General features: G+C 36.5%; 53 protein-coding genes. 27 read left to right on the top strand and 26 right to left on the bottom strand.

The features are described from left to right. Position 1 precedes the first annotated feature (1 nt). The gene (gad, locus tag CWS31_RS00260; protein WP_101343162.1) at positions 2-1,399 is read left to right on the top strand and encodes a glutamate decarboxylase; all 1,398 of its coding nucleotides are present in this window, start codon (positions 2-4) and stop codon (positions 1,397-1,399) included. Positions 1,400-1,407: 8 nt separating this feature from the next. After that, on the top strand, positions 1,408-2,253 hold the full coding sequence (locus CWS31_RS00255) for a hypothetical protein (RefSeq protein ID WP_211355770.1): 846 nt from the start codon (positions 1,408-1,410) through the stop codon (positions 2,251-2,253). A 67-nt stretch (positions 2,254-2,320) separates the two neighbouring features. Here CWS31_RS00255 and CWS31_RS00250 read toward each other — a convergent pair whose 3' ends face one another. After that, positions 2,321-4,678, bottom strand: a complete 2,358-nt coding sequence (locus tag CWS31_RS00250) for a PAS domain-containing hybrid sensor histidine kinase/response regulator (RefSeq protein ID WP_101343161.1) — start codon at positions 4,676-4,678, stop codon at positions 2,321-2,323. Between the two features lie 177 nt (positions 4,679-4,855). Then, entirely contained in the window at positions 4,856-6,424 is a 1,569-nt protein-coding gene (locus tag CWS31_RS00245; protein ID WP_101343160.1) for a bacteriohemerythrin, read from the bottom strand. A 404-nt stretch (positions 6,425-6,828) separates the two neighbouring features. On the opposite strand from CWS31_RS00245, the gene CWS31_RS00240 reads away from it, so the two are divergent. After that, positions 6,829-7,338, top strand: a complete 510-nt coding sequence (locus tag CWS31_RS00240) for a hypothetical protein (RefSeq protein ID WP_101343159.1) — start codon at positions 6,829-6,831, stop codon at positions 7,336-7,338. 123 nt (positions 7,339-7,461) lie between these two features. On the opposite strand, the gene CWS31_RS17890 is transcribed toward CWS31_RS00240, so the two are convergent. The 4 genes from CWS31_RS17890 to CWS31_RS00225 form a co-directional block, all read right to left on the bottom strand. Continuing rightward, complete coding sequence (locus tag CWS31_RS17890; protein ID WP_281286814.1) at positions 7,462-7,587, bottom strand: hypothetical protein; 126 nt, start codon at positions 7,585-7,587, stop codon at positions 7,462-7,464. A gap of 237 nt (positions 7,588-7,824) precedes the next feature. Then, positions 7,825-8,016, bottom strand: a complete 192-nt coding sequence (locus CWS31_RS00235; RefSeq protein WP_101343158.1) for a hypothetical protein — start codon at positions 8,014-8,016, stop codon at positions 7,825-7,827. A 467-nt stretch (positions 8,017-8,483) separates the two neighbouring features. Continuing rightward, the gene (locus tag CWS31_RS00230) at positions 8,484-9,695 is read right to left on the bottom strand and encodes an anhydro-N-acetylmuramic acid kinase (protein WP_101343157.1); all 1,212 of its coding nucleotides are present in this window, start codon (positions 9,693-9,695) and stop codon (positions 8,484-8,486) included. 6 nt (positions 9,696-9,701) lie between these two features. Next, positions 9,702-11,270 (bottom strand): peptidoglycan DD-metalloendopeptidase family protein, encoded by a 1,569-nt coding sequence (locus CWS31_RS00225; protein WP_101343156.1) that lies wholly within the window; start codon positions 11,268-11,270, stop codon positions 9,702-9,704. Positions 11,271-11,529: 259 nt separating this feature from the next. Between CWS31_RS00225 and CWS31_RS00220 the strand changes: the two genes are divergently transcribed. The 8 genes from CWS31_RS00220 (at position 11,530) to CWS31_RS00185 (ending at position 20,623) form a co-directional block, all read left to right on the top strand. Beyond that, positions 11,530-12,114 carry a hypothetical protein gene (locus CWS31_RS00220; RefSeq protein WP_101343155.1) on the top strand — a complete coding sequence of 195 codons (585 nt, stop codon included), beginning with the start codon at positions 11,530-11,532 and terminating at the stop codon, positions 12,112-12,114. 350 nt (positions 12,115-12,464) lie between these two features. After that, entirely contained in the window at positions 12,465-13,664 is a 1,200-nt protein-coding gene (tyrS, locus tag CWS31_RS00215; protein WP_101343154.1) for a tyrosine--tRNA ligase, read from the top strand. Between the two features lie 492 nt (positions 13,665-14,156). Continuing rightward, positions 14,157-15,572: a DcaP family trimeric outer membrane transporter gene (locus CWS31_RS00210; protein WP_101343153.1), complete on the top strand. Its 1,416-nt coding sequence runs from the start codon at positions 14,157-14,159 to the stop codon at positions 15,570-15,572. A gap of 15 nt (positions 15,573-15,587) precedes the next feature. Then, on the top strand, positions 15,588-16,589 hold the full coding sequence (gene glsA / locus CWS31_RS00205) for a glutaminase A (RefSeq protein WP_101343152.1): 1,002 nt from the start codon (positions 15,588-15,590) through the stop codon (positions 16,587-16,589). A gap of 368 nt (positions 16,590-16,957) precedes the next feature. Then, complete coding sequence (gene nosD / locus CWS31_RS00200; RefSeq protein ID WP_246143284.1) at positions 16,958-18,325, top strand: nitrous oxide reductase family maturation protein NosD; 1,368 nt, start codon at positions 16,958-16,960, stop codon at positions 18,323-18,325. Beyond that, the gene (locus CWS31_RS00195) at positions 18,322-19,281 is read left to right on the top strand and encodes an ABC transporter ATP-binding protein (protein WP_101343151.1); all 960 of its coding nucleotides are present in this window, start codon (positions 18,322-18,324) and stop codon (positions 19,279-19,281) included. The genes nosD and CWS31_RS00195 overlap by 4 nt, the downstream gene beginning before the upstream one ends. Continuing rightward, positions 19,281-20,099 carry an ABC transporter permease gene (locus CWS31_RS00190; protein ID WP_101343150.1) on the top strand — a complete coding sequence of 273 codons (819 nt, stop codon included), beginning with the start codon at positions 19,281-19,283 and terminating at the stop codon, positions 20,097-20,099. Before CWS31_RS00195 ends, CWS31_RS00190 begins: the two co-directional genes overlap by 1 nt. Continuing rightward, the gene (locus tag CWS31_RS00185; RefSeq protein ID WP_101343149.1) at positions 20,099-20,623 is read left to right on the top strand and encodes a nitrous oxide reductase accessory protein NosL; all 525 of its coding nucleotides are present in this window, start codon (positions 20,099-20,101) and stop codon (positions 20,621-20,623) included. Before CWS31_RS00190 ends, CWS31_RS00185 begins: the two co-directional genes overlap by 1 nt. Before the next feature lie 127 nt (positions 20,624-20,750). On the opposite strand, the gene CWS31_RS00180 is transcribed toward CWS31_RS00185, so the two are convergent. Further along, complete coding sequence (locus CWS31_RS00180; RefSeq protein WP_101343148.1) at positions 20,751-21,629, bottom strand: TraB/GumN family protein; 879 nt, start codon at positions 21,627-21,629, stop codon at positions 20,751-20,753. Between the two features lie 326 nt (positions 21,630-21,955). On the opposite strand from CWS31_RS00180, the gene CWS31_RS00175 reads away from it, so the two are divergent. The 3 genes from CWS31_RS00175 to CWS31_RS00165 all read left to right on the top strand — a co-directional run bounded on the left by CWS31_RS00175 (position 21,956) and on the right by CWS31_RS00165 (position 23,612). Beyond that, positions 21,956-22,468, top strand: coding sequence for a DUF4136 domain-containing protein (locus tag CWS31_RS00175; protein ID WP_246143235.1), 513 nt, complete (start codon positions 21,956-21,958; stop codon positions 22,466-22,468). A gap of 138 nt (positions 22,469-22,606) precedes the next feature. Further along, positions 22,607-22,930 (top strand): ribonuclease E inhibitor RraB, encoded by a 324-nt coding sequence (locus CWS31_RS00170; protein ID WP_101343147.1) that lies wholly within the window; start codon positions 22,607-22,609, stop codon positions 22,928-22,930. 22 nt (positions 22,931-22,952) lie between these two features. Continuing rightward, entirely contained in the window at positions 22,953-23,612 is a 660-nt protein-coding gene (locus CWS31_RS00165) for a lysophospholipid acyltransferase family protein (RefSeq protein WP_101343710.1), read from the top strand. A gap of 121 nt (positions 23,613-23,733) precedes the next feature. Here the strand turns inward: CWS31_RS00165 and CWS31_RS00160 are convergent, their stop codons facing one another. The 7 genes from CWS31_RS00160 to murB form a co-directional block, all read right to left on the bottom strand. After that, positions 23,734-24,417: a DUF5610 domain-containing protein gene (locus tag CWS31_RS00160; RefSeq protein WP_101343146.1), complete on the bottom strand. Its 684-nt coding sequence runs from the start codon at positions 24,415-24,417 to the stop codon at positions 23,734-23,736. 361 nt (positions 24,418-24,778) lie between these two features. Then, positions 24,779-25,459, bottom strand: coding sequence for a trimeric intracellular cation channel family protein (locus CWS31_RS00155; protein WP_101343145.1), 681 nt, complete (start codon positions 25,457-25,459; stop codon positions 24,779-24,781). 169 nt (positions 25,460-25,628) lie between these two features. Then, positions 25,629-26,684, bottom strand: coding sequence for a cobalamin biosynthesis protein CobD/CbiB (locus CWS31_RS00150; RefSeq protein WP_101343144.1), 1,056 nt, complete (start codon positions 26,682-26,684; stop codon positions 25,629-25,631). A 62-nt stretch (positions 26,685-26,746) separates the two neighbouring features. Continuing rightward, a complete protein-coding gene (mtnN, locus tag CWS31_RS00145) occupies positions 26,747-27,472 on the bottom strand; it encodes a 5'-methylthioadenosine/S-adenosylhomocysteine nucleosidase (RefSeq protein WP_101343143.1) in 726 nt (241 codons plus the stop codon). Positions 27,473-27,544: 72 nt separating this feature from the next. Then, positions 27,545-28,345, bottom strand: a complete 801-nt coding sequence (locus CWS31_RS00140) for a type III pantothenate kinase (RefSeq protein WP_101343142.1) — start codon at positions 28,343-28,345, stop codon at positions 27,545-27,547. Beyond that, positions 28,342-29,331, bottom strand: a complete 990-nt coding sequence (gene birA / locus CWS31_RS00135) for a bifunctional biotin--[acetyl-CoA-carboxylase] ligase/biotin operon repressor BirA (protein WP_101343141.1) — start codon at positions 29,329-29,331, stop codon at positions 28,342-28,344. Before birA ends, CWS31_RS00140 begins: the two co-directional genes overlap by 4 nt. Then, positions 29,324-30,424 carry a UDP-N-acetylmuramate dehydrogenase gene (gene murB, locus CWS31_RS00130; protein WP_246143233.1) on the bottom strand — a complete coding sequence of 367 codons (1,101 nt, stop codon included), beginning with the start codon at positions 30,422-30,424 and terminating at the stop codon, positions 29,324-29,326. The genes birA and murB overlap by 8 nt, the downstream gene beginning before the upstream one ends. A 260-nt stretch (positions 30,425-30,684) precedes the next feature. Between murB and CWS31_RS00125 the strand changes: the two genes are divergently transcribed. Then, positions 30,685-31,221 carry a hypothetical protein gene (locus CWS31_RS00125; RefSeq protein WP_101343140.1) on the top strand — a complete coding sequence of 179 codons (537 nt, stop codon included), beginning with the start codon at positions 30,685-30,687 and terminating at the stop codon, positions 31,219-31,221. Positions 31,222-31,313: 92 nt separating this feature from the next. Here CWS31_RS00125 and CWS31_RS00120 read toward each other — a convergent pair whose 3' ends face one another. The 3 genes from CWS31_RS00120 to acuR all read right to left on the bottom strand — a co-directional run bounded on the left by CWS31_RS00120 (position 31,314) and on the right by acuR (position 33,787). Then, on the bottom strand, positions 31,314-31,970 hold the full coding sequence (locus tag CWS31_RS00120) for a nitroreductase family protein (protein ID WP_101343139.1): 657 nt from the start codon (positions 31,968-31,970) through the stop codon (positions 31,314-31,316). Between the two features lie 92 nt (positions 31,971-32,062). Then, positions 32,063-33,049, bottom strand: coding sequence for an acrylyl-CoA reductase (NADPH) (gene acuI / locus CWS31_RS00115; RefSeq protein WP_101343138.1), 987 nt, complete (start codon positions 33,047-33,049; stop codon positions 32,063-32,065). Positions 33,050-33,133: 84 nt separating this feature from the next. Further along, on the bottom strand, positions 33,134-33,787 hold the full coding sequence (gene acuR / locus CWS31_RS00110; protein WP_101343137.1) for an acrylate utilization transcriptional regulator AcuR: 654 nt from the start codon (positions 33,785-33,787) through the stop codon (positions 33,134-33,136). Between the two features lie 344 nt (positions 33,788-34,131). Here acuR and pspA point away from each other — a divergent pair, with 344 nt between their 5' ends. The 3 genes from pspA (at position 34,132) to CWS31_RS00095 (ending at position 35,494) form a co-directional block, all read left to right on the top strand. Further along, complete coding sequence (gene pspA / locus CWS31_RS00105; protein ID WP_101343136.1) at positions 34,132-34,797, top strand: phage shock protein PspA; 666 nt, start codon at positions 34,132-34,134, stop codon at positions 34,795-34,797. A 36-nt stretch (positions 34,798-34,833) separates the two neighbouring features. Continuing rightward, positions 34,834-35,061 (top strand): PspC domain-containing protein, encoded by a 228-nt coding sequence (locus CWS31_RS00100; RefSeq protein WP_101343135.1) that lies wholly within the window; start codon positions 34,834-34,836, stop codon positions 35,059-35,061. A gap of 67 nt (positions 35,062-35,128) precedes the next feature. Then, the gene (locus tag CWS31_RS00095) at positions 35,129-35,494 is read left to right on the top strand and encodes a hypothetical protein (RefSeq protein WP_101343134.1); all 366 of its coding nucleotides are present in this window, start codon (positions 35,129-35,131) and stop codon (positions 35,492-35,494) included. 95 nt (positions 35,495-35,589) lie between these two features. Here the strand turns inward: CWS31_RS00095 and CWS31_RS00090 are convergent, their stop codons facing one another. After that, a complete protein-coding gene (locus CWS31_RS00090) occupies positions 35,590-36,327 on the bottom strand; it encodes an enoyl-CoA hydratase-related protein (protein WP_101343133.1) in 738 nt (245 codons plus the stop codon). 106 nt (positions 36,328-36,433) lie between these two features. On the opposite strand from CWS31_RS00090, the gene CWS31_RS00085 reads away from it, so the two are divergent. Genes CWS31_RS00085 through CWS31_RS00075 form a run of 3 tightly spaced genes read left to right on the top strand, consistent with a single transcriptional unit; the run spans position 36,434 to position 38,679 of the window. Further along, complete coding sequence (locus CWS31_RS00085) at positions 36,434-36,877, top strand: copper chaperone PCu(A)C (protein ID WP_101343132.1); 444 nt, start codon at positions 36,434-36,436, stop codon at positions 36,875-36,877. 40 nt (positions 36,878-36,917) lie between these two features. Then, positions 36,918-37,919 carry a DUF2333 family protein gene (locus CWS31_RS00080; RefSeq protein WP_101343131.1) on the top strand — a complete coding sequence of 334 codons (1,002 nt, stop codon included), beginning with the start codon at positions 36,918-36,920 and terminating at the stop codon, positions 37,917-37,919. Positions 37,920-37,923: 4 nt separating this feature from the next. Beyond that, the gene (locus CWS31_RS00075; protein ID WP_101343130.1) at positions 37,924-38,679 is read left to right on the top strand and encodes a TIGR04219 family outer membrane beta-barrel protein; all 756 of its coding nucleotides are present in this window, start codon (positions 37,924-37,926) and stop codon (positions 38,677-38,679) included. A 130-nt stretch (positions 38,680-38,809) separates the two neighbouring features. Here CWS31_RS00075 and CWS31_RS00070 read toward each other — a convergent pair whose 3' ends face one another. Next, a complete protein-coding gene (locus CWS31_RS00070) occupies positions 38,810-39,496 on the bottom strand; it encodes a lytic transglycosylase domain-containing protein (RefSeq protein ID WP_246143231.1) in 687 nt (228 codons plus the stop codon). A 163-nt stretch (positions 39,497-39,659) separates the two neighbouring features. On the opposite strand from CWS31_RS00070, the gene CWS31_RS00065 reads away from it, so the two are divergent. Genes CWS31_RS00065 through CWS31_RS00055 form a run of 3 tightly spaced genes read left to right on the top strand, consistent with a single transcriptional unit; the run spans position 39,660 to position 44,030 of the window. Then, positions 39,660-41,510, top strand: coding sequence for an assimilatory sulfite reductase (NADPH) flavoprotein subunit (locus tag CWS31_RS00065; protein ID WP_101343129.1), 1,851 nt, complete (start codon positions 39,660-39,662; stop codon positions 41,508-41,510). Then, on the top strand, positions 41,510-43,264 hold the full coding sequence (gene cysI / locus CWS31_RS00060) for an assimilatory sulfite reductase (NADPH) hemoprotein subunit (RefSeq protein WP_101343128.1): 1,755 nt from the start codon (positions 41,510-41,512) through the stop codon (positions 43,262-43,264). Before CWS31_RS00065 ends, cysI begins: the two co-directional genes overlap by 1 nt. Next, a complete protein-coding gene (locus tag CWS31_RS00055) occupies positions 43,257-44,030 on the top strand; it encodes a phosphoadenylyl-sulfate reductase (RefSeq protein WP_211355769.1) in 774 nt (257 codons plus the stop codon). The genes cysI and CWS31_RS00055 overlap by 8 nt, the downstream gene beginning before the upstream one ends. A 153-nt stretch (positions 44,031-44,183) precedes the next feature. On the opposite strand, the gene CWS31_RS00050 is transcribed toward CWS31_RS00055, so the two are convergent. Then, entirely contained in the window at positions 44,184-45,767 is a 1,584-nt protein-coding gene (locus tag CWS31_RS00050; protein WP_101343127.1) for a methyl-accepting chemotaxis protein, read from the bottom strand. Between the two features lie 452 nt (positions 45,768-46,219). Between CWS31_RS00050 and CWS31_RS00045 the strand changes: the two genes are divergently transcribed. After that, on the top strand, positions 46,220-47,293 hold the full coding sequence (locus tag CWS31_RS00045) for a YHYH protein (protein ID WP_246143230.1): 1,074 nt from the start codon (positions 46,220-46,222) through the stop codon (positions 47,291-47,293). A 91-nt stretch (positions 47,294-47,384) separates the two neighbouring features. After that, a complete protein-coding gene (locus CWS31_RS00040) occupies positions 47,385-47,870 on the top strand; it encodes a DUF6702 family protein (protein WP_101343125.1) in 486 nt (161 codons plus the stop codon). Positions 47,871-48,062: 192 nt separating this feature from the next. On the opposite strand, the gene CWS31_RS00035 is transcribed toward CWS31_RS00040, so the two are convergent. The 5 genes from CWS31_RS00035 to manD all read right to left on the bottom strand — a co-directional run bounded on the left by CWS31_RS00035 (position 48,063) and on the right by manD (position 54,655). Beyond that, positions 48,063-49,394, bottom strand: a complete 1,332-nt coding sequence (locus tag CWS31_RS00035) for an MATE family efflux transporter (RefSeq protein WP_101343124.1) — start codon at positions 49,392-49,394, stop codon at positions 48,063-48,065. A gap of 25 nt (positions 49,395-49,419) precedes the next feature. Next, positions 49,420-50,289: a hypothetical protein gene (locus CWS31_RS00030; protein WP_101343123.1), complete on the bottom strand. Its 870-nt coding sequence runs from the start codon at positions 50,287-50,289 to the stop codon at positions 49,420-49,422. A gap of 146 nt (positions 50,290-50,435) precedes the next feature. Beyond that, positions 50,436-52,190, bottom strand: coding sequence for a sodium:solute symporter family transporter (locus tag CWS31_RS00025; RefSeq protein WP_101343122.1), 1,755 nt, complete (start codon positions 52,188-52,190; stop codon positions 50,436-50,438). Positions 52,191-52,205: 15 nt separating this feature from the next. After that, positions 52,206-53,357 (bottom strand): Gfo/Idh/MocA family protein, encoded by a 1,152-nt coding sequence (locus CWS31_RS00020; protein WP_101343121.1) that lies wholly within the window; start codon positions 53,355-53,357, stop codon positions 52,206-52,208. Between the two features lie 80 nt (positions 53,358-53,437). Then, entirely contained in the window at positions 53,438-54,655 is a 1,218-nt protein-coding gene (gene manD / locus CWS31_RS00015; RefSeq protein ID WP_101343120.1) for a D-mannonate dehydratase ManD, read from the bottom strand. Positions 54,656-54,767: 112 nt separating this feature from the next. Between manD and CWS31_RS00010 the strand changes: the two genes are divergently transcribed. Then, complete coding sequence (locus CWS31_RS00010; protein ID WP_101343119.1) at positions 54,768-55,775, top strand: LacI family DNA-binding transcriptional regulator; 1,008 nt, start codon at positions 54,768-54,770, stop codon at positions 55,773-55,775. A 402-nt stretch (positions 55,776-56,177) separates the two neighbouring features. On the opposite strand, the gene epmA is transcribed toward CWS31_RS00010, so the two are convergent. Then, positions 56,178-57,155, bottom strand: coding sequence for an elongation factor P--(R)-beta-lysine ligase (gene epmA, locus CWS31_RS00005; RefSeq protein ID WP_101343118.1), 978 nt, complete (start codon positions 57,153-57,155; stop codon positions 56,178-56,180). Between the last annotated feature and the right edge of the window lie 516 nt (positions 57,156-57,671).

Here is a 57,671-nt window from a genome sequence, read left to right as displayed (position 1 = left end):
CGTGAGCACTACAAACGACAATAAAATCAAACAACTAATCGATGATGACATTTACGCTTCAGAAGATTTAGACCAAGGCTTACCTAAACAGGCATTTCCACAACACGAACAAGATCCTCGCAATGTTATTTCAGCAGTACGTGATGAGTTAATGCTTGACGGTAATTCACGTCAAAACTTAGCAACATTCTGTCAAACTTGGGCCGAACCTGAGATACATGAATTAATGGATATTTGTATCGACAAAAATATTGTTGATAAAGATGAGTATCCACAAACGGCAGAAATTGAAGCACGCTGTGTCCGTATGTTGTCTGATTTATGGAATGCGCCAGCTGGCGGTGAAGCTATCGGTACATCAACTACAGGTTCGAGTGAAGCTGCTATGCTAGGTGGTATGGCTATGAAACGTCGCTGGGAAGCTAAACGTAAAGCTGCAGGTAAATCAATTGAACGACCAAATATAATCACTGGTCCTGTACAAGTTTGTTGGCATAAATTTGCCCGCTATTGGGATATTGAACTTCGTGAAATTCCTATGGCTGATGATCGCTACATCATGAACGCAGAAGAAGTTATTAAACGCTGTGATGAAAACACTATCGGCGTGGTGACTACATTAGGCGTTACTTTTACTGGTCAATTTGAACCTGTTAAAGCCGTGTCAGATGCTTTAGATTTACATCAACAGCAAACTGGTGAAGATATTCCTCTTCATGTTGACGCTGCTAGCGGTGGGTTTCTTGCCCCATTCTGTGCACCTGAAGTCGAATGGGATTTCCGCTTACCTCGCGTAAAATCAATTAATGCCTCTGGTCATAAATTTGGACTTTCACCACTGGGTGTTGGTTGGGCTATTTGGCGCGAAGAGAAAGATCTTCCTGAAGAATTAGTTTTCCATGTTAATTACTTAGGTGGAGACATGCGTGATATCGCTTTAAACTTTTCACGCCCTGGTGGTCAAGTAGTATGTCAATATTATAACTTTATCCGTTTAGGTGCTGAAGGTTACCGAAAAGTGCATTCTGCTTGTTATAAAACAGCTCAATACCTCGCTGATGAAGTTGCTAAAATGGGACCATTTGAAATAATTTATGGTGGTGAGATAGACGCTGGTATTCCTTCGTTATGTTGGAAAATGAAACCGGGCGTAGATCCTGGCTTTAGTTTATATGACTTTGCAGATCGCTTACGTACCCGAGGCTGGCAAGTACCTGCATATAGTTTACCGTCGAACTGTGAAGATTTATCTATTCAACGTATTTTAGTACGCCATGGCGTGAGCCGTGATCTTGCTGGCTTATTGCTAGAAGATATGAAAAAAGCGCTTGAGTATTTTGAAAATCATCCAGTCTCAAGTCCATTAAAAAGTGAAGAAGCGTCAGGTTTCCATCATTAGGAGTTTCGATGTCCGATGTTTCAATCAAACCGTCTGGGCTAAAACCGCCAACACTTAAACAGTCTGAGCCTACAGTGATCGGGCCATGGCCATTTATAACAAGGCGCATAGTGCGCCTTGAAAATGGTCTTGAGCAAGTTTGGCGCTCCCGACACCATCGCAAAGGCTTATTGATAAATCCATCAAAAAGCCTTAACTGGTTATGGATGCCAAACCAATTAAATTGGTGGATAGGCGTAGTATTCGCGTTAGGCTCACTGTTATTTTTTACCGCTAGCTTATTATGGTTGGTAGCAAGCAAAAACATTAGTAGCGATATTATCAATGCAATGTTTTTTGCCGGCTCCATTCCCTTTACAACAGCGGCATATTTGCAGTTATATCAAACAGCAAATGCGATAAAAACAGATGATCACAAACCGATTTTAGTTGGCTGGCAACCTAATAATATTGGTTGGTTAAGTTGTATACTACAGTTTGCAGGTACTTTACTTTTTAACATCAATACCTTTGACGGCATGATGGCTAACTTAACTTGGTGGCAACAAGACTTTTATATTTGGATACCAAATATTTTAGGTTCTGTGTTGTTTTTACTGTCTGGTTATTTAGCTTATGCAGAAACTTGTCATAGTTATTGGGGCTGGAAACCTAAAAGTTTATCTTGGTGGATCACCCTTGTAAATTTAATGGGGTGTGTCGCTTTTTTAATTTCAGCACTGTTTGCTTTTGTACCGCAGCAGCAACCAAGCTTTAATGCCGAAGAAATTTCCGTAGTATTTACTATGCTAGGTGCTTTAGGTTTTTTTATTGGCTCGATATTAATGCTACCGGAAGGGGCTGTAGAAAGTTAAATTCAAGCCTTATTTTTTAAATATAAATTTCATTAGATTAAAGCACTATTATCCCGAACTCATCAGGTTACTTAATTATCCAGTGCTTTAATTTTTCCAATAAAAGTTCAGGATTAATAGGTTTAGTTAAATAATCACTCATTCCCGAAATTATGCATTTTTCACGATCCCCCTTCATTGCATTAGCGGTCATGGCAATGATAGGAACTGCTTTATCAAACTCATTATATTTATTTTCACGAATACGTCGGGTTGCTTCATAACCATCCATTTCAGGCATTTGGCAATCCATCAATATAGCGCTAAACGGTTGCTCACAATTTTTTAATAAAGCGAGCGCCTCTACGCCATTAACAGCAACTTCAGCAGTTAAACCAAACCGTTTTAATAAACCTTGAGCAACTAATTGATTGACTCGATTATCCTCGACTAATAATAAGCGTATATTACTAGGCCATTGCGGTATTTCCATCTCAGATGAAGCATCTTTATCGATATTATTCGATGCAATTACTAATGATTTAAAACTTTTTTCAACCTCAATGGTACAAGTAAAACAACTGCCTTTACCTTCAAAACTGCTTACACTAATATCACCATTCATTAACTTGGCAAGTTGACTAGAGATAGCTAAACCTAAGCCTGAGCCTCCATATTTTCTTGTATTAGAAATATCAACCTGACTAAATGCATCAAATAAATTAACAACTTTATCCTCAGGAATACCAATCCCCGTATCGGTAATTTCACATTGAAATTGCCATTTCTTTTTGTTTAATGATATAAGTTTACCGCATACCTTTATCCTGCCTTCATGAGTAAATTTTATGGCGTTTCCGATAATATTAGTTAAAATTTGTCGTATTCTACTTGGGTCGCCCACCACCATAGATTCGGGCATGTCACTACAATCAATAAGTAATTTTATCTGTTTGTCTTTTAGTTGAAAATGCATGAACTGCACTAACTCTTCCATCATTGTTTTAAGGTCAAAATCAATTGATTCAATTTCAAGCTTACCCGCTTCAATTTTTGAAAAGTCTAGAATGTCATTAATTAAATGTAATAATGATTTTGAGCTACTCAAAGCAACATCAACACGCTGTGCTTGCTCGTGTGTTAACTTATCATCTAACATTAAACTCAACATACCAATAACTCCATTCATTGGCGTGCGAATTTCATGGCTCATCGCAGCTAAAAATTGAGACTTTGCTAGAACAGCAGATTCTGCCACTAAATTAGCATCTACTAGCTTTTTATGTTGGTATTTCTGCATCGAGATATCGGTGCGAATAGCCATATAACCTGTTATTTTTCCTGTTACAGATTTTATTGGAATGATGGTAGTAGCTACCCAATATAGCCGACCATTTTTAGCTTTATTTAATACTTCATTTGACCAAACTTTACCTTTCGAAACACGTTGATACATGTTTTTCCAAAAAGCTTTTTTATGATGTCCAGAATTGAGCATTCGATGGTTACTACCAATTAACTCATCAAGACTATATCCACTAATCTCACAAAATTTAGCATTAGCAGAAGTGATGGTACCTTTTAAATCAGTGGTAGCAATAATGGCATGTTGATCAAAAGCGTATTTTTGCATTAATAGATCATTTTTATAAATTTCACTTTTTTCAATCGACTCTTTAAACTCTGCGACGGCTTTCCAAATATTTTGAATATAAGCGTCTTTATTTTTATAAATTTTTATATCGGTATCACCAACCGATAGTTTTGTTAATGCGTTATAGACTTGATTAAGTCGCACCGAGGTATTTTTAGCAAAGTAAAATGCTGACAGTAACATCAAGAGCAACAAGCTTATGGTAAGTTCTGTAATATAATTTTTCTTATATAGGTTATCTTCAATTACATCAGATTGCTGTGATAACTGTGTGGCGTAATATTTGGAGAGAAGTAAAAATAAATCATTAACCGTTTTTAGTTTTTCATTAGCTAATACTAATTCATTAGGGGCTTGCTTTATGTCGGCAGATGATATTTCAATAGCAGAAATAATTTGGTTACTATATGCAGTAAAAGCCACTTGGATCTGAGAAAAAATATTAACTCCATCAATAGTTAATTCATCTTTGTCGTTAATGCTTTCATTTAAACGTTCTTCAATTTGATATAAATGATTAAGTCTAATTTTTCCTTCAACGTAAATATCTTCTTCATCAGGTCTTTCTGATTCAAGCAACAAGCTGATGATTTCACTATGACTGGCGGTGATCAATAACGTTATTTCATTTATCTCACTTATTTGAACTAGGCTGGTTTCACTGATGTTCTGAAATATAACTGCATTTTCACGAATAATATTGTTACTGCTGATATACAAGAGCAAGGTCAATAACACTGCAATAACTGGAGCAATTAAAAACCGAGTTTGTATAGAAAGGGAGCTGAACATAACTATGCCTGTATGTAATTAAAGTGTCACCAATCAGTTGGTTTGACATGTCTTTATATATAATTTTTTATCTTCTGCTTTGCAGATTGCACTCACGACATATTGACCGAAAATATCAGCATCTTAGCTATACAAGGAGATAAATAACCGTCCTCCGCCTGTAAAACAATGTATTTATTAATGAAAGCTCTCTTCTTCTATCGATAACGCATAGCGTTTATATTCCATATCCGCCTTTAAAATGTGCTGTGCAAGCCAGTTATAAAGAAACATTGCCACTTTATGGTGTACATCAACATCATAATTAGCCAATTTTTCTTCGAGTAGATTAAATTTTTTTCTTAATTCGCCGTGCTTTTCTATATGATCTTGAGTATCAGGGTAGTTTATTTGCCTTAATAAATTCTCTTCTGCATCAAAGTGCATATCAATATACAAGGACAAATTTTGATACAGCGCTACCGCGCCTTTTTTATTATCTTCATGTAAAAAATCATTCACCATAGTAAAAAGTACTTTGTGCTGCTCATCGAGTTCATCATTACCTACAGAGTATTCAGGAAGCCATTGAATCTTTGTTTGATCTGCGGTTTTCTGATGAAAAATGATTCCTGACGGATCACTTATAGCTTTATTAACACTTTGTAAAATAGAACTTTTTTTAGATGGCTTTATAAGGTAATTATTTAAACCTAATGGGATCCATTGTTTAATAACCAACTTATCTCTGTCATGAACATACGCAATAATCGGAACACTATTACCCTCTGCACGAATTATTTTAGTTATTTCTACACCATTTAATGTTGGTAAATCATAAGCAAGTAGCACAGCGTCAGGTTTGAATTTATTAATTTTGTCCAGTGCCTCTTGCCCATCATTGACTAACTCATATAGAAGCGTATCCTCAAAGATTTCTTTAATTACTCGGGTAAATAAATTAGAGGGCTCCGCAATAAGTACTTTTTTCTTGAGCGTTTGTTGTTTCTGCTGATGTGCAGTTAATAAGCCCGATTTACTTTTTAATGTCTGCTGCAACCGTTCTTGCTTTATTGATTGATTGTTTAACTTTAAACGATTTAATTGATCTACTATATTTTGAATACCACTGGCGATATTTTCATTCATTTCTTCGAGCGAAATACCAATTAAACGCTGCAACACTTCCGCAGCTTCTTTATCATTAGTTAGTGCTTTATTCGTTACCGATAACAGGTCTGCTTCACACTTATTAATTTTTTTTATGAAAGATTTTTTTAATGCAACACCGTGCTCTATACATGAAGCTAACTCTTCTTCACCTTCCGCCTCAAGTTGCTCTAAGCTATTGTTGTGATGAGTCTCCATTAACTTTAACTCATGCAATAACACTAATTTTAAACGGTGAGGTTCGTTCAACGGGTTAGTGATAACATAGTTATCAAACAAACCATTTTCACAGGCTAAATATGCACGTGCCGTTTCACGATTATTAATTAATAATATTGCGCTATGCGGTGATATATTTTGCTCATAATCTTCGAGATAATCGATATAAAATTTTATTGTTTTCTTCACATTGCTTGAAGCTAACAATAAAACTTTAGGGCCCATTGCCGCTATTTGATGGATTGTTTTAGGATTATATTTATAGGCTTTAAACTTCAGCGATAATTCAATAATTTGTTGAATAGCAGACTCAACTGTTTCCTTGTCTTGATAAATCATGACAACGTCAGGGTGAGGGGAAATATTTATATTTTTCATCGCTTATTTAGCTTCTTTAATACTAGTTAAAAATACACTATTAATATTCAATAAATATCAACTTAGCTATCAACTTAGTTATCAATTTAGCATGTTGAAATTCAATGCTAAATTGCAATATGATAATTATTATTAAGACTAGTCGTATTATTTCAAAAAGCAATAATAGGTACTATTTTTACGTTAACTGTATAACAGAGTCTAATTGAACATTTAGTAAACATTTAGAGCTTAACGTAACAACATTACCACTTTGAATTTTAGTGGGAAATAAACGAAAAAACATTATTTCAAACGTAGTATTTATTGTGTCAATAAATGAGTTAATTCGTTGATCTACTTTAGGTAGCTAACGTATACTCAGCTAAATACGGACAGACGTTCAACATACCGCAGAGGCAGCTATGAAAAATATTAAAATGAAAACAATTGTATTTATGATCTCAGCTTTAACTATTGGTAATTTAAGCGCTCATGAATATATATTCCCTAAAAATGGTCAGTCTGCCGAGCAGCAGCAAAAAGACGAATATGCTTGTTATAGCTGGGCGGTAAGTCAAACTGGTTTTGATCCAACTAAAGTTCAAGCCGCAGCTCCTGTTGCTGCACCTGTTCAACAAGAGCCACAAGGACCTTCAACTGCGGGCTCAACGGTAGGTGGCGCTGCTGCTGGTGCTACCATTGCAGCTATTGGTGGTCATGATACCGGTAATGGCGCAGCTAAAGGTGCTGCAATAGGTTTTCTTGCAGGCAGAATTCGTCACCGAGAAGAAGCAGCTCATGAACAAGCTGAAGAACAGCAAGCTGAACAAAAAGCTGCACAAGCGCAAAAAGCATCAAATGCGCAAGTGACTGACTATAATAAAGCACGTAATGTATGCTTAGAAGCTAAAGGTTATACCGTTAGTAATTAAAGTATTGATTTTAAAATAAAAAAGGCAGTTAACGTAATATGCGTTAACTGCCTTTTTTGATTTTGTGATAACGTTAAATCAATTTAACATAACTTTATAACGTTAAATCAATTTAACATAACTTTAACGTAACATAGTAAACCAACCCATAAGCATAGGTAGTAAAGGCATAAAAATCAATACGGTAAGAATTGTAACTAAGTTTAGTACTGAGGTAGAATCTTTAAAATCTTCATCATGGTTTGACATGGTTTAGTTTCCTATGCAAAAGTAATCGCTTAAAAATATGGTGCACATTTTAGCCGATAACGATAGTGATAAACAGTAAAAATTGATCTAGCGCAAAAATGCAGTTTTTTAAATTTAGTTTCAAGAAACTTTGACAATAAAAAGCCTGACAACTATTCCCTATATAAGCATCCATATAAGGCTTCAATTGTCAGGCTTTAATAATAATATTTAGAAGACTATTACTTACTGCTTATGTTAATAATATTCATCTTCTTTATTGTGTGCTTGTGGGTCTTCAATAATCTCACTTATATTCACTTCAAAATTATTGTTGTTATTAGCATCAACCATATAAATAGTATGTGTTGAGCCATCAACCCAAGTAACAGTACCACTGCCTTTTTTACTGCCACACTTCATGCCGATATGAATATCCATGAATTCCATAAGCCCTCCTTAATCCTTAATTTAAAGCTGTATACCTTGTTGAGCGTTACCGTACAACATTTAATTACGTTTATTTTTTAACCACACTCTAATTAATTATAGTCTTGACTTGGACGATTACTAGTTAAATTTTTTATATTTATCGAATTTAATAAACAAGTTTAGCTAAGTAATTATTATATATAAAAAAGCTCTGTAAAATATATTTTAAGTTTTTTTGGGAGTGCTTGAATGATTAAAGTTGGCTTAGTGATAGCTCAAAACAGAGGTTATTAATATTCACCAGTAAAGGTGAACATCAAAATAACTAACCTACTCTTGGGGATAATTACATTGTAAAGTATAACGATATCAACTGTTTGCACTAACGCATCTACAATAACTTTAGTTATTGGACGTTTCCTGAACGAAGGAATACGAATAAATAAGGCTGTTGTAGCACTTTGCGTATATCGAACTCAGGTTAATTATACTAAAAACTCATTACCTAATGTACAGCTCGCACTAGCTCCAGTAACTGCAGGCATATTACTATTAAGTTTATGATCAAAGGCATAGGCAAGCCATGCGAAAGCCATAGCTTCTAATTGATCACCATCAACACCTATTGAGCTCATTAATTTGACATCAAAACCTGATACATCGTTGTTAAAATTTAAGCACAAGCTGTTAACTAAATGCGTATTATGTACTCCACCACCACATAAATAAACCTTGCCTCGATTAGCAAGATTAGTAATATCTTTATAAATACTGCTTACGGTAAAAGCTAACAAGGTTGCCTGCACATTAGCCGCATCAAGTATTGGGCCGTTGTTTTGCTCATTACTTTGAAAAGCTGTTAATTGCTGCTCTAACCAAGCAAGATGAAAATACTCTCTACCTGTACTTTTAGGCGCTACAGTTTGTATGTATTCATCTTGCATAAACTGGTTAAGCAACGCGGGAATTATAATTCCTGTTGCCGCCCAAGTACCGTTTTTATCAAATTTATCAGCACTGTTAGGATGATTTTTTATATACCAGTCGTTAAGTAAAGCATTGCCTGGTCCGGTATCAAAACCAAGTACTAATTCTTCTACGCCGGCTGATAAGCTAGGCAAAAAAGTAACATTAGCAATGCCGCCAATATTTACCACAAAAACAGGACTTGTCGCTTGCTCAAATAACTGCTGATGAAAAATAGGTACAAGCGGTGCACCTTGACCACCTAATACCATATCTTTACGACGAAACTGACCAATAACACGAATACCCGACAAGGTTGCAAGGGTTTGGCAACAACCTATTTGTAAAGTAAATGGATTAACTTTTGATATAAGGCCACCACTAGGGCGATGACGAATAGTTTGCCCGTGATTACCAATAGCAATAATGTCTGCCGGTTCAAGCTTTTCTTGGTTAAGTAACGCAGCAATAGCTTGAGAAAATAATTGTGCTAATTCGATATCTAAATGAAAAGCACGATCAATTTCATTATGACCCGGTTGATAAAGAGAAGTGACCTTAGTGGCTAACTCTTCATTATAAGGATGATAATAACTAGCAACTAAGCGTGCTTTATTATCATGGGTTGTAAAGTCAACAAGTGCTAAATCGATACCATCAGCACTAGTGCCTGACATTAAGCCAATATAATATTTTCCACAACTTTTTTGAGTGTTAGTAAGGCTCGTCATGGTTTATTAATTTACATCTTGTGTAGATGAAAGCGCACTTGTAGCACCTGATAAAACTTGTAATCGTTTAGTTGCTAATGTCTCAAATTCGGCTTTGTACTCTTTATCAATCGGTCGAGCATCGGGTAATTGAACGGTACGCGGATTACGATGAACACCATTTAATAAAAATTCATAATGTAAATGTGGTCCTGAAGCTAAACCTGTGGCTCCCACATAACCAATAGTTTGCCCTTGTTTTACACGCTGCCCTTTTTTTACTGCACGTTTGGAAAAATGTAAGTACTTAGTGACTATGCCATTACCATGCTGAATAAAGACATAATTACCATTATATTTATTATAAGTAGAGTCGGTAACTTTACCGTTACCTGCGGCAACTACTGGAGTGCCAGTTTTAGCGGCGTAATCAATACCTCGATGGGCTTTCCATTTTTTTTGCACTGGATGAAAACGTTTTGGTTTAAAGCTTGAGCTAATGTATTTAAAATTTACTGGTGCACGTAAGAAGGCTTTACGCATACTGCGACCATCAGAGCTATAATACTCCCCATCACTAAAGCGTATCGCTTGAAACACTTCACCTTGGTTAATAATTTCTGCGGCTAAAATATTACCAGGGCCAATATATTCACCGTCAATATACTTTTTTTCATAAGTCAGAGAAAAGCTATCGCCGGATCGTATATCCATACCAAAATCCATATCCCAACCAAAGATATTGGCAAAGTTAATAATTTGCGTATCGTTTAATCCTGCACTTATACCTGCATTCCAAAAACTAGAGGTAATAGTTCCGTAACTAATATCTTCACGTATCTCAACTTCTTTACTTTCACGATGTGATTGATAGCTATCGCCAACTAAATTAATAAATAATGTATCGGTTTTTGATAAGGGGTATTCAAGTGCGGTTAATTGTTTGGCTTCATTATTAGCGATACGTAATTGATCGCCCACATTTAGTCGTCGCAATAACTTACTGTCTTCACCTTGTGCAGTGCTTACCGCATAGGTTGTTTGCGCACTAAAGCCTAAGCGCTTAAGTATTAATGCTAATGAATCACCATTTTTCACGGTTATCGTTTGCCAGTTTAGGTTAGCTAGCGCCGCGACTGAATCTTGTATTTTGGTTTTTTTCTCTAAATTATCTGTGGCTATGCTGCCAACTTCTTGAGAAATAACAGGCTCTTCTAATGACGGTAATTGCCCTATAGCCTCTTTACTGTTTTTAGGTGTTTTAGCTCTAACCGGGGGTTTAGTGCTTTGTGGAAAAGCATCGTGTGTTGCCATTGCTTCTGCCGGCACAAATTCATCTGGTAATGCAACTTGAATACGTTTACCTACTTGGTTATTGCCAGCATTGTTATCTTCTGTTGACGAAGATTTGTCACTTGAAGGGATTATAAATAACAATAATAAGAAACAACTGATGCCAATAATAATGAAGCGATGTTGCTTTGGTAAGTTCTGGAAGGTTTCTAACTTCGGTAAATTTCGGAAGGTTGTTAGCTTCGGTAAACTTCGGAAGATTTCTAATAGTTTATTCAAAAAGGTAAGGCTCGAAGATTTCATAACAGGAAAGTAAATAACTACAAATTTAGATAATCTAATAACTATATCAAAACTATTTATAAACTACATGCAAACTATATAAATAATAGCGCTATAACGGGCTAATAGAGCCACCTAACCCCATAAAATTTGTAAACAAAAGTAAAACTATATGTTAAAAATTTCAAATTAGTCCCTAAGTAAAAATATTACTTCTATACTCAAACCTATTACACAACAACTCTATACACAATAATTAGTATTACGATAAAGGAACATCATGAGTACATTAGCCAGTTCTACCGCCTTACGCCCCGATTTAGATTGGAGCCAACTCAAAAAAACCATTTTAATGTTAAATCTTGCTGTTGCTCAAATTGACGAGTCGATGAACGAAGGAAATTCTTCAGTTGAAACACTTTCCCACTCGTTCACTTCATTAGCACCGAATTTAAGTGACATTCAAGCCTCTATTGTCAAAATGAAAGATTCGGATGGCGATACAACCGATAATATAGAACAACTAAAAACTGTTATTGAGTATTCAACAACTAGCGCATTAAGTAAAATTCACTCTGCGATTATTGCCTTTCAATTCTATGATAAGTTAACTCAGCGTCTTGACCATGTAAGCCAAAGTTTAAGCTCCTTAACAGCCTTAATATCAAACCCTACCGCTATTTATTCACCGGTAGAATGGCGAACATTACAAGTCTCAATTCGCAGCAAATACACTATGGAAGAAGAACGAACTATGTTTGATAACGTAATTGCGGGTGTACCAATTGATCAAGCATTATCACTTTTTCGACAAGCCATGTTAGAACGCAATAACAACGAAGAAGATGATATAGAGCTGTTTTAGCTTATTGGTTTTACATAAATAACCTGAGATCAGGTTAAATACACAAGTAAAATAACAAAGAGCTATTACCTAACCTCGTTAACTATCATTCGCTGCTATGTCCTATGAGTAGCGATTAATCATCAAGATCTCGACTTCTTTACTAAAAAAGCCATTATAAAGTTTTATCCCGCCTGCAAAGTGCAGTAGAATTCAAATATTAAATATTATTAACTTAGTCATAATAGCGATATTAATAGCCATTTTAACTGAACTCTACAATTTCAGTTGGAATGGCATACGCTACTCATTTTGTGTTTCCTTTAATTAAACACGCGTCTAAGTACAAAGCCATATCAGTGGAGTCATAAATGACCGATGTTAACCAAGCATTTGCCGAGCTTAAACGCGGCGCAGAAGAAATTTTAGTTGAAGAAGAGTTATTAACAAAACTTAAAACAGGCAAGCCGCTTAAAATTAAAGCGGGTTTTGATCCTACAGCGCCAGATTTACATTTAGGTCATACCGTTTTAATTAATAAATTACGTCAGTTTCAACAGTTAGGTCATGAAGTTATTTTCTTGATTGGTGACTTTACTGGCATGATTGGCGATCCAACAGGTAAAAACGTTACCCGTAAACCGTTAACCAAAGAAGATGTATTAGCTAACGCTGAAACTTATAAAGAGCAAGTATTTAAGATATTAGATCCTGCTAAAACTACAGTTGCCTTTAACTCTACTTGGATGGATAAAATGGGTGCGGCAGGTATGTTACAACTTGCTTCTCGCCAAACTGTTGCTCGCATGATGGAACGTGACGATTTTAAAAAGCGTTACGCTAATGGTCAAGCTATTGCTATTCATGAATTTATGTACCCGTTAGTACAAGGCTGGGATTCTGTAGCTCTTGAAGCTGATGTTGAGCTGGGTGGAACCGATCAAAAATTCAACCTACTCATGGGTCGTGAATTACAAAAATCTGAAGGTCAACGTCCGCAAACTGTTTTAATGATGCCATTACTTGAAGGCTTAGACGGCGTACAAAAAATGTCTAAATCTTTAGGTAACTACATTGGTATTACTGATAGTCCTACCGATATGTTCGGTAAAATCATGTCAATTTCTGACGTATTAATGTGGCGTTACTACGAATTACTAAGCTTTAAACCACTAGCGGTAATTGAGAGCTATAAAACGGATATTGAAAACGGTAAAAACCCACGTGATGTGAAAATTGATTTAGCAAAAGAGCTTATTGCCCGATTTCACGATGAAGCTGCTGCACAAGCGGCACATGAAGAGTTTATCAATCGTTTTCAAAAAGGTGCTATGCCCGATGAAATGCCTGAGCTAACTATAACGGCTGAAAATGGTGAAATAGCGATTGCTAACTTACTAAAAGAGGCTGGTTTAGTAGGCAGTACATCGGATGCGTTTAGAATGATCAAACAAGGTGCGGCTAAAATTGAAGGTGATAAGATTACCGACCGCAGCTTAGTTGTTAACGCAGGAACCACTGCCGTTTACCAAGTAGGTAAGCGTAAGTTTGCTCGTATTACCGTTAACTAAATAATTTAAAGGTTAGTATAGGAACGATCACCACGGTGGTCGTTTTTTTTTTGCTATAAATTAATATCAACTAGTTTGTACTCATGCATCTACAAAAGTTTTAGTTATTGCCCTTCAAGGCGAGAAAACGGATAAATAAGGCTGTTGTAGCACTTTGCTTATCCCTAACTCAGGTTAACTAATAATCATTTGTTTTATTCCATAATTAAGGTAATGTAAGGTAAAGTAATTTGCACACGGATAGCGCGACAATGATTATCTTTTCATTTTTATTACTCAATCTGAAAATCAGCTTAAAACGTCTATTCAATTTAGCTTTCATTGAGTTAACACCACTTAATAACGCCCATCTAACGACGCAAACTCAGCATAAGTTCGCTAAATATATTTTATTCAACAATAATCTATCCACTAACCGTTTAACTAATTACTACCTAGCTAATCATTACCTGAACAATAACACCCAACTAATCCAACTACATGAGGTTGTATATGCTTAATCACGCTCAAATAAAACCACATTCTAAACGCTTTAGTGCAGTAAAACCATTGTCGCTTAGCTTAGTCACTCTTAGTTTACTTTGCTCTATAAACGCTTATAGCCAACAAGCTGAACAGCAAACAGACCAAAAACGTATTCAAAGCTTAGAGCAGCGCTTACAAGAACTAGAGCAGCAAATTCAAAAACAAGGCTTAACAAATACTCAGGATACCATCGAAGAAACAAGCATAGAAAACGACATCATATTGATAAATATGCCACAAACCGATCAACGAGCGAGTCATGAATTCGCTGCCCCAGATAAAAGTATTAAGCTAAGTAATAGTGATACAACGCTACAACTTGGTGGTCAAATTTGGTTGGATGCTATGTATAACAATGGCGAAATGACCAACCGTGCCGGCTTTCAACCCTCTTCAATCGCCTATGAAGAGAATGTGGTGAAAGACGATACCTTACTCACTGTTGGTCAATCTAAATTTTCATTGAAAAGCTATACACCAAGCGTTTATGGTCCAATAACTACACTTTTTGAATTTGATTTTTTCAATCCTGATGGCGATGCAGGTTTTCATTTAACTCAGTTGTGGGCTGAAGTTGGTGACTTTGGTGCCGGCCAAACTTTCACCGGTTTTATGGACATAAAATCATTCCCCAATGTTTTAGAGTATTGGGGACCTAACTCTATGGTGTTTGTACGCCAACCCCAAGTACGTTACAACACGGCGGTAAGTAAAAACGGCCGTATTATATTTACGGTTGAAAAATCATATAGTGATTTTGCTATTCCATCCTCAGTTAATGTTGGAAACGACGCTTACAACAATGATAACACTAATGAGTTACCTGACATTACCGCGGCTTATTTACATAGTGGTAATTTTGGTTACATAAAATCAGCAATGATATTACGAAAACTCGGTTATGAAACAACAACAGCCAAAGACTCCACCATAGGCTGGGGTGTTAATGTATCAGGGCTAATTAACGTACTTGAAAAGGACTCAATTCAATATCAATTTATTTATGGTGAAGGTATTGGTCGTTATGTTAATGACACTTGTTGTAGTTATTACAATGGAGAAACTGGTGGTGTTGATGCGGGTATAGATCTCAGTGGCAATTTAGTAGCTATTCCTGTTGCAGGTGGTTTCGCATACTACAACAAACAATGGGCGCCCAAATGGAGTAGTGCGATTGGTTACAGTTATTTAAAAGTTGATAACCTTGACACACAAAAAGCCCTTTCGATTAAAGACAGTACTTACACAAGTGTAAACGTGATTTGGTCTCCAACGGTGCAAGTAAAAACAGGTGTTGAGTTTCAGTATGGTGATATACAAAGTAAATCTACTTATGAAGCAGATGATTTTAGAATTCAAGCTTCTGTCGGTTTTAAATATTAATAAGGAATTTATATAATGAAATTAAGTAACTACGCAATCATTAGTCTACAAATATTGGTCTTGGTTTTTGTAAGTCCACTACATGCAAAAGCGCCACAAACAGCACAAATTCAAACTGTTTTAGATGACGCTTACGGTAAGTTTATTCAAAAAAACCCCGGTAAAAACGCAGATTATATTCCAGCACTGGCTAAAGTAGACTCAGCTTATTTTGGTTTAGCTTTAGTAACACATGACGGTAAAGTTTATACCAAAGGTGATGTTGACCAGTCTTTCTCAATTCAATCTATTTCTAAAGTATTCACTTTAGCCTTAGCCATGGAAGAAAAAGGTTCACAAACTATTCTTGATAAGGTTGGAGTTAATGCAACAGGTTTAGCCTTTAATTCAGTTACCGCTATTGAACAAAACCCTGCGCGCAGTGTTAACCCATTAGTGAACGCTGGTGCGATGGCCACGGTAAGTTTGCTTGATGGTAATGATGACAAAACTAAATGGTCAGCACTTTCAGGTTGGTACAATACATTTGCTAACCGTAAATTAAGCGTTTTAGAAGATGTTTATAAATCAGAAACCGATACCAATAGCCATAACCGTGCAATTGCCGAATTATTAGTGTCTTACGACAGATTTTATGGTGATGTAGACTTAAATCTCGATATTTATACTCGCCAATGTTCGGTTGCGGTTACAGCTAAAGACTTAGCCGTTATGGCCTCTGTATTTGCTAATAATGGTGTTCATCCATTAACAGGAAAGCGCATAATGAGCAGCGATAATGTTGCCCGTGTATTAGCCGTAATGACTACAGCAGGTTTATATGAAGACAGTGGTCAATGGGCTTATCAAGTTGGTTTACCTGCTAAAAGTGGAGTTGGTGGTGGTATTATTGCCGTATCTCCTGGTCAGTTTGCCGTTGCCGTATTCTCACCTCGACTTGACGCTGCCGGTAACAGTATTCGTGCACAACAAGCTATAGACTATATCGCTGAAAAACTGCATGCAAATATATTCTAAGTGCTGGTTCTAGCTACTAGCTCAAATTAATAATGCCTTTTATGTACAAAAGTACAAATTTTAAAATATAGACTATAATAATTACGTAACAGTTTTCTGGTGTACCTCTCCCAAGCCAGAAAACAAAAAGCCTGTCTTTTCGATATATTGAAAGTACAGGCTTTTTTATGTTTTGAATTCAACCGTTTGTTAGATGCCTTTCATAAGACCTTGCATTGCTACTTTTATCTGAAAATTAAACTCATGCACCTCAATGCGTATTCCGAACAACAAATTTTTATTCGAGAGCGAGGCTTTCACAAAAAAATGTTATGATCCTTTTAATTACTGTTTTAGATAAATTTTAAAGAATTATTACCTTGTTTGTCGTGTCTAAAATCATTGTTCGCCCATTCACTAATTTATTAGTTGCTTTAGTGTTTTTCCTGATCCTTCACGGGCAACAATTATCTGCGCAAGAGTACCTCATATCGCCCGCTAATAACTTACAAGATGTTTTAGATAACAGCCAAGATGGTGATGTTATTACCCTAAAATCAGGAGTGTATTTTGGCAATTTCATCATTGAAAAACAAATCACCTTACGTGGCGATCCGTCAACTCCAAAAAATAATAAAGCGGTGATTATTGATGCACAGAATATTCGACATGGTTTGTGGCTCAAAAATTCTAATATTACGATAGAAAACCTCACGATTATTAATTGGGGTGATGATTTAACTGCGCAAAATTCTGGTATTTATTCGTCCCATAAAATAGACGACTCCCCTGCATTGAATATAACTATTCTTCATAATTTAATAATAGGTGATGGCTTTGGTATCTGGTTAGAACAAATAGATAACTCTACAGTTAGCTATAACCGTATCAAGGGAAATCTAGCACTATCTTCAGCTGATAGAGGTAACGGCATTCAAATTACCAAGGGTATGAACAACCATGTTTTTCATAACGAGATCAGCGAAACACGTGATGGTATTTATATTATTTCAAGCGAAAATAATATTATCGAACAAAATACAGTGCACCATTTACGTTACGGCGTACATTACATGTATTCTGAACACGACTCATTAATAAATAATATCGCTTACCAAACCGATGCAGGATATGCCTTAATGAGCTCTAATCATTTAACCGTAACGGGGAATAAAACTTTCAATAGCGAAGATTATGGTTTCTTGCTAAATTTTCTTACCGAGTCAACGTTGAACAACAACCACATTAAAAATGTTTGGCCGAATCCAGGAAAAAAAGCACAAGGTAGAGAGGGTAAGGGCTTATTTATCTACAATTCTAGTTTTAACACCCTCAAAAACAATATTATTACTAACGCAGAAATTGGTATTCACCTTACCGCCGGCTCTGAAAACAGTAAAATATTTAATAATAGTTTCATTGATAATCCTACCCCAGTTAAATATGTGTCTAATAACAAACAACATTGGAGTCATAACCACAGCGGTAATTACTGGAGTAATTATTTAGGCTGGGATATAAACAATGATGGTATCGGCGATACCGTTTTTGAACCAAACGATAATATTGACAAGCTTGCTTGGCAGTACCCTGAAATGCAGGTGATTATAGACAGTCCCGCTATTTTGATTTTACGTTGGATACAAAGACAGTTTCCAGTACTTAAACCACAGGGAATTAAAGACAGTTACCCGTTGATGAACCCTCCTGTTATCACAGTAAATCAGGATAGTACAAGCCTAAAGGATAAATTATGAGCACTCCGCTAGTATCACTTACCAATGCTGGTAAAAGTTACCAACAGCTCGATGCATTGAAGTCAGTCACTATGGATTTAAATTCAGGCGAAGTGATGGGTTTATTTGGTCATAACGGCGCAGGTAAAACCACCCTAATGAAACTCATTTTAGGAGTTATCTCGCCTAGCTTTGGCAAGGTAGAGGTAATGGGTAGGGCACCTGATTCAAACGCCGCTTGGCATAATCGAAGTAAAATAGGTTTTTTACCTGAAAATGTGAGCTTTTATGATCATTTAACTGGGTTAGAAGTATTAAGTTATTTTGCTAAGTTAAAAGGCTTTGCTAGCAGCAACGCTAAAAAACATGCCGTAAACTTACTTGAACAGGTAGGGATAACTCACGCGATGAAGCGTCCTGTTAAACACTATTCAAAAGGCATGCGTCAACGATTAGGTTTAGCGCAAGCCTTTATCGGTGAACCTAAATTATTATTACTTGATGAGCCAACTGTAGGATTAGACCCAACAGCAACCCACGAGTTTTACCGCACGGTTGATCAATTAAAGTCTAACGGCTCGAGTGTTATTTTATGCTCACATGTTTTACCCGGTGTTGAGCAACATATTGACCGAGCTATGATCTTATCTTCTGGGGAGTTGTTAGCCATAGGGGCGCTGACAGAATTACGCCAAAAAGCAGCATTACCTGTTACCATAACAACATCTGGCCTTAATAATTTTTTAGTTAATAACAAAACACTTCAATGCTTTTTAGCCGCAAACAGCACTTCAACTCTATTAGTACCTGCACAGGAAAAGTTGGCGGTATTGCAGCAATTAGTAAACCATGAAAATTTAACTGATATACAACTAGAAACAGCAAATTTAGAGCAGGTTTATCAACATTTTTTAACCGAGCATGAACTCGTAAAACAAAAAAATGAAAACAGCCTGACTGAACAAGGTAATTGCTAATGAATCAAATATTAACAGTTGCCTCTAAAGAGTTTTACGATGGTTTACGTAATCGTTGGCTTTTTTCTATCACACTTATTTTTGCCTTATGCTCCATTGGTTTAACTTATTTTGGCGCTGTGGCATCCGGTGTTGAAGGAGTAACTTCACTATCAGCAACCATTACCAGTTTAGCCAGCTTAACCGTTTTTCTCATTCCACTTATCGCCTTATTACTTAGCTACGATAGCTTTGTTGGCGAACAAGAAAGCGGTACCCTGTTATTGTTATTAACCTACCCATTAAGTAAAAACCAATTGTTACTCGGTAAATTTATCGGACAAGGGAGTATTATCGCGCTAGCAACTTTACTTGGTTTTGGCTCATCAGCGATATTATTGTATTTTCAACTAGGTGATATAATAGTAATCAAAAATTTTTCAATATTTATTGTTAGCGCTATTTTATTAGGTTTAAGCTTTATCGCTATTGCCTACTTAATAAGTTTATCGGTCAATGAAAAATCAAAAGCGGCAGGAATTGCCTTGATTACTTGGTTCTGCTTTGCACTTGTTTTTGATTTGGCCTTATTGGCACTACTTGTTGGCTATGATCAAGGCATGAGTCAAACAGCTTTAACACAATTAATGATGCTAAACCCTACTGATATTTTCCGTTTAGTGAATCTATCAGGACTGGATACTAACGAGGTTAACGGCGCACTTGCGGCGGCTCTCAATTTGGGATTGTCGCAAGGTCAGTTATTTAGCATATTACTTGCTTGGGTTGCTTTGCCTTTAGCCCTAGCTCTCTTTATTTTCGACAGGAAAAAACTCTAATGTTTATTTTATTTCAACGCGTAAGTTTTATTACTCGAACCTTATTTACTGGGCTGCTCTTACTCATTTTGTCAGCTTGTTCAGATAACCCAGCACAACAAACCTTAGTACATAAAGCCGCAGCTATTGAAAATAGCGATCAATGTCACTTATGCGGCATGTTAATTACCCGCTTTGATGGCCCTAAAGGTGAAGTGTTTCGAAAAGAGCAAGGCGATAAAGTTTATAAGTTTTGTTCTACTCGCGATATGTTTAGTTATTACTTAGACCCTGAAAATACGCGTAACGTTAGCCAAATGATGGTGCACGATATGAGTAAGATGCCTTGGGGTGCTGACAGTATTGACGATAAGTATTTTATTGACGCTAAAAGCGCTTGGTATGTAACAGGCTCTGAAAAGAGAGGGGCTATGGGTAAAACTCTGGCAAGCTTCAGCTTACAAAGTGACGCCCAAGCATTTGCCGAACAGTTTGGTGGTGATGTACTGAGTTTTGACGCGATAAACCAAGATAGTTTACGTTAACATTTCAGAACTATAGGTTTAGGTCTAGGTTTTAACTTGGGTTTAGACTTTAACTTAAAAAATATAGAATAAAATACAGGTCAAATACTCATAGCATTTGACCTGTCACTTAGCTAACGCCTATAGATTACATTTGCTCTACGCGATAGCCTTGCGCTTTCAATAATGATAAAACACTATTGTTACCCACTAAATGAGCCACTCCCACTAAAACAAATTCACGGTCTTTATCAGTAAACATTGTATTAATATCTTGCACCCAATTTTTATTACGATCGGTGAGCATTAGCTTTAAGGTTTTTGGATCGTCTTCCATAGGCTTAATAGCTAACTTATTTAATTGTTGTGCATTACCACTTCGCCATGCGGCAATAAGCCCAGTAAATAAATTTTTAAAGTCTTTCATTTGTTTCAGGTTTGATTCAATGAACTTGTTTTCATTGCCTATCCCCATATTGGCAATCATATTCATTTGAAATTCAGCGGTTTCAAAATAGGCAATGGCTTTGCCATCTTTCATTGCTTGCTTACTATAAAAATTATCAACCCCTTCACCTGCTAAACCAGCTCGCTGTACTTCTAATACAGTTAGCATAGTTACCAGAAAGCCGGGTTTAAATTGTTGAAGCATTTTTAAATCAGCACCTAAGCTAGCGACATATTGATTTAATTGCTGATAAGTATTTTTAGAAATATAATCACTAATATTCTTGCCATTGCTATAACTCATTTGCTGCATCATCTGAATTTGCGCAGCAAAATCACTTTCATCTGGTAATTTAGCTTCTAAAACTATACTGTCACTATCTTTATATGCTTGCTCAAACTCTTCCGGCAATGGAAATTCAGCAAGTGGTAAAATGTGAACTGTTCCGCCAATATAAATATAATTATTGCCCTTACTTACTTTCCATACCGATGATTTTGCCCATACGTTAGTACTGAGTAAACTAACTAATATTGTTAGTGTAATGAAAGTTATTTTATTGATGGCGTAGTTCTGCATGGATGTCCTTAATTTGTTTTTTAACTTATTTTTATAGGTGTGATAATAGATGTGATAAAAGTTATTATCGATTAATTTAACTAACTGTTCATCATATTTAAACCATAAAGGCTAGCGTAAAACAAACCTTGTTGGTAATCAGTAAAAGTTGGTCAATAAATTACGCTCTTTTAGCGAATAACTCAAAAGTAAATTAGTTTTCAGCTTTTACTATTAAACAAACAGGCTTCTTGTTAGGCTAGCTTTTTCATTTAACTTAACATCTTGTGTTTAAATTTATCTTTTCCGTCCTCATTACCATAATTAAATCTCTAGTTACCTGCGTATTGTTATTTAATATTTTTGCTTGTAGCTCGACTAGTTATGAGACCGTTTATGACGGTCGTTTTGATTTTGCACAAGTAAAAAACTATAGCTTTTATAACAACGATTCTGACTTTTTTAACAGCCAAAGTCTTGATTATGCTCAACGTAGCCGAGTTGAGCTCGCAATTGAAAGAAGTATGAATGAGCAAAGGTTTAAATACAGCAAACCTGAACAAGCCGATATTATTGTCACTTATCATTTTGTGAATAAAAAATACAAAGATTATCTAGCGTACAATAAGATAGTGCTGTTTTGTTCGCATTGTTTAAGAGCGAGTACTTGGATTAGCGAAAATCAAAACTGGACGGTATTTAGTGATGCTCTAATTATCGATCTAGTTGACCCAAAAAACCATCGCTCTATCTGGCGAAGTATTTATCCGTTAAATTACCAAGTACAAGATAACAGTCAAAAACTTAACGAAAAAATTATAAATGCAGTAGACACTATGTTGGCACAATATCCGAAATAGCCTCGATAATATCGCTATTATTAATGTTCAATTCATATCAAAAAGCGCAAAGCTAATTATTTTTCAGTAATACCTATTCAATCTGTTATTACCGTTTTATAATACTCAATTCAAATACCATAAGATAATTATTTATATATGAACTACCCCGATGACGAAACAGGCCAAGTATTAGCCGAGATGCACCAAGCAGGTATAGACTTGAGCCAATCACATGAGGTGGTATTTTTTCATCTATTTGAAAAAGAAAGCCAAGCTCAAGCAATGGTTGACTATCTACAAGCCAACCTTCCTAAGGTAAAAAGTAACTTACACCCAGATGAAACGCCTAATGTATGGGACGTGGATTGCACTGTAATAATGACGCCATCATATGCTGCCATCATTGAGCAGGAAGAGTCTTTCGAAAAAATTGTAAGTCAGTTTTCTGGTTACAGCGACGGCTGGGGGATTGAAGCTTAATTACCGCTTCAGCTTAGAATTCATGCTTCAATTTTATTTTAAAAAATACAAAATGTATGTGGCTATAGCAGCTCAGTCTGTTGCCTTATATTTATGTGAACGACACGGTGAAACATTTAATAAATATCGTCGCTTTTTCACGCAAATGATCATTAATAGCGTTGGCGCCAAGGTAAAACTTAATGGCGTTATTGACGAAGATACCGATATTTTAATTATTAATCATCAAAGTATGTTTGATATTTTCTCGCTCGAACAAGCAATAGGTAATGACATTCGCTTTATTGGTAGAACAGGAATTATGGATGTATGGCCTGTATCTCGTATTGTTGATGTAGTAGGCCACATTACCGTTGATCAAAAAGACAGTCGCGCCATTATTAAACTATTGAAAGACGTGAAAGTTTGTAAAGGAAAGAAAGTGGTTATATTTCCTGAAGGCACACGCTCACAATCAGGAAAAATCGAACCATTTGAAGCCGGTGCTAAGTTATTAGTTGAAAAACTAAAACTTAAAGCGCAACCTGTTGTTATTAAAAATATACTAGACGTGTATAACGAGTCAGCAAAAACAGCAAAATCTGGCACGATTGAAATAGAAGCCCTACCGCCTGTAGTTATTACTGACGGATGGTATGATCAAATTCAATTACAAATGAATGAAACCTTCGTTAAAAAGTAACGGTTTAAGGTAAAGTATTGTTGCTTCAACACAGCCAATATACTTTACCTGAATAGCTTATCTTAAATAACCCACTTTAAAATAAGACCCGTTAACTGATCTGTACCAAGGCTACTTAGTACTACAGTTCAGCCGTTTCTTCTGCTTTATTAAATGAGTCTATGAAAGCCTGCAGCCCAGATTGAACAAGTTCATAGGTTTTATCGATAGTAGTAGATACTTCACCCTCTAATACATTTAAACCGTCAAGTATCTCTTTGGCTTCTCCGAAGCCTTGTTCAATACCACCACGAATTATCTCAACAAAGCTATTTAAAGACTCTTCTTCGCTCATATCAGGGTTTTGTTCTCTATAAGCGCTTAAAAACTGAGTACTGAACGAGACTATACGTTCAGCGGTTGCTTCAGGGCTATAATCAACGCCTGATTCCGCAGCATCTTCAACACTAGCAAAATTATTTACTTTACTATTATTTGTATTATCTTTCGTTACATCTGCACCTTGCAGTGCTTCGTTAATACCTTGCAGTGCTTCGTTAATACCTTGCAAAGCTGTTTTTAACACCAAAGATAAAGGTTTATCGCCAACGCTATCACTAAATTTTAAACTGGACTCGATAATAGAAGCATTAAGTTGTTTTTTAACGGAAACAGAAATAGGTTCTTGTAACTCACCAATTTTTTTATCTTGCTTTGCACTTGACACTTCTTGGCCGGTAGAATTATTGTCAGATTTTTCAGGCGTTTTCGTGGCTGTTCTAACACCTTGATTAACGTTAGTATTTGCTGTAATTGAAGGGTTCATAATAATAGCTCAACTGATTAAAGTTCAAATCAAAAAGCGTTAAAGATAGCTCTTTAACGCCCTTCGATAAGAGTAACGGGTATACGTACTTTATCGGCACTAAGGCATATTACTTAAGCTTAAACCATATAATAAATGTTTGTATTTTGCACAGCTATTTAACCTGAGTTCGGGATAAGCAAAATGCTACAACAGCCTTAATTATCCGAATTACTGCGTTGCGAAAGCTCCCAATAACCCGTTATTGGCTTCGCTTTCCCGCCTTGCACTACGAATAATTAAAACTATTGTAGATACGTGAACACAAATAGTTGATATTGTTATACTTTACAATTTCATTATCCCGAACTCAGGTTATTTATTATTTTGATTCTTCATTGTTTGAGTTTTGTTTGTTGGCATCATCGGTATTCGAGTCGTGACTAGGTAAATCAATTAAGTGGAACGCAGGTAAAGAAAGGTGCCAGTAAATAGCGGCTAAACGCAAGGTTAATGCTGCCGTTACCGCAACCATCATGGCAGAAATCTCACTCCAACCAAGCCAATGTAACAATACATATAAACTACCGCCTAATATTGCCGCTAGTGCGTAAATCTCTTCACGTAAAATCATCGGAATTACATTACATAACACATCTCGAATCATACCGCCGGCAATAGAGGTGATGGTGCCTAGTACAACAGCGACAGGTATCGGCGCACCTAAATGAAGTGCTTTCTGCGTGCCGACTACGGCAAATAAAGCTAAACCAAGCGCATCGGCAATTAATAAAAAACGTTTAGGAATTCGTTTTGGCTTACTAATTATAATGATGGTAAGTAGGGCGGTAGCTAAAATAACGTAGAGATAATAAGGTTTTACTACCCAGAATACTGGCGTTTGTAAAATAACATCACGAATAGTACCGCCGCCTACTGCAGTAACTGAAGCTAATACCACAACACCAAATGGATCGAGTTGATACCGCCCTGCCATTAACGCTCCCGAAAGAGCAAAGACGATAACGCCAAAGATATCTAAATAGAATAATAATTCGTACATGGTAATAACCGCTTTACAGCAAAAGTGAAATTAAAAAGTTCTGGATTAAAACTCTGGCTTAAAATTCTGACTTAAAATTTTGATTAAAAGTATTCAGGTTTAAAGTTTTCCGGTTTAAAGGCAATTAACGCTAAAGACAAACGCTAAAGACAAACGCTAAAGACAAACGCTAAACAGCAAAAATAAATTGCCAAGCTGCCGCCAACAATAGCAATAAAAATAAGCTACCGTAAATTGAAAAATTAACCTTGCTGCTCGCTTTAATCATATCTATTGGCATAGGTTGATTACTTGTATCATTGAACGCTGTTTTACGTAGTTTTTCTGCTTCTGTAATTAGTATCAAAGAGTGATCTTTCTCAATGCCCTCTTTATGCGGGTTCGCTTTATCAGCAGCATCTGGAGTGTCAGTTTCTTGCAAATAAATAGCAACGCCACCTAACCTGACGGAAAGTGATAAAGCATGCATAGCAAGAATAAAGTTATTATTGAGTTCAAAAAAGTAATGTCGAGTTAATTTCCAAAAGCGAAAACTCCCTTGACCTAAACAACCCAATAACAACATTAACGCCATTAAACGATTAGGTAACCATTGCAATAATTGGCTAAACATTTGACTATAAAAACCAAAAAATTGATATTTTCTTAGCTTAGTATTCCAACAGTAATGCATTTCCAATATCAAGCGGTAGCTTAAAGCTGTTAATGGCCCAGCAAGAACAAACAAAAAACTTACCACATAAATTTGCTGCATACTGCGCAGTAATTGCATTTCAATCGCGGCTTTACTCAAACCAACAATTGAAAGGTTTTCTGTTTCTCTTAACACTAAAGGTTTGAGTGTTTGTTTAGCTAAATGCTTTTGTTTGCTAACTAAGGCTTGCGCTATATCTTTGTTTACTTGACCAAGGTATAAACTACCAAGCGCGCAGTACAGCAATAAACCTTGCCATAGATATTCAACTTCAACAAATTCATCAAACAACCATAAAATAATAGTGATTGGCACTAAAGTGATTAGCAGCGCTAACAAGCCGGCAATAATTTGTTGGGTACTGCTATTTTTACTATTGTTAACTTTCTTACCTAGTTGTAAGCAATAAAACTGAAAATAGCGTAATGGTTCGTGAACAATGAAATGACTAACAACAGCTTTAATGATCAGCACAGCCACAAGAATCAGCACATGATATGTGAAAGGTGTTAACTCTGATAATGCGATCATTAAATATCCTTTTTAGTTGTTAGCCTAGTAACTAATAATCTCGTGGTTACACTTTAGATGTATTAGCTTTGAGAAAGTGCTTTGCCTTTAAGCTGTGCTAACATGTTTAATACTAGTTGCGATGAATTAACCGCTGCAGTTTCTAAATATTCTTCAAACGTATGTGGCGATTCTTTACCGGCAATATCAGAAAGTGAACGGATCACAACAAACGGTGTTTTAAGTTGTAAACACGCCTGAGCAATAGCAGCACCTTCCATTTCAACTGCTGCCATAGTTGGGAAGTTATTTCGTGCTTTAGCAACATCCTCTTCCTTGGTCATAAAGGTATCACCTGTAGTAATTAACCCAACAATTGCTTTAACGTCTTTGTCAGTAGATAACTGTTCAATTCCTTGTTTAGCTGCGGCAACTAAATCAGCATGTGGCATAAATGCGGCAGGGTTTGCCGGTAACTGACCAACTTCATAGCCAAAGGCAGTTAAGTCAACATCGTGATAACGTACTTCAGAACTAACCACAATATCGCCCACTTTTAACGAGGTATCAAAACCGCCAGCAGAGCCAGTGTTAACTACATAATCTACAGCAAAACGGTCAATTAATATCGCCGTTGCCAATGCTGCGGCAACTTTACCGATACCTGATTGTACAATAACGACTTCAGTGCCATCTAACTCACCCTGATGAAAGGTATAACCCGCATGTTCAATACTTGTAGCATCACTTAACTTGGCTTTTAAAATGGCTACTTCTGGCTCCATCGCGCCAATAATTCCTGCTTTCATACTCTAAAACTCCTGAATGTATAATTCTTTTTAAGGTAAATAACTTATTTTTGGATAAATTTATAACTTACTTCATTCGCAATAAGCTTGTAAGCCATAGAAAATAAAGTTATCGATATAATGTATTTCTTTGGCGATAGCCTTGTCATTATCATAGCCGGATTCATCAATTGATTCATGACAGTGGTGAGTCTCGGTTAATAATAGCTCAGTTAACGCTAAACCATTACCGCCAGTTAATATAATGACATCTAATGTGCCGTACTCTTGTGCTTGACCAATACCTTGTTGGATCATGCCTAAAGTGGCACTCCAGCAAGCATTATGTACATTATCGTTGGTATTTTTGCCAAAGCTTATAGCTGAATTAGCCTGTTCATCCGCCGTTACTAACGTACTATTATTTAATAAACTAGCGCGTAAAGTATCAATACCAGCCAATATCCAACCACCTTGGTGCTGTCCGCTTTTAGCTAAAAAATCGACTGTTGTTGCTGTACCGGCATCAATAATTAACACGTTTTTATTCGGGTAATGTTGCGCTGCTGCTAATAACGCTAACCAACGATCTATACCTAACTTACTTGGGTCTTGGTAAGCAGAAACTACATTATTTTTTTGTTTCTCACTAAACACTTGAGTAAAACTGACATTCTGTGTTTTACACCATGTTTTTAATGCATCTGTTAAGGTGGAACTACCTACATTAGCAACGATAATTTTTGTTGCTTGGCTAAAGTGATTGGCAAAATCATCGACTGAAAAATCAATATTACTTAATTGCGTGATCGCTGATAGCTTGATTGACTCACTACCTTCAAGACGATGCACATATTTAATTCGACTATTACCAATATCAATTAAAAATATCATTGATCCATCCTAAGACTTACTTCACCGCCATAAATAGGCTTAACTACACCATTAACCTCTAACAGTAGTGCACCTTGATTATTAACCCCGCGACAAATGCCTTGAGTAATTCGCTCACCAGTAATAAGTTTTACTCGCTGATTTAAAAACGCGTCATGGGCATGCCATTCATCTAACATTGAGCTTAAGCCTGTTTGCTGATATTGCTGTAACCGTTGACGTAAACTATTAATTAATTGCGCGCTAAACACATTTCTATCAATTTTAACCTTGCTATGTGATTGTAAATCAGTCCATTTCTGTTCTATTAATTTCCCCATATCTACTGGCATATTAAGATTTAAACCAATACCAATGACACAGTGACTTGGCTCTAACGCCTGGCCATCAAGATCAATTAAAATACCTGCCAGTTTCACGCCATCAAGATAAATGTCATTTGGCCACTTTAGCTGAACTTGAACGCCACTTTGCGCTTGAACTGCATCGCTCACCGCTAAAGCTGTGACTAAACTTAATCCCATTGCCGCAGATAAACCTTGCTCTAAATACCAGTACATTGATAAATAAATTTGCGAGCCAAAAGGTGAGATCCACTGCCTACCACGACGCCCACGCCCTGCACTTTGATATTCAGCTAAACAGACTTGCCCAGTAATCACTTGATTAGGCAAACGGCGCATTAAATAATCATTAGTTGAGTCAATTAAACTGTGCACTTCAACCAAATGTTGGTTATTTATTTTTGCTGTTTGTGTATCTAACAAGCTCACAATTTTATCTTTTTCTAATAACTGTAACGGTTGTGCTAATTTGTAGCCTTTACCGGTTACGCTAAAAATGTCTAAACCCATTTCAGTGAGCGCTTTTACATGTTTAGCGATTGCCGTGCGACTAATATTTAATTGCTCGCCAAGTAACTGACCTGAGATAAAGTCGCCAGCTGCTAATGATTTTATTAAATGCTCTTTTACCGTTTTAGTCATGGTGTAATTTTCCAATGGGATTAGCGTCATTCAATGTAATGAATGATTGTTCACCTTCTGCGCTGATCATTCTTACTTCAGGCGTTAACATAACAGAGAATTTTTTATTCACGATACGCTGAACATATTTGGCTAAACTAATAATATCGCAACCCAAATCGCTACCATAATTAACTAATACCAAAGCTTGTTGCTGATGCACACCAACTTCTTGGTGGCGAAAGCCTTTTAAACCCGCTTGGTCGATTAACCAAGCTGCAGCGAGTTTAACCTCACCATTGGCTTGCGGATAATGTGGAATATCAGGAAAGCGTTGTTGTAACTGGGTAAACTCAACAGCACTAACAACAGGGTTTTTGAAGAAGCTGCCTGCATTTGGCAATACTTTAGGATCAGGTAATTTACTACTGCGTAAAGCGATAACTTGATTCATAACCTCTGTAGCGCTACTTGTTTTGACTAACGAGTCTAATCCCGCATAAGATAAATTTGGTTGCCAAGCTTTAGGAAATTTAAAGCTAACGTGAGTGATTAAGCCTTTATTGTAAAAAGCGTGTTTAAAAATACTTTCACGATAGGCAAAATCACAATCTTCTTTAACTAACGTATGTAAAGTTTTACTGGCAAATTCATACCACTGTATTTCATCACAAAAATCAGCAAACTCTACACCATAAGCACCAATGTTTTGTACGGGAGCTGCACCAACACTTCCAGGAATTAAAGCTAAATTTTCTAAACCATTAATGCCCTTCTCTAAACAAAAGCACACCAAATCATGCCAATTTTCAGCCGCACCAACAGTAACAAGGAAATGTTCTGCTTGCTCATCAATATTAATGCCATGAAATTTTGGTTGAATAATCACAGGCGCATTTTCTTCCACAAATAAGGTATTACTGCCCTCACCTAATATATAAAAATTCGTAGCTGTTAAATCCGGCAATTGTTGTAATTCGGCCAAATTACTTGGGAAGTAAATATGCGAACAACTCGCCTTAATATTGAAGCTGTTATTATTTTTTAACGGGTAATTGTGGTTTGATTGCATAGCCATCAACATGAAAAGTGAAAAATATTTAATGTAAGGCATTGTACTTAAAAATGCGCCTAACACCAATCGCTTAACACTATTGATTCAAACTGTTTTAACCTGATTTATCTCAATATCAACATTGTAGAAATAACTGACAGAATTAATTAGCAAAAGCACTTTTGATTACGTACAGTGGAGCTATAAATTTGTCACTAGGAGTGTTTTTAAATTAAAGAATAACAAGTGATCAATTCAATTATCGATACTTTCAAGTTAATATTTGCTTTCGTAAGGTGTTAAATTACTCAAGGACATATATGACATATATTTTATTAATCATTAGCCTGCTAGCTTTAAGCGCCTGCGGAAGTGATACTAATGAGCAAGTTGCCGAAATTACTGATCCCAGTGATACTATTGATAGCAATGGCTTTGCTTTACAAAATGTTAGATTTGATGCAAGCGATTACTATGAAGGAGAACAAGTTACTGTTACACCAGGCACTAGCTTTGAAGTTCAATGGGTGTCGCCTACTTCAGCGGCCTACAAAATTGATTTCTATTTATCGACCAATGCTGAAGGCTATTCTGAAAACAATCAAGTCGTAGGACTTAAATGTGGTAATACCTCTTTTTCACTTTGTCCAAATGCAACAGGTGAGGTGCAATGTGTTATTGATGACAACAAGCTGTCATGCTCTGTTGGTAATGAGTCTGTAGGTATTAAAAACTTTCAGGAAACAGCAACTTTAGGTTTTATCATTAGAGCTTGTGATGGACTAGGTGACTGTGATGTAAAAGCCTTTGATTTGATAATAGAAAGTAATACACCAAACACAAATGCTCTTCTATAAAATAATGTTAAAATTAACTTCAAACTCAGATTAAGCTATTTTAACCTGAGCTGAGGTTAACTAAATGTAAAAAGTTGTGGGGTTAACTCAAACTATAAACGCACTAAAACATCTTCCATCGCCAAACGGGATTTAGGTAATTTAGCGTTAAAGTCTTCTTCGGGATGATGATAACCAATAGCAAGTGCAGTATCACACTGATAACCCGCCAACTCTTCACTGAACTCTTTGTTGACTAAGTCAATATCAATACCTTCCATAGGGGTTGAATCAATTTTAAGTCGCGCCAGCGTGTGTAAAGTATTACCTAAAGCTAGGTAAGTTTGTGCTTTGGTCCACGCACTAGTATCCCCTGTGTCACTGGTATTAAGATCTGCAAACAAATATAGATCAAACGCAGTTTCACGGTTTTCAAGCGTTGTGCGCTTATCTGCAATACCTTTATCAATTACTTTAGCGTAATCTTCACGAGTATATTTAGGATTATACGCAAATAATATTAATTGCGAGCTATCGAATACATGTTTTAAATTATAATGATGCATGTTAACGAATGTTTTACTCATGCGGATTTTGGCTTCATCACTTTCGAGAACAATAAATTTCCAAGGCTGTGAGTTAATTGATGATGCAGATAAACGCATTGCTTCATATAGAACATCCAAATCAGCCTGAGCTATTTTTCTTGTTGGATCGTATTTTTTTACTGTGTGTCTATGAGTTAAGTCTTTAATTATTGGGTGAGTCATAAAGTTATCGTCTAGTTGTTTGTTTGTTTGTTTGTTTGTTTTAGTTATCTTCGTTAATTTTGAAATTTTTAATAAAGTATTTTATTTATATATTATTGATTTACATCTACAACTACACGGCCAGTAATTTCACCATTAAGTAATTTAGTCGCTGCCGTTATTGATTCTTCTAAGCTAATGATATTAACAATAGAATCCATTTCAGCGCTAGGTAAAATATCAGCTAGCTTTTGCCATGCTTCAACTCTGTCTGCTTTAGAGCGCATAACACTATCAATACCCAATAAAGACACACCTCGTAAAATGAATGGCGCAACAGATGCAGGGAAGTCCATACCTTGAGCTAAACCACAAGCGGCAACTGCGCCGCCATAGTTAACGCTGGCACAAACATTAGCTAAAGTATGACTACCAACAGAGTCAATTGCACCAGCCCATTGCTCTTTCATTAAGGGTTTACCAGGCACCGATAACTCAGCTCGATCAATTATTTCACTTGCACCTAACGCTTTTAAGTAATTATGTTGTGCGGCACTTCCTGTTGATGCTACAACGGTATAACCCATTAACGATAAAATTTTTACTGCAAAGCTACCAACTCCGCCTGTTGCGCCAGTTACCAAAATTTTTCCACTTTTGGGGGTAACACCATTTTTTTCTAGGGCGATTATACTAAGCATGGCGGTATAGCCCGCAGTACCAAGTGACATAGCTTGCAGTGGCGAGAATTTTTCAGGTAACGGAATTAGCCAGTCACTTTTTACTCTCGCTTTTTGAGATAAACCGCCTTTATATTTTTCACCTACGCCATAACCGTTTAATAAAACTTTGTCGCCAACGTTAAAATCATCACTTTCGCTGTATTCAACTACGCCGCTAAAATCAATTCCTGGGATCATAGGAAAACTTCTAATAACAGGTGCTTTGCCAGTAATAGCTAAAGCGTCTTTGTAATTAAGCGTACTGTATTGCACCTTAACTAACACATTACCTTCGGTTAAGGTGTCTTCATTAAGTTGTACGCAAGTTGTTTGATAACCATTTTTTTCATCTTTATTGATTTGTAAACAGGTAAACATAATAACCTCTTTTTAAAGTCTAAATGATGTATGAATTGTTTATAACATTCTGTTTATTTTATTGCTTATTTCTTGTACTTAAAGTTAGTCTAGTTTCATTAATGTTGAAAAATGATGCATGAAAAGATCAATAGGTTGTGTTGATTTAACTAACTTACAGCGACTTACAGCCCCTTCCCAGCCTAACCAAAAAAACTCAGCTAAAGAATCAGTTTCAATATTACTAAGCTCAAGGCTATGATTAGGATTATCAGTAAAACCCGCATTTAAATCTGTTAAATACTTCGATACTTTATTTTGCCAGCCTTGCATCACCTGAAATAATTTTTCGCGATGACTATCAGGCAACAATGCAATTTCTTGCTCTAAATTACCAACCAGACAACCGCGTTTAAAGTCATACTTTTCAATGCCTGCTTTAGCATCATCAACAAAACTCGTTAATCGTTGCTTTAGTGGTAAATTTTCATTAGATAAATGTGCATCGAGCTTACGACAAAAATAGTTATCGTAATAATCAATAACCGCTAAACCAAAAGCCTCTTTACTTGCAAAATAATAATAAAAAGATCCCTTAGGTATAGACACTTTTTTTAATATTTGATCTAAGCCAGAAGCAGCAAAGCCAAATTGAGTGAAATGCTCAACACCACTACGAATTAACTCATCTTTGGTTACTGCGCTATCACGGCCTGATTTTGCAGGCCTACCTCTGGGCTTTTTATTTTCATTTTGCATAATGTATTGTGTGATTTTTTAAGTTTATCTTTAATTAAATACATAATAGACCGACCGTCTATTTAAATGCAATAGTTAATCCATGCGTTAGTAGCGAGAGAGTCATGAAGATATAAATGAAACTTTACCGTCACGCACTAGTCAAATTCACTAACCATTTAGTCAATTTGGCTAAATTATTAGATTATGATTGAAGAACTTAAATTTAAGAAAACAATCAAAACTTGAATAATACATAAATATCAATCAATTAAGATATTAATAGGTATTGGCACAGCATTTGTACTACTTAGCTTAAGAAACTTACCCCGTAAATTTTTTATACAACTAATGAGGATTACCTGATGGGATTATTTAGTCGATTTACCGATATTATCAATGCAAACTTAAATAGCATGTTAGACAAAGCCGAGCATCCGGAGAAAATGATCCGCTTAATTATTGGCGAAATGGAAGAAACCTTAGTTGAAGTACGCTCAACTGCTGCTAAAAATATTGCCGAGCAAAAAAATTTAGCTCGAAAAATAGCGAATACTCAAAAAGCTATCAGTCATTGGCAAACTAAAGCTGAACTTGCATTAACTAAAGGTCGTGAAGACTTAGCAAAATCAGCATTAGCACAAAAACATAACAGCCAAAAAGAGTTAATAGCCTTTGAGGATGAGAATTCATTATTAACCGAGCTACTCGCCAATATACAAACTGATGCGCAACATTTACAAGAAAAATTAACAGAAGCTAAAAACCGTCAAGCCAACTTAATACGTCGCCAAAACTCTGCTGAAGTACGATTAAAAGTACGTGAAAAAGCTGTGGTTCATAGTATTGATGCCGCAATGGCTAAGTTTGAGCGTTATCAATCAAAAATTGATCATCTTGAAGCTCAGGTTGAATCTTATGACCTTACAGATAAACAAGATTTAGCCTCACAAATATCTGCATTAGCAGCAGATGACGCAATAGAAAATGAATTAGCTGAAATGAAAAAGCAAGCAGCAAGCGCGGCATAAATTTTTAATAAATAAAGAAGAAAATAAGGTACAGCCATGAGATACGACAGAGAGTATTCACCCATTAAAGATGTTCCACAATCTTTAGCGAAAGACCTGAATAATAAAAAGTTAACCGGTGTTTGTGCCGGTATTGCCAAGCATTTTAATTATTCGCCATTAGCCGTGCGCGTTGTTGCCATAGCATTACTTATCGCGATTCCCATTGTTACAGGAGGCGCTTACCTTGCGGCAAGTTTAATATTACCTAGCAGATATTACTAACAGTAACCTTCGATAGGCTGTCTAAATTCAGCCATTACAAATACAATTAACGGTAAGTGAGTAAAAAATGAGTTTCTTTAAGTCTTTATGCCTAGCTATTTTAGCCACCCTCTTTTTAACTTATGTGTTTGGCGCGAGTTTATTGGAATGGACCAATTTACAAGTAACTATGAATGGTGAAGCTATTGAACCTATTAAAGCAATTGGCTTTTCCGCATTAGTGACTGTGCTATTGGTTATTGCAGCACTCGCCATTGTGCTTAGCGTATTTGGTGGAATTGTGTTTATTGGTTTAATTATTGTCGGTAGTATTGCTATGTTCACTTTAGGTGTGTTCTGGCCCGTGTTATTGATTGCACTAGTCATTTGGTTGCTCACCTCTAATAAAGGCGCTAAACAGATGAAAAATCAAAGCACTAAGCATACGGCATAGGGTTTATATACTCGTTACCAGTTAAGAGCCTGTTCAGAAAATACTATTACGAATTAACTCAAATACCTATTCGGTTAGTGCACTAAATAGAGCGGCTATTTAAAAAACTTCGCGATAATCTTTTTACAATCAGCTGAATTAACTAATTTAAAAAAGGCTTGACTCTCATCCTCAATAGTTTGTTTTAATAAAGAGTTATTGGCCTGCCTAATGAGTTTTCGACTTGTCATCACAGACTCAACCGGTAAGTTAGCAATGGTTTTAGCAACTTCAATAGTCTGTGCGATTAGTTCCTCTGATTGACAGACTTTATTAACAATGCCAAATTCTAATGCTTGTTCGGCATTAAAACTTTCACCTAACACCATTAATTCAAAAGCTTTATTAGCGCCAACTTTCTGAGTTAATAACAGGCTAGAGCCCGCTTCTGGACATAACGCCAGTTTGGTAAACGGCAGTTGAAAGTAACTATTAGTAGCTGCAATAACCATGTCACAATGCAATAGTAAAGTAGTCCCAATACCAACAGCCACGCCTGCGACACTGGCAATAAGAGGCTTAGTGAATTGCGATAAAACCTTAACAAATTCAAGCGCAGCTAAATCATCGTCTGCTGTGCATTGTAAAAAGTCCGCTAAATCATTACCGGCGCAAAAACAGTGTTCATTGCCCTGGATAACAACACAATGAATGCTCGCAGTTTGCTCAGCATAAGCAAAGTACTGGCAAAGTTGCTGATACATAGCATTAGTTAAAGCATTTTTTTTGTCGCCGCGGTTCAAGGTAATAGTAAAAACACCTTGTTCTTCTGCGGTTAAAATTAACTGACTCATTTGTTATCCTCTGGTTTTACTATAGTATTAGCAAAAGTATATGTATTATATTTTGTATAAGATATAGTCAAACCTTACTGTTTGTAATCAAGGATGTATAGATACAATGAAAATTAATATCACTTTAAAGTTATTATTTTGTTTCAGCTTGATGCTAGGATTTATTAATATTTGCCATGCAAAAGACCAAATTTTAGTAACCGACGGGTATGTCAAAGCGAATATTCCAGGTAGTAGTGTTACCGCTGCTTACATGACTATTTCCAATCCAATGGATAAAGCAATTACTTTACAAAAGGTGACTAGTGATATTTCACCTAATATCGAAATTCATGAGCACAGTATGAGCAACGGCATGATGCGAATGCGTGAAGTTGGGCAGATTAAAATCGACGCAAATAGTAAGGTTGTACTTCAACCCTCAGGTTTACACTTAATGATTTTTTCAGTAACAGAGCAAATATCCGAAAAAGATAGCGTCGTATTAACCTTACATTTTGCCGATCAAAGTAAAATAAATATTCAATTACCTGTTTCGCAATATAAATAGTACAATAACTAGTAATTTCATTCTGGGAGTAGATATCAACGTGAATACAGAAAAAGGCCTTTCTAAAAAAATTATTCTTTGGATCTTCGTTGGAATATTCATTCTATTTTATGCTATTGGCATTTATTGGAGCAGTGAACCAGATTCCTTAAATATTCATGCTGAAGTTACTCAAGCAGCCAAAGCAGATAACGTTGCGCCTGTAGTTGGTTATACAACTACTACCGTATTGATAAAAGTGAGTGAAAAATTACTAAACAAACCGGGCGGCTATTTATCAAATGACATTATGCCACCCTCAGTTTTGTTAGATAACATGCCTGCTTGGGAGTTTGGCGTATTAGAAATGGTGCGTGATATGGCACTGGTTATGCGTAAAGACTTCAGCCGTTCACAATCACAATCACTTGTTAATAAACACTTACAAGACGCACAACCACGCTTTAATATAAACAATACCAATTGGGCAATGCCAAGCGCTGAGTCTGAATACAGTGAAGCTATTAAACAACTTTATGCTTACCGTAGTGCTTTAGTGAGCACTAACAGCAAAAATAAAGCTCAATTTTATGCTCGTGCTGATAACTTACGCGCTTACATTGAAGAAGTACAAAAACGCTTAGGTAGTTATTCACACCGCTTAAGTATGAGTGTAGGCCACGATCAAATGGACACTGATTTAGCTGGTGACAAGCCAGCCCAACAATCAAGCCAAGGTGTAGCTCAGCAGCAATTACAAACAAGTTGGTGGAAAATAGATGATGTGTTCTTTGAAGCACGCGGCGCAACGTGGGCATTACTACAATTATTGAGAGCTGTTGAAATAGATTTTAATAGCATATTAGAAAACAAAAATGCAAAAATTAGCTTACAACAGATAATTCGTGAATTAGAAGCAAGCCAAGCACCGTTATGGAGCCCAATGGTTTTAAACGGAAGTGGTTTCGGTTTAGTGGCTAATCACTCATTGGTAATGGCAAACTATATATCTCGTGCTAATGCAGCATTAATTGATTTAAATGAACTTTTAACCAAAGGATAACAACATGAAAAAAACTATATTAGCTGCCAGCGTAGCAGCAATGATGTGTGGTACTGCACAAGCTGATACAATTTTAGGGTTATATATTGGTGGCCAATTTTGGGCTGCCGATGCCAGCGGTAGCTTTGGTGAAGGTAGTGATAACCAAGCCGTTTTTGAATTTGATGATAAACAACAAGGTAATTTTTACGTTGCTCTTGAACATCCAATTCCATTGATTCCAAATATTAAAATAGCTTCGACAACGCTTGATACTGTTGGTGGTACGCAGATTTCATCATCTTTTACCTTCAACAACCAAACTTATTCAGCAAATTCAACTTTAGATACTACCCTTGATGCTAGTTTTATTGACTACACTTTGTACTATGAAGTATTTGATAATGATTTATTTACCTTTGATTTTGGTTTAACAGCGCGTGATTTAGATGCTTACATTCACGTTGAAAAACCACAAAGTTCATTAGAAAGTGATTTAAAAGTAGATGGTTATATTCCAATGCTTTACCTAAATGGCATTATCGGTTTACCTTTTACAGGTTTCAACGTATTTGCTGAAGGTAACTTTGTTAGTTATAGCGATCAAACCGTTTATGATGTACAAGCGGGTATAAGCTATGCGGTATTAGATAATCTTGCTGTAGATCTAGATATTAACGTAGGCTACCGCATCGTGAAAATGGAATTAGATGACATAGATAACTTTTACAGTGACTTAACTTATGATGGTTTCTTTGCTGGTGCGGTTGTTCACTTCTAAAACGCTTCACTTCTAAGTTTTTTCACTGCTGTATTCTCTGCACAGTGAATAGATGATCAAGACCTTGAATATGAAAATGTTCAAGGTCTTTTTATTTGATCGGCCTCAATATCATACCCCACAGCATTAACTATTGATTATTGTGATATGAAAAACGCCCATAACGCTTATGTAAAATACCAACACGCTCTACATACACTTGCGTTTCTTTATAAGGAGGAATGCCGCCGTACCTTTTAACCGCACCTTCTCCTGCATTATATGCCGCAGAAGCGAGCTTATTATCGCCATTATATTTTTTCAACAAGCGTGATAAATGTTTCACCCCGCCAATAATATTTTGCTGAGCACTAAACGAATTTTTCACCCCTAGCTCCAGGGCTGTCGCCGGCATTAATTGCATTAAGCCCTGTGCGCCCTGTTTAGAAATAGCTTGATAGTTAAAATGAGATTCAGCATGAATAACCGCGCGCACATAAGCAGGGTCAATCCCATATTTTAATGCTGATTGGTTAATTTCAGACTGATAAGGTGTTAAATAAAGTTTAGCTTTACGCCAGTCAATTAACGAGTCAACTTCACAGGCATAACAATCCATACGATATACTGTAAATTCAACCTCCATTGGCTCTATGTCAGAGAAAGACATCACCCCTGATGAAGATTTATAGGTATAAATGGTTGAGGTTTCCTTAGCGGACACCTGATTTAATGCCAAGCTTAAGCACAACAAAATAAAATAACCATAAAAATAATAGGATATTTTTTGTTGTCTATTTGGCCAACCGCTGATCTTTTTAACTCCTAGTGACTTCAACTTTTTACCTATTAATTAGTTACTTACGAATTACTTAGTACAATTACTCATGAAATATCAATTCTATATTCTTTTTTGGAATAAAAAATCGCTATCTATTCCTTTTGATCTGATAAGAATTTGTCTATCCTGCCCGCATCAATTGTCATAGGTGAAAATAGTTATGTTGCCAGAGCAGCGCTTATTAAATCAAAATACATCAAATTCAGCAAACACTAGTAGTTCACTAGATGCTAATCAATTAGCTTCTCTTCAACAAACAGTTGCTGGTTTATCTTCATTACAACTTGCATGGGCAAGTGGTTATTTAGCAGCAAAAAGTGAACAAGGTGGCAATGCTCAACTTGCTCCTGCAGCTGCATCAGCTGTTGTTGCAGCTAAAACATTAACTATATTATATGCATCACAAACAGGTAATGCCAAAGGTGTTGCTAGTAAATTAGCAGCAAGTGCTAAAGCTGCTGGTATTACTGTAGTACTTAAAAACACTGCCGACTTTAAAGCAAAAGGATTAAAAAATGAAACACATTTATTAATCGTTGCAAGTACTAACGGTGAAGGTGAAGCGCCTGATGACGCAATTGAATTCCATGAATTCTTATTAGGTAAAAAAGCACCTAAATTACCAGAACTTAAGTACAGCGTTTTAGCTTTAGGCGACAGCAGCTACGAGTTTTTCTGTCAAACAGGTAAAGACTTTGACGATCGCTTAAAAGCATTGGGCGCTACACAAGTCGCACCACGTGTTGATTGTGATGTTGATTACGATACAGATTCAGAAAACTGGATATCAAGTATTGTTGACACTTTAAAAGACGAGCTTACCCAAACAGCAACTACGGCACCTGCTGCTAATGTTGGTGCTCTAGCTACAGCCGGCGCTGAAAGCCAATACACTAAGCAAAATCCGTATGCTGCAGAGTTTTCATTAAGCCAAAAAATTACTGGTCGTGATTCTGCTAAAGATGTTCGTCACATTGAAATTGATTTAGGCGAATCTGGCTTAACTTACCAAGTAGGTGATGCTTTAGGTGTTTGGTTTGAGAATGACGAAACTTTAGTAACTAACTTATTAAGCGAACTTGGCTTTTCAGGCGATGAAAAAGTTAACTTAAAAGTGTCTGGTGAAGAGCAAGAATTTACTTTAAAAAATGCTTTAATTAGCCAACTAGAAATTACCCAAACTGCACCTGCATTTATTGAATTTTGGGCATTACAGTCTAAAGACGCTAAATTAGCAGAGTTAGCAAGTGATAAAAATGCTGCCCGTGAATTTTCAGGTGAAAATCAAATAATTGATGTTGTTAAATTAGCTAAAGCTGATATTGACGCACAAACATTTGTTGATGCGTTACGTAAAATCACTCCACGCTTATACTCTATCGCTTCTGCACAATCTGAAGTGGAAGAAGAAGTTCACTTAACTGTTGGTGTAGTTAACTTTGACAAAAACGGTGAACCTCGTGTTGGCGGTGCTTCTGGTTTCTTAGCAAATCGTTTAGAAGAAGGCCAAACAGTACGTGTTTTTGTTGAGCACAATGACAACTTCCGTTTACCACAATCAGATGAAACGCCTGTTATCATGATTGGTCCTGGTACTGGTGTTGCGCCATTTAGAGCTTTCATGCAAGAACGTGAAGCGCGTGATGCAAGCGGCGATAACTGGATGTTTTTTGGTGATCAAACTTTCACGCAAGACTTCTTATACCAAGTTGAATGGCAGAACTATTTAAAATCTGGCTTGTTAACCAAAATGGACGTAGCTTTCTCTCGCGACCAAGCAGAAAAAGTATACGTACAAGACCGTTTAAAAGAAAACGCTAGCGAAGTATTTGCTTGGTTAGAGCGTGGCGCACATTTATACATTTGTGGCGATGCTAACCGTATGGCAAAAGATGTACATAACACTTTACTTGAAATAATCGCAGAGCACGGCAAGTTAAGTACTGAACAAGCCGAAGATTACTTAAAATCACTTAGATCAAATAAGCGTTACCAGAAGGATGTTTACTAATGAGCAACAAGTTAACAAAAGTTGAAAACCCTGTACTAATTGTTGAAGGTAAACAGGCTGACAACGAACGCTTAAAAGCGGAAAGCGACTTTCTTCGTGGTACTATTTTAGAAGATTTACAAGACCGAATGACTGGCGGCTTTACAGCTGATAACTTCCAGTTAATTCGTACTCACGGTATGTATCAACAAGATGACCGTGACATTCGTGCTGAACGTCAAAAGCAAAAGCTTGAACCGTTACATAACGTAATGCTTCGTGCACGTTTACCAGGTGGTATTATTAGTACCGACCAATGGTTAGCAATTGATAAGTTTGCTGATGAATATACGTCTTACGGCAGTATTCGTTTAACTACACGTCAAACCTTTCAGTTTCACGGTGTATTAAAGCCAAACATTAAATTAATGCACCAAACACTTAACAGTGTTGGTCTTGATTCAATTGCTACGGCGGGTGATGTTAACCGCAACGTACTTTGTACTTCTAACCCTGTTGAGTCAGAGTTACATCAAGAAGCTTACGAGTGGGCTATTAAGCTTAGTGAGCACTTACTTCCTAAAACTCGTGCTTATGCTGAGATTTGGTTAGATGAAGAGCGCGTTGAAACAACCGAAGGTGAAGAAGTTGAGCCAATTTTAGGTAGCAACTATTTACCACGTAAATTCAAAACAACTGTAGTTATTCCACCAAACAACGATATTGATGTTCACGCTAACGACTTAAACTTTGTAGCAATTAGTGAAAACGGTAAGTTAATTGGTTTTAACGTACTTGTTGGTGGCGGTTTAGCCATGACTCACGGTGATAACTCTACTTACCCACGTTGTGCTGATGACTTTGGTTTTATTCCAAAAGAAAAAGCATTAGACGTTGCCGCAGCGGTTGTAACAACACAGCGTGATTGGGGTAACCGTGTTAACCGTAAAAATGCGAAAACCAAATACACACTAGACCGTGTAGGTGCTGACGCGTTTAGAGCTGAAGTTGAAGAACGTGCGGGTGTTAAATTTGAAGATTCACGTCCATACGAATTTACTCATCGTGGCGATAGCTTCGGTTGGGTTGCAGGTATTGATGGTAAAGAACATTTAACTTTATTCATAGAAAATGGTCGTATTCTTGATTTAGATGGCGTGCCTACAGGCAATAAAGCCTTAAAAACAGGTATGTTAGAAATCGCTAAAATTCATAAAGGTGATTTCCGTTTAACCGCAAACCAAAACTTAATAGTTGCAGGTGTTGCACCAGAAGATAAAGCCACTATCGAGAAAATTGCGCGTGAACATGGTTTAATTAGCGACAAAGTATCTAACCAACGTATGAGCTCTATGGCTTGTGTTGCTTTCCCTACTTGTCCGTTAGCAATGGCTGAAGCTGAGCGTTACTTACCAGGTTTAGTTGACGATGTTGAAGCAATTCTTGAAAAGAACAACCTAAAAGACGAAAGCATTATCTTACGTGTTACTGGTTGTCCTAACGGCTGTGGCCGTGCAATGCTTGCTGAAATTGGTTTAGTAGGTAAAGGGCCGGGTAAATACAACATGTATTTAGGTAGTGACTTAGCTGGCTCACGTGTACCTAAGCTTTACAAAGAAAATGTTGATGAAGCGATGATCTTAAGCGAAATTGATGCGTTAACTGCACGTTGGTCTGCAGAGCGTAACGACAATGAAGCTTTCGGTGATTTCGTTATTCGCGCCGGCATTGTAGAGCAAGTAATAGTTAGTTTTAGAGATTTTCATCATGCCTAATATGGCAAATAGTTCGGCAACCAATACAGCAACTAATGCTGCAGGGATAATTACTGAACTTGAGTTTCCAAACCCAGCGTTAGCTGATTGGAACCAAGCACTTGAAAAGCAAACGGCACAACAGCGCGCTGAATGGGCAATGCAAAACTTGCCTGGCGCTTTTGTATTGTCATCAAGTTTTGGTATTCAATCTGCGGTAATGTTGCATTTGTTAACGCAAGTAGATAGCAATATCCCTGTATTGCTAACTGATACAGGTCATTTGTTTCCTGAAACTTATCGCTTTATTGAACAAATGACTGAACGCTTAAACTTGAACTTAAAAGTTTATCAAGCTGAAGAAAGTGCTGCATGGCAAATGGCTAAATACGGTGAAGAGTGGGCATCAACTGATGAAGCACTTAAAGCTTATAATCGCCGTAATAAAGTAGAGCCATTAGAACGTGGCTTAACCGAGCTTGAAGCACAAACATGGTTTTCAGGTGTTCGTCGTCAACAGTCTGAACATCGACAAGGTTTAGGCGTTGTAGGTACATTACGTGGTCGTTATAAAGTGCATCCAATCATTGATTGGAGCAATAAAGACGTACACCAATACTTAACTAAACATAACTTACCTTATCATCCATTATGGGATGAAGGTTATGTATCAGTGGGTGACGTACACAGTACTCGTCCATTAACGTTAGGTATGACCGAAGAAGAAACCCGTTTTGGTGGTGGTCAACGTGAATGTGGCTTACATACTGACGGTGATGGTATTTAGTTAGTTAATACTTTTTTCGTAACTCTTGTTACGTAATTCTTAATATTAAAAAAGCGAAAAGATGTGAGTCTTTTCGCTTTTTTGTATCTACTTTATACGTAGGGAAACGATCAAATAAATAATCTAGTAGTGATATAAATTATATAAAACCGCTTAAATTTTAAAATAACTAACACTGTTGTGCAGATCACCCGCAAGTTTATCTAGAGTCTCCATGTTTTCTCTAGAGCTTGCTACAGCAGCCGCTGTTTCCTGTATCATGTTTGAGATATCCTCTACATGCATAGCAAGATCGTGCGTTGCTTTATTTTGCTCTTCAGATGAGCTGGAAACAACTCGTATTTGATTTAAAGTAGCATCTGAGCCGACACGAATATCTGCTAGCATTTTAGTTACTTGATTAGAGCTAGTTACGCTCTCTTCTACTTTTGGTAAAACAGCAAGCATAGTTTTTGCTACATTTTCTGTTTCTGCCTGAACCTTATTAATTGTTGCAGTGATCTCTGATGTTGCACTTGCAGTTCGTGAAGCAAGAGTTCTTACTTCATCGGCAACAACTGCAAAACCTCGTCCTTGCTCACCAGCCCTTGCAGCTTCTATTGCTGCGTTTAAAGCTAATAAATTGGTCTGCTCTGCAATTTCTCTAATGACATTGACAATATTCCCTATGTCTATTGAGCGTTTTTGTAAGCGATCAATTTCTTCTGTCGATTGTGTTATTTTTTCTGCAATTTCAATAATACTATCTGCAGAATTTTTTACTGCATCTTCTCCACGCAGTGATATAGTTGAAGATTCTTCCGAGTTAGACTCTGCATCACGTGCACTATTGGCTATTTCTTGGATACATGACGAAAGCTCTTGTATAGCAGCTGCAGTTGAGTGAGAGGCATCAGATGATTTCTGATAAGCAGTTGAAATGTGATGCATTTGCTCATTGAGTGACTTCGTTGAAGCGGTTAACATCACAGCCCCCTTGTTGATATCTCTAACCATAGCTTGAAGCGATTTTTGCATTCGACTAATCGAGCCTAGTAAACTAGTTTCTGTAAAGGTACCTTCAATTTCTTGGTTTAGATAACCATCTGCAATGCGACTCGTGACTGATAAAGCATAGCTTGGCTCACCACCAATACTTTTAATAATGTTACGTGCAATATAAACAGCTGTAGCAATAATTAAAGAGATGATTACTAATGCAATTAAAGTAAAAGATATCGCTGAATTCATGTATTTTTCATTTACATCATCCATGTAAATACCAAAACCAAAAACCCAGTCCCAATGGGGTAACTTTGTCGAGCCGTTGATTTTAGTAAAAAGTTTATCGCTCCCTGCTTTAGGATACTCACCAACACCTATAAAAAACTCAACGTTACTGAGTTCTTTAAAATGTGTTGCATACGTTGGCTGAAATTCCCCTAGCACAGAAGCGTTAGGATGAACCCGTGAAATAGCATTATTATCATTTGCCCATATATAAGAAGTGTCATAGCGCATATTTGATAATACTTCGATAACTTTTTCTTCTGCTTCTTCTCGGGATATTTTATTTTGTTGTTCAAGCTCAATATAGAATTTAGCCTGCTCTTTAGCTAAAGATAAAATTGTTTTTATTTCATGCTCACCACTACTCATTAAATTGGATCTTAGTGTTTGTAAGGTTACTACTCCAAGGATAATTAAACCAAAAGTAGCAACTAAAATAATAACTGCCAATTGTCTTGATAACTTCATTTGCTCTACAACCTTTTGAATATATAGATATATTAATTTCAACTAATTAAGTAATCGCGTTGCTCAAGACAATCGCCTAAATAGTTAAACTTTATTAAATAACATTAGTTAAAAGTCACCTTAATTACCAAATATATTTTAATTACTTTTACTGTTTTATAGGCGACAGCGTAGTTCATGAAAATTTATATTCGCGGTTTAAGTGCATACTTATCAAATCATTAAAATTGAAAAGCTAAAAGAAGTAATTCTTTAGCTTTTTTGTGGCTAAACTTATAACTAATCGTTTTTTGCCTATTATTAATATTTTTATTTGTCGCTCCTGTTATTAATAAATGCTTCTCAACCTAACCAGCAAAGTAAACTTCCTTATTTCCTGCACAATGTTTCCTTTTTTCGCTTATACACTAAGTCAAATAATAGTGACTAAATTTTTAGAAAGGGGAAACTGTGTGAATAACACAATATTTAAAGTGATAGCTATTTCTCTGAGCATTATTATCGCTTCTTGTGGTGGTAATGCGAGTGATGACTCAACTAGCAACGAGTTAACCGATACCGAATTAACTGATACAGAGTTAACTGATTCAGAGTTAACTGATGAGGGTGAAATAGTTTTAGATGTTGATGCCACTTTATTTTTAACGGGTGATGATGTCAGTATCGATACCGTATCGTGTACCTTGACCGATGCCACTGAAACATTGTGTTATGAAATTACTTCTAATCATATTGCCTCTGAACATGATATGGGACCTTGGTGTCCAGAAACCATTTATGATACTGCTGAAAAAGGTGGTTTATGGTTTGATAATGGTGAAATAAACGATTTAGACGGCCCATTTATTTTAAACTTAGCGACTTATTATAATGATAGTGGTTTTAAGATGTACGACGATGATGGAAATGTGCGAAGAATGGAAACTGCCGAACAATGTGAATTAGGAGCAGATCCAAATATTGAAGATGAATTTAAAAACATGTGTGCGCAATGTTTACCTGAATGGGTAAGTACTCAAGTCTCTTATTTAATTCCTATTACCCCCCGCAAACAAGATGAACCTGTAGAACTAAGTGACGGACCAACTTTAGAAGTAGCTGGTGTTGAATATGGGCCTTCAGTAAGAGGACTAGCGTTTAATGGTGTAAGGTTTGATCATCCGGCTGATATCGATATTATTCTTGCGGGTTACCAAATTGCCCCTGTAGATGATGCCGGTGGACATGTGAATAACAGCTTGGGTTACCACTATCATGGCGATACCGGAATGACGACTCGCATTGAACAATCTGACGATCACTCCGCGATGATAGGCTATGCACTAGATGGGCATGGGCTTTATGCTAAATTAGACGACGAGGGTAATGAAGCAACTGAGTTAGATGAGTGTAGAGGTCATAGTGATGATACTCGAGGCTATCATTATCACGTAATGTCTTTAGATAGTAATGAATTCTTAGATTGTTTCTATGGCGCATGGGCTGAAACAGAAGAGGAGGACGACAGAACAGGACCTCCTCGCTAGCCGTAAAAATTCAAAATAATAAGCCCGTTATTAGCTAATAATGGGCTTTATTCTAGGTCAATATTTATTAATTTTAATTGAGGTATATCTGATGAAAAAAATCATATTATTTTTTTCTGTATTGTGGTTTTCTTTAGGTGCTCAGTCTCATGGGTTTGACTATTCAGTCATTACGCTAACCGAACAAGACAATAATCGTTGGAGCTTACAAATAAAATCTTCGTTAGATGCTTTTAGAAAAGAGGTAAAACAGCATTTTTCTGAATCACCTTACACAACACCTGAACAGTTTAGTGAACAATTGCTTGAGCATATAACCAGTACTTTAAAAATAGTCGTAAAAGATAAAAACATTTCATTAGGTGAAGGTACCGTAAGCTTAGGACACGAAACATCTGTATTTTTCAAGGAGATTACTATGCCAGTAAAAACCACAAAAATTCAGCTAATTAATGGCTCACTGAAAGATATATACCGTCATACTACAAAATTACTTGTGGTTGAAAAAAACAGTGAAACTAAGTCTTTTATTCTAAGTAAGTCGAATAATTTTACCGTTATATTTCCCATAAAGTGATGATCAGTTAATAAAGTTTAGTCCATTAACTAAAGTAATAACTACCATCAACAATCTAAGTAGTCTTTTTCGAGTTAAATATCAATGCTAGACACAGTGAACAAGTTCCCGCCCACGAAACCTAGAACACCAATCAAACATCCTAATAATTACCTAAAAATTAAAGATATCTGTAAAACTAACAATAGAGTATTAAATGCGATAATTTTTCAACATGTAATGAAAAGGTACCGACTTCAATAACTCTTCTAGTGGTAACAAAGCAAACGCCCAGAATAAGGGTAATTCTGCCACAAGAATAAAATAACTCGCTAGCGGTAGAACAATAACCCATTGAGTTACAAAATGAATGTTAAGCACTTGCATGCTTTTTCCCATTGCACGCAAGCAATTACCTGAAATCGTGTTATAGGTACGAATTAACGGTAATAAAACATACAGAGGCGTAATACTGGCAAGTGCTATTAACGTTTGTTGCTCTACTTTAGGATAAATTAATTCTACGCTTAAACTAAAGCCGTATAAGCATAAGGCAACCAAACACGCGAGTACCGCACCCAATTTAAGACAGCTATCAATAATCGGTTTGATATGATTGATATTTCCTTGACCAATGGCCTGAGTAATACTAATTGCACTGGCTTGTGCCCAAGCTACAATTAACTGTGTAGCAATACGTAACCAAGGAAATACTAAGGTAATTGCTACATAAGAATAAATATTTAATTGAGAAAATAATAATTGATAAACGGTATTACCAACAGACAATACTAAAAAGTTGGCGGCAATTGGCATTATTTCAGTAAAGTGCGCTTTAATGGCTGTAACGTCAAGATATGTTTTACGCTTAACTTCCGGTAATACTTTCTGTTTTAAGACATAGCTAAATAAAAGAATTAATCGTAATAAAACTGCAGCTAAACTGCCATACGCTGCACCAACAACGCCTAACCCCATAGATACATTATCTACACCGAAAATAAGCAAGTAACTCATCAGTGCATTAAAAGGGACCTCAATCAAATACACTTGTAATGAGGTTTTGGTGTTACCTTGTCCATTTAAATATACAGTAATTGTTTGGGTGATTGCGTTAAACAATAAAATGTATTGCGCCACTGATAAATAGTTATGGATTTGTTCGGCGATGAAAGGATCTTGGGTTAATAACCCAGTCAGGTTATCACTCCACAGAACTAATAATAAAATAAAGATGAGCGCAGCAGAAACGCTGATAAATAAACCTGAACCAAAAGCTTTCTGTAATCTTGCTTTATCTTTTGCACCAAAAATTCTACCCACAATGAGCTGCGTACCATTAGCCAAAGCAATCTGCAAGCCGAGAAAAAAAGCGATAATAGTAGTCGCTATTCCCATTGCAGCTAAAGAAACTTCACCTAGAGGGGAAATAAGCAGTAGATCTATAATTAACATGGATTGCATCAATAAGGCATTAAATGCTAGTGGCCACGCTAAGGATAGATTTTTACGTAAATAAATAGATCTGAGTTGTTCAGCATTCATTTAATGGGGTACTCATCGTAATTCGTTAATTAATGAGCTTTGTAACGGCATCTTTAACTTGACCATAAGTCGTTGATTCAACAAACCCCAATGAGAATGTTTGTGGTGTATCAAGGTACTTTTCTTTACCGCTACGACCAAAACCAAAAACAGTCATATCGGGTCTGCTAACATAGTTATCTGGATGGTTGTCGTCTTGATGATGCAGTAGATATAACATACGAGGACTATTTGCATCACCAAATGCTATCCATTCAGGTGAAGGTAAATCACCTTCAAAGGTCTCATCAATTAAGTGCGGTTTGTCATCTGCTGAAGAAAACCAAAAATCTGTTCTATCCATTTCACCGTAAGGTACACCTTCGTATTGCACCCAATATCTATAACCTTCACTGACTTTACTCATAGTAAAATCTAAACGATCAGGATAAAAATCCCACTGTCCTTGCCATTGTTTATTCCCTGAAGTGAAAGTGATACGTACATGTTGCTTTGACTCAATATCTACCACTGAAGTTGATAAATCAGTGCCTGCATTTAAGGCATGAAAATAGTTGCCATCTTGTTTATGAATGGCATTTGGAAAACCTCGGTACTCGCCTTTATGGCCTGAGCCTTTTTCATTATGAAAGCCAAGCCAATCAACACCATCAATATCAAGCATACTTGATAAACCACCGCCTTTTTTCTCAAGGAAATAAGTCGCGTTAGGCGTGGTTATAATGTAGCTAGACACATCACCTGCAGAGGTATCAATGCCATGAGTAAGCCGGACTTTAGTTTCTACTTTTGCTTCGTTTTCTTTATTTTCAACACCACATCCGATGAGAAAAATTAGTGCTGCTGATAATAAAACTAAATACTTTTTTTTTGCTGCTGAAATTGTTAATTTCATACAAACTCCTTTTAAAGTTTTGTGTTGTCATGTATATAAAAAAGGCGCTACACCAATAAGTCTGTAGCGCCATAAAAAAGCAGATTGAAAAGGTGCTTTAAGTAAATTATTGCATTAAATGCTTACTTTATATTCAAGGTAAAAATTTAAACTATAATTTGTTTTGGGCTAGCACTTTTTTTCAATAAAAAACCTATGCTTAAAATAATTAATGCACAACAAACGAAAATTAAACGCCCCCACCATGGATTAGGTATTAATGTCATAAAGAAAATACCATAGCCCATGTACATCACCATAGAGCCCAACTTATTACGTTGCTGAAGGTCATAATCATCTTGCTCATCGTCAGCAATTACAGGCGTAACCAAGTCTTTAAAGAACTCATCGGTTTGTGCTTTATATTGATCTTTTTCTTCTTTATAAAACAATGCAGTTAAACAGAAGAAGCCCGCAGTTATGATTAAATGTGCACCTATGGTTAAGATTAGGTTCATGTCTGTTGCTTCTCTTGAGGTAAATTCAGGAATACCAATAAAGCGAGAGAAAACATCAGGCGTTAAAACATTCATTACAAACCAAGAAACAAATAAACCAATAACAACGGTTACCCATGGAGCCCATGACGGCGTTTTCTTAATAAATAATCCAAAGATTAATGGAATAAGAATTGGTACTTGAATCATTACTGAAAAAGACATCATCAAATCAAACAAGCTAAGCTCTTTTAAAGATTTGAAAAATAGTGCCATCACAATAACTAATAAACCACTGATAAAACTTAGAATTTTACCCATTCTTAGTAAGTGTGCATCATCAACAATTTTATTACGTTTAGCTAAAAACGGTTGATAAATACTTCGAATAAAAATACCTGAGTTTTTATTAAGTGCTGAATCCATTGATGACATAGAGGCTGCAAATAATGCTGCTAATAATAAACCTACAGTACCAATTGGCATTGCGTTTCGAGCAAAGACTAAATACACAGCATCTGACGCTTTATTACCAAGATCGGCATAAGCTAACGCTGCATCAGGGTATAAGATGGCTGAAGCCCAAGGTGGAATAAACCAAATAATACTACCTATACCCATTAACACCATGGCTAATAATGATGCTTTACGAGCATTCTCAGAATCTTTTGCATTTAAAAAACGAAATGAATCATTCAGATTCATTATGGTTATCATTTGCTTAGCAAGAAAAAAGACAAAAGTACCTACTAATAGCAAACCATAGTTCATATCAGGACCCATAATAAAATCAGATGGAAACTGAGTCACTAATTCAACAGGTCCGCCAACCATTACTAGTGCGACAATTGCACACGCAATAGACACCACAGCAACAACTAGGGTTTGAACGAAGTCAGAGGCTACTACGCCCCACGCACCTGACAATACAGAGATAAACAATACCGCTAAACCGGTAACAATAATGGTGACATTGATATCCGCTTCAAACACAGCGCTGGTAAATACACCTAAGGCGTTTAACCAAATACCGGCATTTAAAAAGCTGAATACAATTAAGGCACAAGAAAAAAACAATTCGTTTTGACTGCCAAAACGACGTTTAATCCCCTCTGTTGGTGTATCTACACGCATTTGACGAAAGCGATAAGAAAAATATGCCCAACCACAAAAGTAAGCAAAGGTATTAGCAAAGAATACTAAGCTTACCGCGAAACCATCGGTAAAAGCTTTACCTGCTGCACCGGTGAAAGTCCATGCGGAAAATTGTGACATAAATGCGGTTGAACCTACCATCCACCACAACATTCTGCCGCCACCGCGAAAGTAATCACTTGTTGATTTGGCCGCCATTTTTTTGAAAGTAAAACCAATACCAACAACTAAAAGGAAATAACCAGCTATTACTGCGTAATCATAGAACATGTTATCGCCCTTTTATTAAAGTTTACTTACGTCTACCCAGTAATCATTTTTACGAATTAAGTCGATAAGTTGCTGATACTGACTACCTTCTTTAAAAGTTTGGTAAGGGGCAACGTTTTCACCTTCAATATCTTTAACCATTTCACGAATAAGGTAACGCCAGTTACGCTCGGTATCGCCTTCAACATCAGGTACATTTGCTGCGATATCGGCAGGTAATGATTGCTCTAACCATTCTTTAGCATCACCGCCATTGCTTTCACCATATAGGTAAAGAGGCCCAGCACCGTAATGACCTTTAATGTAAATAGCGCCTTTGCTACCATAAAATACAATATGATCTTCGTTAAAACGTGGGTGTAATCCACCGTGCTTGAACATTACCGAAACTGGCTTTTTAGCAAACTCACTTTCTAGTTGAGCAAGTACGTTATAAGACCATTCCACGTTAGACTCGCCCCATTTTAATGAAGGGTCATTAATGTCTTCAGGAATAAAGTCACGACGGGTTTTGAAGTTATGCACGCCTTCAACAATAGGGGCTCTACCTAAATCGTCACGCACTTCTCCCATTATTGATAATATTTTTTCACCAACAACCGAGGTAACAATCGACATCATGTGAGTGAAGTTATTGTTTAAACGACCGCCACCATCTTCTTGACGATGTGACCAACCAAACGGAATATCACGCTCTAAATTAAAGTGAGAAATACACTCAACTTCTAAGGGCTCACCAATTGCACCAGCGGCAACTAAACGTTTAGCGTGTAATATTTCTGGCATGTATCTAAAGCTTGAAGCAAAGGCAGTCTTTACGCCTTTAGCTACAGCTAAGTCGTATAATTCTTTTGAAGTACTGCCATCTGCAGTAAGTGGCTTATCTGAAAATACATGACAACCAAAAGCAATGGCTTGTTTTATCGGGTCAACATGCGCGCCACCTGGCGTAGCAATTGACACAACATCAGGCTTGGTATCCTCTAACGCTTGTTGCCAATCGGTACCTGCGTATGGAATCCCCATATCTTGAGCTACTTGCTTAACAACGCTTTCAGTTCTTCCTACAATACCCACAATTTCTGCGCCAGCATATCTAAATGCTTCAGCATGCCCTTGTCCGGCAAAACCTGTACCGTGCACTAATATTTTAACTTTATTACTCATAATTTATTCCTAATGCTTTAATATTTTTTAAAGAGATATCTTTTATTTATTTCTGCCAATGTAGGCAAGTATCTATCGCGTTACCAGTTCCAAAGAGTACCGTCTTCTAATCGACTTACGGGTAAATATGAACGCTTGTAAGGATATTCGGCCGCGGCTGCTTCATCGAATTCCACACCTAAACCCGGTGCTTCACTCATCATGCCCATACCGTTTTCAACAGTGAATTTATGTTTGAATATACGATTTAATCCTTCATTACCAAAACCAACAAATTCTTGAATACCAAAATTAGGTGCCCAAATATTTAAGTGCATATGTGCCGCAAAACATACTGGTGATAAATCAGGTGCACCGTGTGGTGCAGTTTTAACATTATAAACACTCGCAAAATCAGTGATTCTTTTAAGTGCGGTAATCCCACCCGCATGCGTTGCAGCTACACGAATATAATCAATTAATTGATTTTGAATAAGGTCTTTGCAGTCCCAAATGGTGTTATAAGTTTCGCCAATAGCTAAAGGGGTTGTAGTGTGATGACGGACAATTTTGTAGCTGTCTTGATTTTCAGCAATAGCAGCATCTTCAAGGAACAATAAATTATACGGTTCTAATAACTTTCCTAATTTAGCTGCTTCAATTGGCGTTAAACGACTGTGAACATCGTGAGTAAAATGTACATCATAACCAAAGCGTTCACGGGCTTTTTTAAATAGCTCAACAATTGAATTGAAATATTTAGCGGTAGACCATTCTTCTTCTGGTGGTAATGGGCGGCTACCTTGTAATTCAAAGTAATCCTTTTTATCGCCAAGTACGCCGTAAGTGACTTTTAATCCAGGAATAGCAGATTGTAAGCGAATAGCTTTAAAACCATTTTCAATATGTTCTTGTGCTTTATCTAAGGTGTCATCAATATTTTCGCCATTAGCATGCGCATAAAAAGTAACTCCTTTACGGCTTTTTCCACCTAATAATTGGTATACAGGTAGGTTAGCGATTTTTCCTTTAATATCCCAAAGCGCCATATCTATTGCTGCAATAGCCGCCATTGTGATTGGACCTTTACGCCAATAAACACCTTTGTATAGGTATTGCCAAATGTCTTCAATTTCTTGAGGATCACGACCAATTAAGCAAGGTGCAACGTGCTCTTCTAAATATGCTACTACCGCCATTTCACGGCCATTGACGGTTGCATCGCCCAAGCCATAAGTACCTTCATCAGTAATCACCTTTACTGTTACGAAGTTTCTTCCTGGACTACACACGAATACTTTTATTTCTTGAATTTTCAACTTATGCCTCACTTTTCGACAAACAACCAAATTACTAAACCGATTTAGTAGAATAAATTACCATATCTATTTAGAATGTCAATAATTAGACTAAAGATCGATTTATAAAAATATGTCAAAGATCAGATTAATTGATGTTGCTCTTCGTGCTGGAGTTTCAAAAAGCACTGCTTCTCAATACCTTAACGGCCGTTTTGACTATATGTCAAAAGAAACCAAGGAGCGAGTAAGAGTAGCAATACAAGAACTGGATTATGTACCCAACCCCATTGCTAGAAGTCTTAAAACTTCGACCACAAAAACCATAGGCGTGATTGTTCGAGATATTACCGGGTTCTATACAAGCCGTACTATCAGAGGGATAGATGATTATTGTAAAGACAGTGAATATAATGTTTTAATTTACAATACTGATTTTGATCCCGCTATTGAAGCCAAATCATTACAAGCACTTTACCAGTTAAGAGTTGATGGGATTATTATTGCTTCATCTGGCCGTAACGCCGAGCTTATTGATGAGTTCATTAATAAAGGTCTGCCTATCGTACAATTTCAAATTGAATACGACGGCTATGAAAGAAACATTATTGTTTCAGATTATCGACAAGCAGCTTTCGAGGCCACTGAATATTTAATTAGTTTAGGCCATCAAAGGATTTGTTTCGTAACTCAAGATTTCAAAGACGTAAAATCTAGAAACGAACGTTACCTAGGTTATGCCTCCGCCCTTAAAAAACATGATATTCCATTAGAATCACAGCTAATTCAGTATTGGCATCGAGAGACAGGGTTTAAACAAGCCCCAAAAGAGATACTCACCTCTACTAATGCACCGACGGCTTTTTTTACACAGCATTTAGCTATTACCACTGAACTATTAACACACTTAAATGAAGAAAATATCGCCATTCCTAACGATGTTTCGGTATTAGGGTTTGATGACATTCCCATGGCCGAATTTTTTAAGGTTCCTATTACTGTTGTGAAACAAGATCCTTATAAAATAGGTGTTGAGGCAACTAAGTTACTTCTAGATAACATTAATGATAAAGAAAAGTTGTCCCATAAAATTATGGTTCCTTGTGCTTTAGCGAGACGAGATTCGTGTAAAAAGCTTTAAGTCACTCATACCAATTGAATAATGAATACGTCAAATTAGAACCTCAGTAATAAACTTACAACAAATGAAATAACTAGCCTATAGTTATTTCTCTATGCCATTCATTTAAGATCGTTATTAGCTTTCTACTGAACTCACGAAAGACAAATTTATACAAACAAAGATAAAATTATCAGATAATTTTACTATATCTTGTGAAAACAACTAAATCGATTTAGTTTAATGTCGAAATATATTACTAACGTATCGATATAAAGACTACTTAACGTATTTTAGGTTTTGAATGATAGATAAATGGATGGAAAATAAATACGAACAAACGCTTTAAGCTATTAGTACTTACCCTCAACAGGATTTATTCAACAACCATGCACTACTTACAAAAAAGCTGTTTTATATTTATTACGCAATATCAATAGTAAAGCTTTGTACTGTACTAATGTGTTTTTCACCTAATGCCAACATAATGAGTCTATCAATACCTAACGCAACACCTGAACACTGAGGCAATCCATGTTGTAAGGCTGCTATAAAATTATTATCGATAGGTCTTTGCTCTAGCCCTTGCGTTAATCTTTTTTGGTTATCAGCTGCAAAACGTTTTAATTGTTCATCTGCATCGGTTAGCTCATTAAAGCCATTAGCTAATTCAATGCCTTGGTAATAACATTCAAATCGTTCGGCTACACGTGAGTCTTGAGTTGATACTTTGGCTAGCGATGCTTGTGCTATGGGAAAGTTATAAATGAATTGGGGTTGTTCAATACCAAAGGTTGGTTCTATTAATTCAGTGAAGATAAACTGCAATAACAGGTCTGCATCTTTGCTTTCAACTAACCAGTCATCCAATTTGTTATGTGCACTTAACACATCAGACAATTCATCGAAGCTTGCCGTTAATGGATCAACAGACACTGTATTGATAAAGACATCTTGATAGCTAGTAAATAATGGCTCATTGCAGCCTAATACGCCTTTTAATAGTTCAGACACCTCTGACATTAGATCAAACTGATTAAAGCCAATACGATACCATTCAAGCATTGTGAATTCAGGGTTATGATGTCTGCCTGCTTCTTCATGACGAAAAGCTTTCGCTATTTGATAGATGCAGCCATAACCGGAAGCTAGTAGTCGCTTCATATGAAATTCTGGCGAGGTTTGTAGGAACAAGGTATCTGAATGTTGATCCGAAGAATCGGCTAAGAAGTTATATTGGCAAGATAAGGCATCTAAGTGTACATCGGTGATTGTACCTTGCGATAAAGCTGGGGTTTCTACTTCAAGAACATGACGATCAGCAAAGAATTCTCTAACAGTTGAAATGACTTCGGCACGCTTTTGTGCATTTTGCCAAGACATGCTTGTTTTCCAGTTCATAATGATCCTTTTGCGCTAAATTCTAGTGACAATAAAATGGGTTCCCGATCAGGCACTTCGGGAGTGACGGTTAGTTTATTTTAGCATTCCCGTCTAATATTCTTGTTCATTATACCAATTTCATTAATTAAGTGGTCTATTTTAGACGGAGGAAAAATCATTAAATACAAGGCATTTATTTATATAACTAGTTGTTCTAATTATTAAATAAATAACGCTGTAGTTAGTGGTTTTAGCCCGTATAAATGATCACTTAATTTGTGAGATTGGTATTACTCATTTTACTTTCCATAAGATCAAAAAAGGCCGCTTTCGCGACCTTCTTAAATATATTATTTCTTTATATTATTATTGAAATAATTTGTTTGATAACTGAAGTGTTAACAAAGCGCGGACACGGAGTTGACGCTAGTCAATGAGTATCCGCAATGCAGTTAACGCAAAGTTATCAGCAAATTAAGCAATAATTTTTGAAACAACACCAGCACCAACAGTACGACCACCTTCACGGATTGC

The sequence above is a fragment of the Colwellia echini genome (genome assembly GCF_002843355.2).
GTDB classification, from domain to species: domain Bacteria; phylum Pseudomonadota; class Gammaproteobacteria; order Enterobacterales; family Alteromonadaceae; genus Colwellia; species Colwellia echini.
This window is presented reverse-complemented; position numbering and strand designations above follow the sequence as displayed.

What these genes read in the sequence shown, in the direction of transcription:
- CWS31_RS00055 (WP_211355769.1), top strand. Translation starts at nt 43,257, where the DNA reads ATGCCTAATATGGCAAATAGTTCGGCAACCAATACAGCAACTAATGCT.
- CWS31_RS00065 (WP_101343129.1), top strand. Translation starts at nt 39,660, where the DNA reads ATGTTGCCAGAGCAGCGCTTATTAAATCAAAATACATCAAATTCAGCA.
- cysI (WP_101343128.1), top strand. Translation starts at nt 41,510, where the DNA reads ATGAGCAACAAGTTAACAAAAGTTGAAAACCCTGTACTAATTGTTGAA.
- CWS31_RS00220 (WP_101343155.1), top strand. Translation starts at nt 11,530, where the DNA reads ATGAGTACATTAGCCAGTTCTACCGCCTTACGCCCCGATTTAGATTGG.
- CWS31_RS00025 (WP_101343122.1), bottom strand. Translation starts at nt 52,190, where the DNA reads ATGTTCTATGATTACGCAGTAATAGCTGGTTATTTCCTTTTAGTTGTT.
- CWS31_RS00180 (WP_101343148.1), bottom strand. Translation starts at nt 21,629, where the DNA reads ATGCAGAACTACGCCATCAATAAAATAACTTTCATTACACTAACAATA.
- CWS31_RS00190 (WP_101343150.1), top strand. Translation starts at nt 19,281, where the DNA reads ATGAATCAAATATTAACAGTTGCCTCTAAAGAGTTTTACGATGGTTTA.
- acuR (WP_101343137.1), bottom strand. Translation starts at nt 33,787, where the DNA reads ATGCAAAATGAAAATAAAAAGCCCAGAGGTAGGCCTGCAAAATCAGGC.
- CWS31_RS00230 (WP_101343157.1), bottom strand. Translation starts at nt 9,695, where the DNA reads ATGACGAGCCTTACTAACACTCAAAAAAGTTGTGGAAAATATTATATT.
- CWS31_RS00155 (WP_101343145.1), bottom strand. Translation starts at nt 25,459, where the DNA reads ATGTACGAATTATTATTCTATTTAGATATCTTTGGCGTTATCGTCTTT.
- CWS31_RS00195 (WP_101343151.1), top strand. Translation starts at nt 18,322, where the DNA reads ATGAGCACTCCGCTAGTATCACTTACCAATGCTGGTAAAAGTTACCAA.
- CWS31_RS00090 (WP_101343133.1), bottom strand. Translation starts at nt 36,327, where the DNA reads ATGAGTCAGTTAATTTTAACCGCAGAAGAACAAGGTGTTTTTACTATT.
- CWS31_RS00250 (WP_101343161.1), bottom strand. Translation starts at nt 4,678, where the DNA reads ATGTTCAGCTCCCTTTCTATACAAACTCGGTTTTTAATTGCTCCAGTT.
- CWS31_RS00165 (WP_101343710.1), top strand. Translation starts at nt 22,953, where the DNA reads ATGCTTCAATTTTATTTTAAAAAATACAAAATGTATGTGGCTATAGCA.
- CWS31_RS00075 (WP_101343130.1), top strand. Translation starts at nt 37,924, where the DNA reads ATGAAAAAAACTATATTAGCTGCCAGCGTAGCAGCAATGATGTGTGGT.
- tyrS (WP_101343154.1), top strand. Translation starts at nt 12,465, where the DNA reads ATGACCGATGTTAACCAAGCATTTGCCGAGCTTAAACGCGGCGCAGAA.
- CWS31_RS00120 (WP_101343139.1), bottom strand. Translation starts at nt 31,970, where the DNA reads ATGACTCACCCAATAATTAAAGACTTAACTCATAGACACACAGTAAAA.
- CWS31_RS00255 (WP_211355770.1), top strand. Translation starts at nt 1,408, where the DNA reads ATGTCCGATGTTTCAATCAAACCGTCTGGGCTAAAACCGCCAACACTT.
- CWS31_RS00040 (WP_101343125.1), top strand. Translation starts at nt 47,385, where the DNA reads ATGAAAAAAATCATATTATTTTTTTCTGTATTGTGGTTTTCTTTAGGT.
- CWS31_RS00100 (WP_101343135.1), top strand. Translation starts at nt 34,834, where the DNA reads ATGAGATACGACAGAGAGTATTCACCCATTAAAGATGTTCCACAATCT.
- glsA (WP_101343152.1), top strand. Translation starts at nt 15,588, where the DNA reads ATGAAATTAAGTAACTACGCAATCATTAGTCTACAAATATTGGTCTTG.
- CWS31_RS00020 (WP_101343121.1), bottom strand. Translation starts at nt 53,357, where the DNA reads ATGAGTAATAAAGTTAAAATATTAGTGCACGGTACAGGTTTTGCCGGA.
- CWS31_RS00010 (WP_101343119.1), top strand. Translation starts at nt 54,768, where the DNA reads ATGTCAAAGATCAGATTAATTGATGTTGCTCTTCGTGCTGGAGTTTCA.
- CWS31_RS00210 (WP_101343153.1), top strand. Translation starts at nt 14,157, where the DNA reads ATGCTTAATCACGCTCAAATAAAACCACATTCTAAACGCTTTAGTGCA.
- CWS31_RS00225 (WP_101343156.1), bottom strand. Translation starts at nt 11,270, where the DNA reads ATGAAATCTTCGAGCCTTACCTTTTTGAATAAACTATTAGAAATCTTC.
- CWS31_RS17890 (WP_281286814.1), bottom strand. Translation starts at nt 7,587, where the DNA reads ATGTCAAACCATGATGAAGATTTTAAAGATTCTACCTCAGTACTAAAC.
- pspA (WP_101343136.1), top strand. Translation starts at nt 34,132, where the DNA reads ATGGGATTATTTAGTCGATTTACCGATATTATCAATGCAAACTTAAAT.
- CWS31_RS00240 (WP_101343159.1), top strand. Translation starts at nt 6,829, where the DNA reads ATGAAAAATATTAAAATGAAAACAATTGTATTTATGATCTCAGCTTTA.
- murB (WP_246143233.1), bottom strand. Translation starts at nt 30,424, where the DNA reads ATGCCTTACATTAAATATTTTTCACTTTTCATGTTGATGGCTATGCAA.
- CWS31_RS00245 (WP_101343160.1), bottom strand. Translation starts at nt 6,424, where the DNA reads ATGAAAAATATAAATATTTCCCCTCACCCTGACGTTGTCATGATTTAT.
- CWS31_RS00095 (WP_101343134.1), top strand. Translation starts at nt 35,129, where the DNA reads ATGAGTTTCTTTAAGTCTTTATGCCTAGCTATTTTAGCCACCCTCTTT.
- mtnN (WP_101343143.1), bottom strand. Translation starts at nt 27,472, where the DNA reads ATGAAAGCAGGAATTATTGGCGCGATGGAGCCAGAAGTAGCCATTTTA.
- CWS31_RS00050 (WP_101343127.1), bottom strand. Translation starts at nt 45,767, where the DNA reads ATGAAGTTATCAAGACAATTGGCAGTTATTATTTTAGTTGCTACTTTT.
- CWS31_RS00235 (WP_101343158.1), bottom strand. Translation starts at nt 8,016, where the DNA reads ATGGAATTCATGGATATTCATATCGGCATGAAGTGTGGCAGTAAAAAA.
- birA (WP_101343141.1), bottom strand. Translation starts at nt 29,331, where the DNA reads ATGACTAAAACGGTAAAAGAGCATTTAATAAAATCATTAGCAGCTGGC.
- acuI (WP_101343138.1), bottom strand. Translation starts at nt 33,049, where the DNA reads ATGTTTACCTGTTTACAAATCAATAAAGATGAAAAAAATGGTTATCAA.
- CWS31_RS00150 (WP_101343144.1), bottom strand. Translation starts at nt 26,684, where the DNA reads ATGATCGCATTATCAGAGTTAACACCTTTCACATATCATGTGCTGATT.
- CWS31_RS00140 (WP_101343142.1), bottom strand. Translation starts at nt 28,345, where the DNA reads ATGATATTTTTAATTGATATTGGTAATAGTCGAATTAAATATGTGCAT.
- CWS31_RS00035 (WP_101343124.1), bottom strand. Translation starts at nt 49,394, where the DNA reads ATGAATGCTGAACAACTCAGATCTATTTATTTACGTAAAAATCTATCC.
- CWS31_RS00170 (WP_101343147.1), top strand. Translation starts at nt 22,607, where the DNA reads ATGAACTACCCCGATGACGAAACAGGCCAAGTATTAGCCGAGATGCAC.
- CWS31_RS00030 (WP_101343123.1), bottom strand. Translation starts at nt 50,289, where the DNA reads ATGAAATTAACAATTTCAGCAGCAAAAAAAAAGTATTTAGTTTTATTA.
- CWS31_RS00160 (WP_101343146.1), bottom strand. Translation starts at nt 24,417, where the DNA reads ATGAACCCTTCAATTACAGCAAATACTAACGTTAATCAAGGTGTTAGA.
- CWS31_RS00085 (WP_101343132.1), top strand. Translation starts at nt 36,434, where the DNA reads ATGAAAATTAATATCACTTTAAAGTTATTATTTTGTTTCAGCTTGATG.
- epmA (WP_101343118.1), bottom strand. Translation starts at nt 57,155, where the DNA reads ATGAACTGGAAAACAAGCATGTCTTGGCAAAATGCACAAAAGCGTGCC.
- CWS31_RS00185 (WP_101343149.1), top strand. Translation starts at nt 20,099, where the DNA reads ATGTTTATTTTATTTCAACGCGTAAGTTTTATTACTCGAACCTTATTT.
- CWS31_RS00125 (WP_101343140.1), top strand. Translation starts at nt 30,685, where the DNA reads ATGACATATATTTTATTAATCATTAGCCTGCTAGCTTTAAGCGCCTGC.